Source organism: Rhizobium sp. L43 (assembly GCF_002531725.1).
Lineage (GTDB): Bacteria > Pseudomonadota > Alphaproteobacteria > Rhizobiales > Rhizobiaceae > Rhizobium.
This window is the reverse complement of the sequence record NZ_NWSQ01000035.1, coordinates 1-54,909: the sequence shown is the minus strand read 5'-3', so window position 1 is coordinate 54,909 and position 54,909 is coordinate 1. Positions and strand designations below refer to the sequence as shown.

Sequence of the window (54,909 nt, the reverse complement as noted above, 5' to 3'; positions counted from 1 at the left end):
GGCAGCGCCGCCTCCCAGAGCACAGCCGCCAGCGGCAGATCGGCGAAGAGATGCGGGAAGAGATCGCCGCCGCGCGAGGGCTCGAACACCAGCTTGTCACCGAAGCCGCTGCCATCAACAGCAATCAGCAGCAGGCCGGACTGGCCGGCAAAATGCAGGGCGGCAGTCTGCTTCACCTGGTCTGCCGTCGAGAAATGAATGAAGCCATCCTTGAGATCGATGCCGGCGCCATGAAAAATGCCGGTTTGTCTGGCTTGCTGCCAAAGCGTTTCCGTCACGATCTTGTAAAGGGTCGGTGTCACGCTCATCATGGCCTCGCGATTGCTGGTCCTTGGGTCACGAGGGCTTTGCCGGAAAGAGGCGGCGATGTCCACGCCCCGGCGCGAAAAACGGGACTGGCAGAAAGAAAATCCGGAGGATGAGACGATGAAGATTTTGGTTCTCACACTTGGCGCTATTCTCCTGCCGTTGGCGGCCGCAGCCGCGGAAGCCGAGGCGGGCCGCTTCCAGTTGGAAAAGAGCGGCGACCATTTCGTCCGGCTCGACCGGCAGACCGGGGCGATGTCGATCTGCCAGGACAAGGACGGCGCCCTCGTCTGCCGGATGGCGGCCGACGAACGGGCGGCCTATGAGGACGAACTCGACCGGCTTTCCGAGCGGGTGACGAAGCTGGAACAAGGCGGCGTCATCCAGCGGGCACTGCCGAGCGATGCCGAGGTCGAGCGTTCGATCAGCATCATGGAGCGGATGATGAAGAGTTTCATGGGGATGGTGAAGGAGTTCCAGGCCGAGGAAAACACCAATCCCCTTCCGCAGAAGACCTGATCTGATATAGTCTTATACCAACAAACCGGCATGCAACGCGGAGGGACGGCGTCGCGTGCCGGCATGATCGGGCTCTTGGGAGGGAGTTTTCGATGCACGAACAGACCATCATCATTGCCGACGATCATCCGCTTTTCCGCGACGCGCTGCGCCAGGCTGTTATCGGCATGGAAGGCCGGCAGTCGATTATCGAGGCCGGCGATTTTGCTGCCGCGCGCCGGGCCGCCGGCGCCCATGCGGATGCCGACCTGATGCTGCTCGATCTCGCCATGCCCGGCGTCAGCGGTTTTTCCGGCCTGATGGCGCTGCGCTCCGAATTCGCCAGCCTGCCGATCGTCATCGTCTCGGCCAGCGACGATGCGACGACGATCCGCCGGGCGCTGGAACTCGGCGCTTCCGGCTTCATTTCCAAATCCTCCGGCATCGACGATATTCGCCGCAGCATCCAGACGGTGCTGGCCGGCGATATCGCCACGCCGGAGAGCTATCGCGACGGCCAGGAGCAGGATCCGGATGTCGCCGACCTGATCCGCCGCCTGCATACGCTGACGCCGCAGCAGAGCCGGGTGCTGACCATGCTTGCCGAAGGGCTGCTGAACAAGCAGATCGCCTACGAGCTCGGCGTCTCCGAGGCGACGATCAAGGCGCATGTCTCGGCGATCCTCTTGAAACTCGATGTCGACAGCCGCACGCAGGCGGTCATCCAGCTCGGCAAGATCAACATGGCAATGGTTGCCTGAACGCCCGGCCGGAAAATCGCATCCGATCTCGGCCTGCGGCTAAGGGCAGGATTTTATTCCTCTTTTGGCCTTTACTCAGCCGGTACGGTCGGTTAATATTCGGCCCTGAAGCGCGGCATGCACGAGCCGCCGGGATCGGGCGCATATGCTGTCACACGAGCAGATCTGGGGGGCGATCGACAGGCTTGCCGAACGGCACGCGCTGACGCCATCCGGTCTTGCACGGCGCGCCGGTCTCGACCCTACCTCCTTCAACAAGTCGAAACGGCTTTCCGCCGATGGGCGGCTGCGCTGGCCCTCGACGGAATCGATCGCCAAGGTGCTCGACGCGACGGGGGCGAGCATGGAGCAGTTTCTTGCCTTCCTGCGGCCGGGCGCCGCGGCTTTCGGACAAGGGGCCGAACAGCCTGATGGCGCTGTTCCGGCGCAGGGCAGCTCGATTCCGTTGCTCGGCTTCGCCCAGGCCGGCGCCGGCGGCTTCTTCGACGATGGCGGCTTTCCGGCCGGCCAGGGCTGGGACGTGGTGGAATTTCCGACAGCCCCGTCGCAGAAATCAGGCGTCTATGCGCTAGAGGTGCAGGGCGAAAGCATGATGCCGCTCTATCGCGACGGCGACGTGCTGATCGTCGAACCGGCGGCGCAGGTGCGTCGCAACGACCGCGTCGTGGTCAGAACACGCGAGGGCGAGGTGATGGCCAAGGTGCTGCTGCGCCAGAGTCCACGGTCGATCGAGCTGCTGTCGCTCAATCCCGACCATCCCAACCGCACGCTCGAGCTTTCCGATGTCGATTGGATCGCCCGCATCATCTGGGCCAGTCAATAGGAAGATATTCCATGCGCCCTGCCGCCGTCTTTACAGGTCTCATCGGGATGGCGGTGGTGGCCGGCCTGCTGCTGGCCGGCGAAACCAGGCTTCGCGGCGGCACCGCCGGCGACGAGACGCTATCCACGGAGGAGACGGCAAGCGCCGCCGCGGTTGCGGCTCCTGAGCCGAGCGAACCCGCGATATCGGACGAACAAGCCGAAAGGATCGCCGGCTCGGCGGAACCGGCGCCTCCGCCCTCCCCCGCGCCATCTGAGGGCACGGTGCCCAAACTCGCCGATGTCAATCAGCAAGCCCAAACCGCCACCCGGCAAGCGGCAGATCCGGCCGCGAAAAAGCCGGTGGAGCTGGCACGGCCGGCGGTCGAAAATGCCGGCGTTCTTTCGTTCGGCGAGCGCCGGCTTCAGCTTGCCGGCGTCATTCCGACGGCCGCCGATAAAATCTGCGGGCCGGCGGGCCGGCAATGGCCCTGCGGCATGATGGCGAAGACGGCGCTGCGCCAGCTGCTGCGCAACCGCAGCGTCAGCTGCGATCTCGATACCGCGGAATGGAAGGGGACCATGTCGGCAAGCTGCCGGCTCGGCCCGCAGGATCTCGGCGCATGGCTCATCGAAAACGGCTGGGCGGAAGCGGCGGCGGGTTCGCCGCTTGCATCGGCCGCCGAGACCGCCAGGCAGGCGGGAAAAGGCGTTTACGGCGACGACCCGCGCCGGAGATAACCGGCGGCCTTGACAGGGAGCCGATCCCTTGTAATGCCGGCTGCCAATTCCTACTCTGGGCTGATCGAAAAAGGAATCAGAGATGAACAAGCCGCTTTCCGCCCATGACGCGCTGATCTACGTGATGGTGATGGCCTCCGCCGTCGACAGCACGATGAACGACCGGGAGATGGAAAGGATCGGCCAGCTGATCGGATTCCTGCCCGTCTTCCGGGATTTCGACGACGACAAGCTGATTTCGGTGGCGCGCGACTGCGCCTCGCTGCTGGCCGGCCCGGAAGGTCTCGACGTCGTTCTCGAAACCGTGCGCGACACTCTGCCGGCAAAACTCTACGACACGGCCTATGCGCTGGCCGTCGAAGTCGCTTCCGCCGATCTTTCGGTCAAGGCGGAGGAGCTCAGGCTGCTCAGCCTGCTGCGCGACCGGCTCGGCTTGGACAAGCTCACCTGCGCGGCGATCGAACGCAGCGCGATTGCCCGCTTCCGCAAGGGCTGACGCCTGAAATGTCAATAGAGCCCGTAGGGGAAATACCTGAGATAGATTTCCTGGAGGCGGCCGTTGCGCGACAGCGTGGCGAGCGCGTGGTCGATGGCCGCCGTCAGCACGCTGTCCTTCTGCCGCAGCATGATCGTCATGCCCTCGCCGAGGAACTGCTCGGAGAGATAGGGGCCGTCGAACAGCGCGCAGCATTTGGCAGAGGCCGGTGAGGAAACCCAGAAGGAAAGCTGCAGCGCATCGGCAAAGGCGGCATCGACCTTGCGCTCCTTCAGCGCCGCCAGCAGCGCGTCCTTGGTGTCGAAGGCTTGCGCCTCGATCGCCGGAAAGAAGGCTGCAAGCATCGCCTCATGCACCGTCCCCCTGACGACCCCGACCGGATGTTTCGAAAGGGCGGCAGCCGTCTTGCCGTCGAGCGGCACGGCGAGATTACGCACGAAGCGCGCCGGCAGCATCAGATAAGGCCGGGAGAAGACGAATTGCCGGCGCAGTTCCGGGGTCACCGCCAGACCGGCGATAACCGCATCGCCCTGCGAGGCGGCGAGCGCATCCTTCAAATCGGCGAAGGGGATCGCCTGGATCTGGCACTTGTCCGAAATCTCCAGCTCGCTGCAGATTTCGCGGGCGAGATCGACGTCGAAACCGGAAAGCTTGCCGTTCTGATCGGTGAAATTGAAGGGCGGGAAATCGACCGAGGTCAGGAAGCGCAGCCGCACCAGCGAGGAGAGGTCGGGCCTGGCAAGACGTTCGCGGGCATCGAAGAGCAGCGGCAGCGACGGCGCCGCCTGCTGGGCGGATGCGGCAAGACTCGACAAAAACGCGCTGAAAAACAGGCCGAATGCGAAAAACCCTTTCAGAGTCAGGGATGCCAGCTTGGATTGCGTCATCGTGATCTTGGTCTCGGGGTTCAGTGGGAAGCGTTGCGGTGTCGACGAGATGTATCAGAGTCATGCGGGACGGGGAATATGGGTGGGCGTGAAGCAAGCGGACGACAGTCGCGGGCACACCCGCCTCGCCCTTCGAGGCCCCTGCGGGGCACCTCAGGATGAGGCTCTCTTGAATGTCAGCGCTTGCCTCTCAGACGATTATCGGCGCCCGGACGAAGGGCGATCAAGGCGGACGCCAAGCCGCGGCACCCTCCAACCTCCCTCATCTGCGCGTAGCCAGCAGGGCGAAGCCTCGAAGGACACGCCGCAGCGCTCCTCCTTGCAAACATCCAACGCCGGCATGCCCGCGCTCAAGCGCATGGTTTTGGTTGCCCCTTCCGCTTGCCGGCACCGACCGGGGTCGAGACGAGTGGCTCGACCCCCGGTAAGGTTAGGGTGAGGGGCAGCTTTCAGGGCGAGGGACTACCATCGGACAGCCGTGACAACTTACCGGGGATAACAATTCAGCCCCCTAAAAATTGCGGGCATCCGCCGCCTCCGTGTTAGCGCGGAATTAAAGAATATCGCCTTTATTTGGGACGACGACATCGGACCCCGCCAGCCGATCGCATGATGCACGCGTCAGTCCAAACATATCCTTGAACCACGATATTGAAGCAGCGCTTTTTCTGCAGCAATTGATTTCAAAAGCACCGGGCGCGCCACGCGCCCCGTCAACCGGGTGACATTTCCATGTTGAAGCATCTGAAAATCCGCACGAAAATCATATCGGTCGTGGCGCTGCTCGGGCTGATCACGATGGCCGGGCTGATTTACGTCATCTCCGAGTTCCGCCGGGCGGACGCCGCCTATAGCGCCTTCATCGATCATGAGGCCCAGGCCTCGATGCTGAGCGCGCGCGCCAGCGCATCGGCGGTGGCCTCGGTGCTGCAGGTCACCCTGCTTGCCGACATGAAGCCCGATACGCCGGCGTTCCAGACGGCGCTCGCCACACCGAGCAAGCTACCGCAGGCGCGTGACCGGATGAAGCAGGCGCTGGCGCTGGTGCCGAGCCGCAAGGCGGCGATCGATGAGATCCAGGCCGGCTTTGACGAGATCGAAAGCCTGGCGAACAAGATCATCGAACAGAGCAAGGCCAAGGACAGCGCCGGCGCACTTTCGAATGTCGCGCTGATCAATGCCAAGCTCAATGCGCTGACGCCGAAGATGATCGCCAACAACGACGCGATGATGGCTTTGCTCAACGACGGCGGCGATGCGCTCTCGGCGTCGGTCAACGGGCGGATCGTCTTCTGTTTCGTGCTGATCGGCCTCGCCGTTCTCGCGGCCGTCGGCTTCAGCGTGATCGTCGCCCAGCTCGGCATTGCCGGCCCGATGACGCAGCTGCGCCAGCGCATGACCCGGCTTGCCGAGGGTGATACGACAAGCGATGTCAGCGGTCTCGACCGCGGCGACGAAGTCGGCCAGATGGCAAAGGCAGTCTCGATTTTCCGCGACAACGCGATCGAGCGTGCAAAGATCGAGGCGCGCGCCGAAGCCGACCGCAATGTCAGCGACAGCGAGCGCCGCGAACGCGAAGCGCAGAAGACCCGCGAAGCCTCCGAACTCGACCGCGCCGTCGCAGCCCTCGGCGACGGACTGCGGCGCCTCGCCGCCGGTGATCTCGCCTCGCATATCGACGAGCCCTTCGTCGCCCATCTCGATGCGTTGCGCCAGGATTTCAACAACTCGGTCGAAAAGCTCGACGAAACCATGAATACGGTCGGCGCCAATGCCCGGGCGATCGGCGCCGGCGCCAACGAGATCCGCTCGTCTGCGGACGAGCTTTCCAGGCGGACGGAACAGCAATCGGCCTCCGTCGAAGAAACGGCGGCAGCCCTCGAAGAGATCACCACGACGGTGCGCGACGCCGCCAAACGGGCCGAGGAGGCGAGCCAGCTCGTCGCCCGCACCCGCCTCGGCGCCGAGAAATCGGGCGAGATCGTCCGCAAGGCCGTCGCGGCGATGCAGCAGATCGAGCAATCCTCGGTCGCGATCGGCAATATCATCGGCGTCATCGACGACATCGCCTTCCAGACTAATCTGCTGGCCTTGAACGCCGGGGTCGAAGCGGCGCGTGCCGGTGAAGCCGGTAAGGGCTTTGCGGTCGTCGCCCAGGAAGTGCGCGAACTCGCCCAGCGCTCGGCCAATGCCGCCAAGGAAATCAAGTCGCTGATCACCAATTCCGGCACGCATGTGCAGACCGGCGTCTCGCTGGTCGGCGAGACCGGCAAGGCGCTCGATGCGATCGTCACCGAGGTGCAGGAGATCAACCAGCACGTCCACGCGATCGCCGAAGCCGCGCGCGAGCAATCGATCGGGCTGCAGGAGATCAATACCGCCGTCAACACCATGGACCAGGGCACGCAGCAGAATGCGGCGATGGTCGAGCAATCGACGGCGGCCAGCCACGGCCTCGCCACCGAAGCGGCGGCGCTCAACAACCTGCTCGGCCAGTTCCGGCTGACCGGCACCGGCGGCTTTGCCGCCAGCGCGCCGATCGCATCGGTCCGGCCGCCGGCCGCAGCACCGCGCGTCGCCCCCCGCCCGGCAGTCAGGGCCGCCCCGATCCGCGTCGCCAAGGAGGGCACTGCCCGCCCCGCCGCCTCACCGGCCCGCGCCCTCGGCCAAAAAATCGCCAACGCCTTCGGTGCCGGCAGCAGTACACCGTCGAGCCAGGATCCCGACTGGACGGAGTTCTGAGGAGCAGATCTCCGGCACGAGGCGGGGCTGCCTGGTTCGCGCCGATGGCGGCCCCTCACCCTAACCGACCGGGGTCGAGACCCGTGGCTCGACCCCGGTCGGTGGCGGCAGCCGGATGAGGGGCGGACGGCGGACCGCCCTTTCCTTTTGGGGTCTCGTCTAACCCGGCCGCCAACCAATCTCGACCAGAATGTTTCCAGGCGCCGTGCAATAAAACAGCCAGCCGCCGCGCATGGCGACCGGCGGGCCGGACAGCACAGTACCGGCAGCAGCCAACCCGGCATGAACAGCATCGACATCCGCCCTTTCGGGCAGGATGAAACCGATATGATAGGTCTGGCGGCCGATCTCCACCTGATCGGCGGTGCCGAACTTTGCGATGGCGTGGCTGAGGACGATTTCGAGGCCGGCATCATCTTCCAGGATCGCCAAGCCGTTCTGGCCGCGCATATCCTTCAGCGTCAAGCCGAAATGGCGGATGAAGAAATCCGCCGTCGCGGCGATATCGGGTACATGAAAATCGAGATGGTTCAGGCGCATGACAGTCTCCGTTCGAAAAAAATCCCGGGACTGCCTTTTGCCGTCTCCGCACGCCGCCGGGATCCCGCATCTTCATGCGGATCACGTCGCGGGTTCTCGTGCCATGGCACGGAGCAGAGCTTCGCGAGAGCGCTCTTGACGCTCCAGCGGAAGGGATCGGGCTTACCTCAACCGATCCTGCCTTTTTCGACGCTGCCGATCTAGCAGATGGCATCGACTTCGGCAATGAAGGGATGGTGCGACTGGTGAAACGGGATTTTCAGCCTAATATCTACAGGTGGCCGCCGACCGCGCGATCACGACGTCCCCAGTGACTTTTCCCGAAGGGTTGAAGAGCGGCATGGGCATTTGTGTCGTGATCTCTCTGCGGCGAGGCGTAGAGTGATGCCATCCACGGCATTGGGAGGGATGGATATGAAACCTGCAATCATCGGCCTCATCGGCACGCTCGCTCTCGCGGGATGCAACACCGTCAGCTACAGCGGACCGGGCCTCGAACCCATCCCCGGCAGCATCACCTATAGCGGCCAGCCGCGCAGCAAGCTCACCAAATCACCCCCCGGCTCCGCCTTCCCGCATGATTTCATCGACCAATACGGCCGGCAGGTGGAGGAAACCTACATCATTCAGCCCGACCGGAGCCTGATTATCGCGCACCGGCGGTACAAGCCGATCCGGTTTTTCGGGGATTAGGTCGATCCTGTCTTGTGACATCGGGGGCTACCGCAAAGCAACACTGCTAAGCAACACTGCTAGGGTATAAAGTTGTTATGTCACAACTTGTCATCTCAAAGGCGATGTTACATGACCGGTGCTAGACTAAACGGCGGCACCACGGCATGTGGTAAGCTTCCGAAATGCGTGGCATCACTGATGCATCCGATTGTCATTGACATCCGCCTATTCGTCGGCAACCTTAGGTTTGATGGGGCTTCGATCGGAACAATAGTTCTCTTGGGGGGGCGATAATGGATCCTGTATCAGCGATTGTTGGTGCATTGGTGGCGGGGGCGACGGCTGCAGCAAGCGGCGTTGCAGGGGATGCGATTAAGGATGCGTATCAAGGGCTTCGCACGGTTCTCATTGACAGTTACAAGTTTGTATCCGCGTCGCTTCTCGAGAAAAAACCGACAGATCGCGCATTTCAGAGCGCAGTCGAAAGCGAACTTCGGGAGAATCCGGCCATTGTCAACGACGGACAGGTCCTTAACCATGTGCAGGCAGTTCAGGAGGCGCTGAAGTCGGCGCCGCCCGAACAACTTGCTGCCTGGGGCGTGGACGTGAAGGAGATTATAGCCGCCAAAGACGTTATTGCCGACCAGATAAGCGGCACGGCAGGCGGGCTTCGCAGCGAGAAAATTCAGGCTGGCGGTGATGTCCGGCTGACAAACATCAGCGGTGGAACCTCCTCGGGAAACAAGTAGCGGAAGCAGAGACAGCTCGACTTGCTTCCGGAGCTTCGATTGGAGCACAAATCGGTTCGGCCATCGCCGGGCGGGATATTATTTCCGCAGGCCGCGATGTAAATTTCTTCAAGGCGCTCCCCGGTCTTCATCTCAGCGCGCGCATCACCATGATTCTGCTGCTACTTGCCGGCATGATCCTTGCACTTTCGGCGCGGCCGTTGAGACCAGAGCTTGATGAGGTTCTAAAAGCACAAAAAACCTCAATTGGCCTCGCCGGTATCGACAACTTCATCGCATGGAACATTGGCAGACCGGGAGGAGTTGCGGGAGATCCTTCGCTCACAGGCAGCCTTTATGGAAACGCCGAGGTAATCAAGAACACGCTGCTGCATTTTGAGTCGATTCGGGATGATCTTGCTTTTCTCAGGGACAAAGTGTCCACATTCATCAACAGCCCCACAGCATTCCAGAAATGCGACGATAGCCTTGCGACCAGCTATTTTCACCAGCATTTATACGAGCAACTCGACCTCCTTAAAAATTCGGCCTGGACGCTTGATCAAGTCCACCAAGTGATGAATGCTCGCGGGCTGTCGAGCAGAGGTATATATGAGCTGTCGCCAAGCGAACTTGTCAAAGTGTTTGCGCCGCTTCCATACGGTCTCGGTCGGGATATCGATAGTGCTGCGGGCGACCTGCGGTTTCACCTCAACAATCCGGATGTTGACCCGGTTTGCAGCGACTTAAACCAGCAAAAGCTGAACCTCAGGAACGAAGGCGCGCTGCTAAGAATCGGCGCATACAACGGGGCCTCATACGAGGGCCTCGAATACAAATTCATCGACCGGAATGAGGAGGATTGGAAGGCGGGCGACTTTCAGGCCTACAAGCAATACTCCAGAGATTTGAACCGGTACAATAATCTTACGCGGCTCAACGAAGATGTAATTAGGCTTACGTCTTTGCCGATAACCCAGTTTTACTCCGCCTACCCGCAGCATATGGAGAGAATACGAGACATCTTCCGGCGCTATACGGGCGATCAGATCCCATTTATTGTAGACTCGAACCTGAAATTTCCAATCAAATGGGCGTCCCTTTATTTTCCGCTGTTCGTCACATTGGCCAATATATTCATAATTGCCTCATTTCTTGGAGCCGCGAAGCCCGACGACGGCTTCGGAGAACCCATACGCTTGGCCATCAGCGTAAAGTCTTTCCTACTTCTTTCAATGCCGTTGGCTGCTTCACTGCTTCTCAGTCTCATCAACCTTCCCTGGTACAATGATCCGGAAGTTATAAGAAATGTCGCTGGATATGGAAATTTTCCGAAAGAGAAGCTAAGCACGTTCATCGCCGATGAACTAGGAACGGCAGATCCTTCGAAAGATCTGTCTTTGTGGATCAAGCTTACCATCATCCATTTTTTTTCTTTTGCTCTGGTCGTGCACTTCTGGCTGCTGTCCGCACGGAGGTTAGCTGTCCGATAAGGTCGGCCTAATTTCTGTTATTTCGCTCATTCGATCCCTTGCCCAACATGATGCAACCCGGCAGAGCCGTCGCCTGTCATTTCTTCAGCAAAACGGTCAGCATATGGACGATCGCATCGCGAATGCTCACTGGACCCTTCAGAGGCGAAAGGTTGTCTCAAAATCCATATATGGCTTTCGGCTTTCAGGCACTTTGAGCGCCTTGATGCACGTTACTGGACATCGCTAGAAGGGCGGCTGGAGCGGGTGAAGGGAATCGAACCCTCGTATTCAGCTTGGGAAGCTGCTGCTCTACCATTGAGCTACACCCGCGATGCGCTGAGATTTCCAACAGAAGGAGGCGGCTGTCAAGTCGCGTTTCAGATGCGGAAGTGCTTCGAGAGTTTGAGGCCCTGGGCCTGGTAGTTGGAGCCGAGGCCGGAGCCGTAGAGGCTCATCGGTTTTTCCTGCATGTGCTCGTAGACTAGGCGGCCGACGATCTGGCCGTCTTCGAGGATGAAAGGCACTTCGTGGCTGCGCACTTCGAGCACGGCGCGGCTGCCGCGGCCGCCGGCCGGCGCATGGCCGAAGCCCGGATCGAAGAAGCCGGCATAATGGACGCGGAATTCGCCGACCAGCGGATCGAAGGGGGTCATCTCGGCGGCATAATCCGGCGGCACGTGCACCGCCTCGCGCGAGACGAGGATATAGAACTCATCGGGATCGAGGATCAGCTCGTTGCGGCCGCGGCTATAGAGCGGTTCCCAGAAATCATAGATGTCGTGCTGATCTTTCTTGTCGACATCGACGACGGCGGTGTGATGTTTGCCGCGATAGCCGATCAAGCTGTCCTTGTCGCCGGCCAGATCGATCGACAGCGCGATACCGCCGCCCGAGACGTTCGGCTGCTTGCTGGCGACCAGCGTCTCGCTTTCATGCAGCTTCAACAATTCCGGCTCGCCGAGCAGCGCCTGGCCGACGCGGAAACGGATCTGCGACAGGCGGGAGCCGCGGCGCACGACGATCGGGAAGGTGCGCGGGCTGATTTCGAGATAGAGCGGGCCGGAATAGCCTGATGGAATCTTGTCGAACTCCTGGGCGTAATCGGTGATGACGCGGGTGAAGATATCGAGGCGGCCGGTCGAGCTCTTCGGGTTGGCCGAGGCCGACATGTCGGCCGGCAGCGCTAAGCTCTCCATCAGCGGCACGATGTAGACGCAGCCGGTTTCGAGCACCGCGCCTTCCGTGAGATCGATCACATGCAGGCTCAGCCGGTCGAGCTTGTCGGACACCAGATGCGAGGGACCGGGCATGAAGCTGGCGCGCACGCGAAAGGCCTTGGCGCCTAGGCGCAGGTCGAGACTTGCCGGCTGGATCTGGTCGCGGTCCAGCTCCCGTTCGGAGATCAGACGCTCCGTTTCGAACAGCGCCGATATTGCGCGATCCGCCAGAATTCCCGTTTCACGAGCCATCATGCCTCATCCATCATTTGCCGCCGACAAAACCAAACTCGGGGAATTGACGCAAGCAGCTAACAGCAGTATTGCAGAATTATCCCGTGGTGATTTGGCCGGTCGGCTTGCAGCCACGTTAAACAAGTGGCTAAAAAGACCGGGTTGAAACCGGTCTGCTTTTGCGACCGGTTTTTTTGTTATGTGAAGGTGATGGCATGAGCAAGACCTGGCGCCCGGCAACCCAACTCGTCCACGGCGGAACGTTGCGTTCGCAATATGGCGAGACCTCCGAGGCAATCTATCTCACGCAAGGCTTCGTCTACGACACCTCGGAAGCGGCCGAAGCCCGCTTCAAGGGCGAGACCGACGGCTTCATCTATGCCCGCTACGGCAGCCCCACCAACGACATGTTCGAAAAGCGCATGTGCCTGCTCGAAGGCGCCGAAGACGCCCGCGCCACCGCCTCCGGCATGGCCGCCGTCACTGCGGCGATCCTCTGCCAGCTGAAATCAGGCGATCATATCGTCGCGGCGCGTGCTCTGTTCGGTTCCTGCCGCTGGGTCGTCGAGACGCTGGCGCCGAAATACGGCATCGACTGCACGCTGATCGACGGCCGGGATCTGGCAAACTGGGAAAAGGCGATCACGGCGAAGACCAAGGTGTTCTTCCTGGAAAGCCCGACCAACCCGACGCTCGAGGTGATCGATATATCAGGGGTCGCCAAGCTCGCCAACCAGATCGGCGCCAAGGTCGTGGTCGACAACGTCTTCGCCACGCCGCTGTTCCAGAAGCCGCTGGAGCTCGGCGCCCATATCGTCGTCTATTCCGCCACCAAACATATTGACGGCCAGGGCCGCTGCCTCGGCGGTGTGGTGCTTGCGGACAAGGAATGGATCGACGAGAACCTGCACGATTACTTCCGCCATACCGGCCCGGCAATGTCGCCGTTCAACGCCTGGACGCTGTTGAAGGGCATCGAGACGCTGCCGCTGCGGGTGCGCCAGCAGACGCAGAATGCGGCGAAGATCGCCGACTTCCTGGCCGAGCAGGGCAAGGTCGCCAAGGTGATCTATCCCGGCCGCAAGGACCATCCGCAGGCCGATATCATCGCCAAGCAGATGACCGGCGGCTCGACCCTCGTCGCCTTCGAGCTGAAGGGCGGCAAGGAAGCGGCCTTCGCGCTGCAGAACGCGCTCGATATCGTCAAGATCTCCAACAATCTCGGCGACAGCAAGAGCCTCATCACCCATCCGGCAACGACGACGCACAAGAACCTGACGGAAGAGGCGCGCGCCGAACTCGGCATCTCTCCCGGCACGGTGCGCCTTTCGGCCGGCATCGAGGACACGGACGACCTGATCGAGGATTTCGCCAAGGCGCTTGCCAAGGTCTCGGCCTGATCAACGGGATTGGCGGCCGGACCTCACGCGGGGGTTCGGCCGCCGGACCTCGCTCCGTGAGGCCGGGGGAACAAGTTCGCCCGCGCCGGCGTTCGGAAGTAAATTAACACTGAGAATTAGGCTTAACGATCGAAAACTCTTCGATCATGACCGTTTCATCGCGGATCAACATTCCGTTCCTTGACGGACAGGCCCTCTTTATAAGATACGGGTAACATATCTTGTCTAAGGTGCAAGGCATGTATCGCGCCCTCACAAAGGATATCGAAGTCGTCGTCGAACCATTTTATCTGGAGGAGCAATCCGATCCGGAAGACGATCGCTATGTCTGGGGTTACCGGATTGTCATCAGCAACAATTCCGGCATCGCCGTTCGCCTGGTCAACCGTTACTGGAACATCACCGACCAGAACGGACAGGTGGACGAAGTGACCGGCCCCGGGGTCGTCGGCGAACAGCCGAGGCTCAGCCCCGGCGACACCTACGAATATTCCTCCGGCTGCCCGCTCGACACCCCGTCCGGGCTGATGTTCGGCCATTATCAGATGGAAACCGACGAAGGCGAGATGTTCGATGTCGACATCCCTGCCTTCTCGCTGGATTCCCCGGGGCTGCTGCGGGTGCTGAACTGACGTGTAACGCCACAAGCCTACGACGCCTCGGCCCAAAGATCCCCGACGCCAGCCCCTCATCCGCCTGCCGGCACCGACCGGGGTCGAGCCACGGGTCTCGGCCCGTCCTTCGGACCCCCGCTCGCGGGGCGAAGGGGATATGCCGCAACGTCTCGATTCCCTCTTCTCCCCAGCGGGGAGAAGGTGCCCGTAGGGCGGATGAGGGGGCCGGCGACGCCGGTCTTTCCGAACCACACCCATGCAGGTTTCCGCCGCGATGACATCGTCTCGACCGTATTCAAACGCTGGGGGATGACGTTATCGTCGGTGTGCCGGAATAGGTTTTACGTGAAGGATGTGCCATGCGGCCCCCTCATCCGCCTGCCGGCACCTTCTCCCCGCTGGGGAGAAGGGACTTGGGGCAGCTATCCGCGCGAACCGGCCCTATTCGGCCGGCTGAAGTTCGGCCGGCTCGAAGCGATAAGTGGTCGAGCAGAATTCGCAGGTGACGGCGATTTCGCCGTTTTCCTGGCTGGCCTCGATCTCCTCGGCGGTGAAGCCCTTCAGCACGCCCTTGATCTTATCGCGCGAGCAGCTGCAGCGGTCGAAGACGGCGCGCGGCTCGTAGACGCGGACGCCGCGCTCGTGGAACAGGCGGAACAGCAGCCGTTCGGTCCCGACCAGCGGATCGGTCAGTTCATCGGCGTCGACGGTCTCGACCAGCGAACGGGCTTCGAGCCAGGCATCGTCCTCACCATGCGGGCGGCTGCCGGTGTCGCCGTCGCCGCCGTGGAGATCCGGCCGGCGCATGCGCTCCGGTGCTTCCGGCAGGAACTGAGCGACAAGGCCGCCTGCCCGCCAGCGATGGCGCGGCTTGCCGGCCTCGTCGCGATCGAAGAGTTCGGCTGCGGCCAGGCGCACGCGTGTCGGGATCTGTTCCGACTGGCGGAAATAGACGCCGGCAATCTCCTCAAGCGAGGTGCCGTCGAGTTCGACGATGCCCTGGTAGGGCTGGCCGAACTTGCCCTGATCGATGGTGAAGGCGAGCACGCCCCGGCCGAGCAATTGCTCCGGCTCGGTTTCGCCTGCTGCGATGGCCTTGTTGAGCAGCGCCTGATCAAAGCGGGCATAGGCGCGGACATTTTCCGGCGTCGAGAAATCGGCGACGAGAAGATCGACCGGGCCATCGCCCTTGGTCTGCACCGTGAACTTGCCGTCGAATTTCAGCGAGGTGCCAAGCAGCACCGTCAAGACGACGACTTCGGCAAGGAGGCGGGCGACAGGTGCGGGGTAATGATGGCGCTCGAGGATCGCATCGAGCATCGGGCCGAGCTGAACGGCGCGGCCGCGCACGTCCAGCCCCTCCACCTGGAAGGGGACGACATGGTCATCGCCGGCGAAATCAAACTGGCCGAGGGCGGCTGCAGCTTCTGCCATGGCTTTCTCCTAGTTTCGGAGCGATGGGTCAGCGTGCCCTTCGCTCGCGCGGCCGCGGGTCTATGACTCGCGGCATCCGATTATGGTTCAGATCGCGCCCAGGCACCAAGCAAGAATCGACTTCTGCGCATGAAGACGGTTTTCCGCCTCATCGAAGACCACGGATTGCGGGCCGTCGATCACCTCGTCCGTCACTTCCTCACCGCGATGAGCCGGCAGGCAATGCATGAACAATGCATCATTGCCGGCCTTCGCCATCAAGGCCGCGTTGACCTGGTAAGGCTGGAAGACATTGTGACCCCGGGCCCGATGTTCCTGATTCATGGAGACCCAGGTATCGGTCACCACGCAATCGACGCCTTCGACCGCACGGTCGGCATCATGGCAGAGCATGATTTCGGCGCCCTCATTGCGGGCCCAGTTCAGATAGTGATCCTTGGGCTCCGAACCAAGAGGCACGGCCATGTTCATGCGGTAGCCGAAGCGCGCGGCCCCTTCGACCAGCGAATGCAGCACATTGTTGCCGTCGCCGGTCCAGGCGATGGTCTTGCCCTTGATCGGGCCGCGATGCTCTTCGAAGGTCATGATATCGGCCATGATCTGGCAGGGATGGGTATCGTCAGTCAGCGCATTGATCACCGGCACGGTCGCATGCTCGGCAAGCTCGACCAGCCTGGAATGCTCGGTGGTGCGGATCATGATCGCATCGACATAACGCGACAGCACCTTGGCGGTGTCGCCGATCGTCTCGGCGCGGCCGAGCTGCATCTCGGTGCCGGACAGGAACAGCGTTTCGCCGCCGAGCTGGCGCATCCCGACATCGAAGGAGACGCGGGTGCGTGTCGACGGTTTTTCGAAGATCATCGCCAGCATCTTGCCGGCGAGCGGCTTGTCGCCCTTGCCGGCCTTGAAGGCCTGCTTGCGGGCGAGCGCATCGTTCATAATGGTTCTGAGATCGGCTGAGGTGACCGCCGAAAGATCGAGGAAATGTTTAGGAGCCATAGTCTTCTTACCTGTCTGCGCCCGAAGGCGGCAATCCCTTCAAGCCGTCTTCTTAACCTTGGCGGCGCGAATGCTCTCGGCGGCGCGCTCGATGCGGGCAAGGCCCTCGCGGGCTTCCTCGGCGGTGACGACGAGGGGCGGAAGAAGGCGGATGACGTTGTCGCCGGCGGGCACGCCGAGCAGATGGGCGGCGCGGATCGCCTGCAGCAGTTCGGCCGAGGGAATGGCGGCCTTGACGCCGAGCAACAGTCCCTCGCCTCTGATATCCTCGATCACGTCGGGATAACGATCCTTCAGCGAGGCGAGGCCTTGGCGGAAGACCAGTGCGACGTCGCGCACCTGCTGGAGGAAGCCATCGGCGAGGATGATGTCGAGCACGGCGCTGCCGACGGCCATGGCGAGCGGATTGCCGCCATAGGTCGAGCCGTGTGTACCGGCCTTCATGCCGGAAGCGGCTTCCGCGGTGGCAAGGCAGGCGCCGAGCGGGAAACCGCCGCCGATGCCCTTGGCGACCGCCATGATGTCGGGGGTGACGCCCGACCATTCATGGGCAAAGAGCCTGCCGGTGCGGCCGACCCCGGTCTGGACCTCGTCGAGGATCAGCAGCAGGCCGTGTTCGTCGCAGATCTGGCGAAGCGCCTTCATGAATTCGGGGGTGGCAGGACGCACACCGCCCTCGCCCTGCACCGGCTCGATCAGAATTGCGGCCGTGGCATCGGTGATCGCGGCGCGCACCGCTTCGATATCGCCGAAAGCCACCTGATCAAAACCCGGCGCCTTGGGGCCGAAACCTTCGAGATATTTCTCCTGGCCGCCGGCAGCGATCGTCGCCAGCGTCCGTCCGTGGAAGGCGCCTTCGAAGGTGATGATATGGAAGCGCTCGGGATGGCCCTTGGAATATTGATAGCGGCGCGCCGTCTTGATCGCGCATTCGAGCGCCTCGGCGCCCGAATTGGTGAAGAACACCTTGTCGGCGAAGGTGGCGTCCGTCAGCCGTTTTGCCAAGCGCTCCTGGCCGGGGATCTCATAGATGTTGGAGAGGTGCCAGACCTTGTCGGCCTGCTCCTTCAGCGCGCCCACCACATGCGGATTGCTGTGGCCGACCGAGGTGACGGCGACGCCGGCGCCGAAATCGAGATATCGCTCGCCGCTTTCGGTGATCAGCCACACGCCCTCGCCTCGCTCGAACCGCAGCGGGGCACGAGAATAGGTGTCATAAAGCGGCGCGGCTTCAGCCATGGCGCGATCTCCCGATCTAAAGTTATGGGGCGACTGACTCCGGCTAAGAAAACCAGGCCCGAAAAATCAAAAATGCCGCCTTGCGGCGGCGACTGGCACTATTTCCTTTTCGCGCTGCAATGTCAACAAAACTGCGCCCTTAGCGGATGCAGCAAGGGTGCACAGCCGCATTTTCAGTCTTCAACAGGCATTATTGCAGAAATGCCACGCAGGGGCAGCAAGTTGGGGAAAACTACGAATTCGATTCATCCGGATTCATGCGACTCTTGTCACGGAGTCAGCCTCACACTAGGTTAAAGTTCAATTACTAGACTGCATGCGGCGGAACTAGTCACCAAAATTGATCAAGCGTTTCTTGTTTCGGAGCTCCCGAGACAACGGTGAGGGATTCTGCCATCACCAACGCAAAAGGTGGAGACAGGGCATGAACTGGACAGACGAGCGGGTCGAGAAACTCAAGAAGCTTTGGGCCGAAGGACTGAGCGCCAGCCAGATCGCGGCGCAACTTGGCGGTGTCAGCAGAAACGCTGTTATCGGCAAGGTTCACCGGCTGAGCCTTCCGGGCCGTGCCAAGGCCGGCGGCACCAGCGCCGCGGCGCGAACGCCGAAGCGCAATACAGCGGCACCGCGCGCGCCGAACTATGCCTCTCGCGTCACTACCCGCACCGTTACCCGCCAGCAGGGCGCAACGATGCTGAAGGAAGAGATCGAGATCGAAACGATCGAGGAAATGGAATATGTGCCGAGGGGCAACGTGGTCGTGCCGATTTCGCGCCGCCTCGGCCTGACGGAACTGACCGAACGCACCTGCAAGTGGCCGGTCGGCGATCCGCTGAAGGACGACTTCCACTTCTGCGGCTGCGAATCCCCCGACAATTCGCCCTATTGCAGCTATCACCAGAAGCTCGCCTACCAACCGGTCAACGAACGCCGCCGGGCGGCGGCGCGGGCCGGCTGAGAAGAACAGCATCGTTAGAGATGAGAAACGGGCCGATTGGCCCGTTTTTTTATGCGATTGTTGGTTCGCACCGGTGGCCGCCCCTCATCCGGCTGCCGCCACCTTCTCCCCGCACGCGGGGCGAAGGGACATGCCGCACCGGCTTCCTTCATCTCGACACGTCTCCCTCGTCCCGCGAGCGGGAAGGTACGTGCCATACGAAAGGGTGCGGAGGAGCGGAGAGGTCACGGCGTGTTCCCTTCGCCCCGTTTACGGGGAGAAGGTGGCGGCAGCCGGATGAGGGGCAGCCATACGCGCGCCGTTCCGATGAAAGCCCTCAGGCTTCCATCGAATAACCGGCGCCGCGGACGGTGCGGATGACGTCCTGCATGTTGGAGAAGTTCAGCGCCTTGCGCAGGCGGCCGACATGGACGTCGACGGTGCGTTCGTCGACATAGATGTCGTGGCCCCAGACGCCGTCGAGAAGCTGCGAGCGGGAGAAGACCCGGCCCGGCGACGACATCAGGAATTCCAGCAGGCGGAATTCGGTGGGGCCGAGGCGGACTTCACGGCTCTTGCGATGGACGCGATGGGTTTCGCGGTCGAGCTCGATATCGCCGCATTTCAGCACCGTCGACAGCACCTCGGGGCGGGCGCGGCGCAGCATCGCCTTGACGCGGGCAACGAGCTCGGGGGTCGAGAAGGGCTTGACGACGTAATCGTCGGCCCCCGTCGACAGCCCGCGGACGCGCTCGCTCTCTTCGCCGCGCGCCGTCAGCATGATGATCGGCAGGCGCTCGGTTTCCGGCCGCATGCGCAGGCGCCGGCAGAGCTCGATGCCGGATACGCCGGGCAGCATCCAATCGAGGATAAGAAGATCGGGCGTGCGCTCCTGAAGCCGCATCTCGGCTTCATCGCCACGAAGGATGGTATCGACCTCGAAGCCTTCCGCTTCGAGATTGTAGCGAAGAAGCACGCTCAGGGCTTCCTCATCTTCAACAACTGCAACTCTCGGGATCATGCGTCTCGGTCTCCTCGCGCATGATCCTTAAACCGGGGGTGATTTAAGCAATGCATCCTGCGCAAATTCACAAACTGGCTGCGACCTCTTTGCGCGCCCGGACGGGCGCGCACGCAATTGACTGGTCCGGGGCGACTGGCCCGGGCTGTCCGGGCGATTATTCCGTAACCGCGCCGACGGTGTTGGCACTGTCGTCCTTCGGACGATCGCCTTCCGGCTGCGCGCCGGTCGCCATGTAATAGATCGTCTCGGCGATGTTGGTGGCGTGGTCGCCGATGCGCTCGATGTTCTTGGCGCAGAAGAGAAGATGCGTGCAGCTGGTGATGTTGCGCGGATCTTCCATCATGTAGGTCAGGAGCTCGCGGAACAGCGAGGTGTACATCGCGTCGATCTCGTTGTCGCGTTCGCGGATGGCGTTCGCCTTGTCGACGGCGCGCGTCGTGTAGACGTCGAGCACTTCCTTGAGCTGGACGAGCGCCAGCTCGGAGAGATGCTCGAGGCCGCGGGCGAGCTTGCGGGGAACGCCGGTGCTCTGCACGGCAATAACGCGCTTGGCGGTGTTCTTGCCGAGGTCGCCGACGCGTTCGAGATCGGCGGCGATGCGGATCGAACCCATGATCTCGCGCAGGTCCGCAGCCATCGGCTGACGGCGGGCGATGGTGACGATCGCCTTGTCGCCGATTTCGCGTTCGGCATGATCGAGGATCACATCGTCGGAGATGACCTTCTGCGCCAGCGCGGTATCGCCGTTGACCAGCGCCCGCACGGATTCGGCGACCATCTGTTCGGCCAGGCCACCCATTTCGGAAATCCGCCTGGAAAGGAACTTCAGATCATCATCATAGGCAGAATAAATATGTGTCGATGCCATGGGGCTTTATCCTCGAATAACGGAAAGGCTTGGTGACGCCAAAATCAGCCGAAGCGACCCATGATGTAGTCCTGGGTGCGCGGATCGTCGGGATTGGTGAACATCTTGTCGGTGTCGTTCTCCTCGACGAGATTACCGAGGTGGAACATGGCGGTGCGCTGCGAGACGCGCGCGGCCTGCTGCATGGAGTGGGTGACGATGACGATCGTGTAGTTCTCTCGCAGTTCGTGGATCAGCTCCTCGACCTTGGCGGTGGCGATCGGGTCTAGCGCCGAGCAGGGCTCGTCCATCAGGATGACTTCGGGGCTGACGGCGACGGCACGCGCTATGCAGAGGCGCTGCTGCTGACCGCCCGACAGACCCGTGCCGGATTCGTGCACGCGGTCCTTGACCTCGTTCCAGAGGCCGGCGCGCTGCAGGCTGGTCTCGACGATCTGGTCGAGATCGGCCTTCGACTTGGCCAGGCCATGGATGCGCGGGCCGTAAGAGACGTTTTCATAGATCGTCTTCGGGAACGGGTTCGGCTTCTGGAAGACCATGCCGACGCGCGCGCGAAGTTCGACGACGTCGATATCGGGATCATAGATATCGTCGGTGTCGAGGGTGATCTTGCCGGTGACGCGGCAGCCGTCGATCGTGTCGTTCATGCGGTTGAGGCTTCGCAGGAAGGTCGACTTGCCGCAGCCCGAAGGGCCGATCAGCGCGGTTACGGTGTTTTCGCGGATGTTCAGGTTCACGTCGAAAAGCGCGCGCTTCTCGCCGTAGTAAACCGAGACATCCTTTCCGATCATCTTATACGGGACGTTGCTCATCTTCTGATCCAGCGCCTTTTCAACTGCAGCTTCCGTCAACATGTTCATGATGTTTAACTCCGTTTACCAGCGGCGCTCGAAGCGACGACGCAAGAGGATGGCGCCCATGTTCATGACGATCAGGAACAGGAGCAGGACGATGATGGCACCCGAAGTCCGCTCGACGAAGGCCCGTTCGGCCTCGTTTGCCCACATATAGACCTGCACGGGCAGGGCCGTCGAGGGATCGAGCGGTGTGGTCGGCGCGTTGGCGACGAAGGCGACCATGCCGATCAAGAGCAGCGGCGCGGTTTCGCCGAGCGCGTGCGCCAGACCGATGATCGTGCCGGTCAGGATGCCCGGCATGGCGAGCGGCAGAACATGGTGGAACACCATCTGCATCTTCGAGGCGCCGAGGCCAAGGGCTGCGGCGCGGATCGACGGCGGCACGGCGCGAAGGGCGGCGCGCGTGGCGATGATGATGGTCGGCAGGGTCATCAGCGTCAGCACCAGGCCACCGACCAGCGAAGCCGAACGCGGCAGGCCGATGAAGTTGATGAAGACGGACAGACCGAGCAGGCCGTAGACGATCGAAGGGACGGCGGCGAGGTTGTTGATGTTGACCTCGATCAGATCCGTCAGCTTGTTCTTCGGCGCAAATTCCTCGAGATAGATCGAGGCGGCAACACCGATCGGCAGAGCGAGCACGAGCACGATCAGCATCAGGTAGAGCGAACCGATGAGGGCGACGCCGAGGCCGGCGGCCTCCGGACGACTGGAATTGCCGTTGACGAAGAGGCCGGTGTTGAACTGCTTGTGGAGAGCGCCGCTCGCCTTCAGCTCGTTCATCCAGGCAACCTGCTTGTCGTTGACCTTGCGGTTCTTCTCATCGACTTTAAGATCGATCTGGCCCTTGCTGGCGCTATCGACATTGGCGTCGGCGAGCACCGTGACATTGACTGTTTTGCCGATGATCGACGGGTCTGACATGACCATATCGCGCAGCTGGATCGGCGCCCCCTTGGAGAGCATAGCGGTTGCATCGCGCACGTCGGGACGGCTTGCGGCATTGATGTTCAGCTGCTTGACGATCGCGTCGCGCAGAAGAACCGGATAGTTGGCGGCGATCAGCACCGAAGGGTCGGTCGCACGCTTATTGTTCGGGTCGATCGTCTTCTCGGTGAATTCGATCGGCAGGGTGATCGCCGTCTGCTGGAAGGCGGTGTAGCCCTTGCCGATCACCGTCCACAGCAGGATGAACAGGAAGACGAGACCGAAGGTGATGGCGGCGATGCCATAGGCCTGGAACCGGCGCTCGGCGGCGTAGCGGCGCTTGATGCCGATATCGCGGCGCGCAGGCGCCTTGGAGACGGTGACGCCTGATGTGGGAGAAACAATATCCGTCATTCGTACTGCTCCCGGTATTTGCGCACGATGTAGAGCGCATAGATGTTGAGGCAAAGCGTGATGCAGAACAGCGTGATGCCAAGGGCGAAGGCAACCAGGGTCTGCGGCGAGGTGAACTCGAGGTCGCCCGTCAGCTGGTTGACGATTTTGACGGTCACCGTCGTCATCGGCTCGAAAGGGTTGATCTGGATGCGGGCGGCGACACCGGCGGCCAGCACGACGATCATGGTTTCGCCGATGGCGCGCGAGGCCGTCATCAGCAATGCGCCGACGATGCCGGGAAGAGCGGCCGGCAGGACCACTTTCTTGATGGTTTCGGAGCGGGTGGCGCCGAGACCGAGCGAACCGTCACGCAGGGCCCGCGGCACGGCGGTGATGATATCGTCCGACAGTGAGGAGACGTAGGGGATCAGCATGATGCCCATGACGATACCGGCGGTCAGAACGCTCTGCGCCTGAATGAAGTTGGTGTAGCTGCCGGAGAGCAGGCCGCTGATCTGAGCCGAGAAATCGCGCAGGAACGGGCCGACGGTGACGAGGGCAAAGAAGCCGTAGACGATCGTCGGAATGCCGGCGAGCACTTCGAGCAGCGGCTTGGCGACCCCGCGCACCTTCGGCGAGGCGTATTCGGCCATGTAGATGGCGGCAAAGAGACCGACCGGCACGGCGACCAGCATGGCAACCAGGCCGATATAAAGCGTGCCGAGCAACAGCGGGATCAGGCCGAACTGGCCGAAGGACGAGCTGCCGGCGCCGGCAAAACGCGGATCCCAGACCGTGCCGAAGAAGAAGTCGGCGGCGGGAACGGCGGCAAAGAAGCGGGCCGCTTCCGACAGCATCGAAAGGACGATGCCGATCGTCGTCAGAATGGCGATCGAAGAGGCGAGCAGCAGGCCCCAGAGCATGACGCGCTCGACCCGGTTGCGGGCGCGGAAGCGCGGGGCAATGGCGCGCAGCGCATAGAAGGCGCCTGCGACAGCCAGAATGAAGACAACAGCCGTCATGGCCAGCCGGCTCGTCATGCTCATGGCATTGAGCTTTTTGGCGGCGTCGAGCATGTAAGGCTGGGGCTGGCCGGCAAGCGGCACACCCTTTTCGTTGAGCTTGGCCTGGAGTGCCGCCGGATCGCCGGCGACCGCTGCGGTTTCGTCCGCAGTCAGCATCGTCAGGCCGCGGGCGACCGTCGCCACCATGGAATAGCCGAGATCCTGTTCGACGGCGGCTTGCGCCTTGACGTCGGCAGGAAAGGCGCCGCGAACCGAGGATTGGATGATGCCGGGGCTGACCGAGAGCCAGACGCAGAGGACGATGAGGGCCGGAAGAACCGCCCAGATCGCCGCATAGGCGCCGTAATAGGCCGGCCGTGAGTGCAATGCCGAGGATCTGCCGCCGGCAAGCGCCGTGGCCCGGCTGCGCGCGACCAGATAGGCGGCGGCACCGATCACCACAAGGCACAAAAGTATGATGGATGTGCTCATTCGTTACGTCCCCAGGCCCGTAGCCCCCAAAGCCCGGCAGCTTCATCAGCCGCCTTCAGCTTCCAATCATGCGGAATGAATTCACCCTGCAGCACCGGAAACACCGGTGCGCGGGGATAAGGCAATGCCGGCGCGGGCCTGAAGGCGCCGCGCCGGCAAAGTCATTACATGGCCTTACCGGCTTCGACGTCCTTGCGGATCGCGTCGCGCTCGGCATCCGGAGCGGCAACCAGGCCGTATTCGGCGAGCGGGCCGTCAGGGCCGATCATCTGGTCGGATACGAAGAAGTTGACGTATTCCTTCAGGCCGGGAACGGCGCCGAGATGTGCCTTCTTGACGTAGAAGAATAGCGGGCGGGAAACCGGGTAGGTGCCGTTGGCGATCGTTTCCGTCGACGGAACGATGCCGTTTACGCTGGCAACCTTGAGCTTGTCGGCGTTGTTTTCATAGAAGGACAGGCCGAATACGCCGACGCCGGTCTTGTTGGCGGCGATGCGTGCGAGGGTTTCCGGATAGTCGCCGTCGATGTCGACTGCAGCGCCGTCCTTGCGGACTGCGACGCAAGCCTTGCCCTGGGCGGCCTTGTCGGAGATTTCCTTGGCGATGACGTCGACAGCACCCGAAGCCTTGCAGCCGGCAGCGAGAACGTTCTGTTCGAAGACTTCGCGGGTGCCGTGCTTTTCGCCCGGGATATAGGCAGCGATATCAACAGCCGGAAGCTTCGGGTTGACTTCCGACCACTTCTTGTAGGGATTGGCGACGAGCTTGCCATCGACGACGACCTGGGCTGCGAGGGCCTTGTAGATATCTGCGGGAACGTAGGCAACGTCCGGGTTGGACGAGTCGGTGGCGAAGACGATGCCGTCATAACCGATCTTGACTTCCTGAATGTCGGTTACGCCGGCAGCCTTGCAGGCTTCGGCTTCGTTCTTGTTGATCGGACGCGAAGCGTTCGCAACGTCGATGGTGTCTTCGCCAACGCCCTTGCAGAATTCCTTCAGACCAGCGCCCGTGCCGCCGGATTCAACGACCGGCGTCTTGAAGTTGGTGAAGGTTTCGCCGAAGGATTCGGCAACGATCTTTGCGTAAGGCAGGACGGTGGACGAGCCAGCAACCTGAATCTGGTCGCGGGCGACGGCAGCGCCAGCGAAAGCAGCGGTTGCAGCGAGCGCGGCAACGGTGAGCTTGAAGGTGTTCATTAGAAATCTCCCGGCATTTGGGCTTGTGTGAGTGCGGCCTGTAGAGAGGCCCTCGCAGTGCCTTTTTTCATCGGCGGGACTCTCTTAGCGCTTTAAGCACCGTCCTTTTATGTCAAATAGGTGAAACATTTGTGACAGCTTAAATAATTGATTTATAATGGAAAATTTTATCTAGATTAGCCGATCGTGTCGGCGAATGGCAAGGTTTGGCCGCGGATCTACCTCGCGTTGTAAAAACCGGTCACATATCGGTAACAGGCAGGTTGGGCGGCGATTTTCTGCTTTATGTTCTTTCATGAAAGTCGTTCCGCGTGGTCTGCCCTCATCCGGCTGCCGCCACCTTCTCCCCGCTCCCGGGGCGAAGGGACCATGCAGCAAGCTCTCCGTCCCCATCAACCTCCCGCAAGGCACGTCCCCTCTCCCCGTCTTTTACGGGGGTCCGAAGGACGGGTCGAGACCCGTGGCTCGACCCCGGTAAGGTGAGGGTGAGCGGCAAATCACACGGCACGCCCAGCGCTAAAAGCGCACCGTAAAATCGGTGCCCTTGCCGACTTCGGATTTGACGATCAGTCGGGCGCGGTGGCGGGTGAGGATGTGTTTGACGATGGCAAGGCCGAGGCCGGTGCCCTTTTTCGAGCGGCTGTCCTCGATGCTGACGCGATAGAAGCGCTCGGTCAGGCGCGGCACATGTTCGGCCGGAATGCCCGGCCCCTTGTCGACGATGCTGACCTCGACCGGCTGGCCGGTGCCGTTCTTCAGCCAGACGTCGACCACCTCGCCCTCCTGGCCGTATTTGCAGGCATTTTCCATCAGGTTCTCGAAGACCTGGACAAGCTCGTCGCGGTCTCCGAGCACCTCGACCTTACCATCCGGCAGATGCAGGTTGATGTCGACGCCGACATCCCTTGCCAGCGGCACCAGCGCGTCTCTGACATGGCCGAGCAACGGCACCAGATCGATCTTCTCGTCCGGCGCGATATGCGATTTCAGCTCCAGCCGCGAGAGCGACAGGAGGTCGTCGACCAGCCGGCTCATGCGGGTCGTCTGATCGAACATGATGGCGAGGAAACGCGCCTGCGCCTTCAGATCGTTCTTTGCCGGTCCCTGGATGGTTTCGATGAAGCCGCGCAGCGAGGCAAGCGGCGTGCGCAGCTCATGGCTGGCATTGGCGACGAAATCCGAGCGCATGCGGTCGATGCGGCGAACCTCTGAAATATCGCGGAAGGAGAGGATGAAATAGCGCTCGCGCGGCCCGTCATCGGCCGCGAATTCGACGGGGGCGCTGCGCACGATATAGACGCGCTCGGAGGGCAGCCGCTCGGCATGCTCTATCTGGTTCGGGGCGTTGGTGGCGATGGTTTCGCGCACCATGTCGAGCACACCGGGCGAGCGCAGGCGGGCCGATATATGGGCGCCGAGCGCCATCTCGCCGAAGGCCTTTTCGGCAGCGCGGTTCTGGAAGAGCACCGAGGCGTCGTCCGATAGCACCATGACCGGGATATCGAGGCCGGAAAGCGTGGCGGAGATCTCAGGCAGGCGGCTTGGCGGCGCTTCCGGCTCGATCTCCGCCGGTTCGAGCGGCTCGGCCTTGATCACCGGCGCCTCGTTGAACAGCGCGGTCAGGACCATCGCCAGCAGCAGGACGAGCACGGCCCATTTGTTCATGCCGGCGGCAAGCGCAATCAGCGCGCTGAGGATTGCCGTAAGCAGCACCGGCCGTTCGCGCCTTATGCGCGCCAACAGGCTTTTTCTCCATGGAGTTTCGTCTGGCAAGTGCCCTCGCGGCGTCGATTCGTTTTTCTTTGTATTGAACTCTGCCTGATAGCGGCAATTCATGACAGAAGTTTTCGGGCGGCCGCGTCTCAAGCGAATGGCCGCAGCCGAAACCCGTGAAAAATTACCGGTCATCCGTGAAAGATTTGATTTTCAACGATAACTATGTTCGCCTGCGGGAAGAGAACAATCAGGCTGAGGAGGAACCTATGGACGAGGACGTCGAAAACAGGGCCGTCGAGCTGGAGATCCGCGGAAAGAAGCGCATCTTCGATGTCGACGATCCCGTTCTGCCGGATTGGGTGGAGGAACATGCGCTTGCTTCCGGCGAATTTCCCCACAAGAAGAAACTTAGGGAAGAAGACTATGTCGAGCAGCTGGAAAAGCTGCAGGTGGAACTCGTCAAGGTGCAGTTCTGGCTGCAGGCGACCGGCAAGCGGGTGATGGCGCTGTTCGAAGGGCGCGATGCGGCCGGCAAGGGGGGCGCGATCTCGGCCTCCTCGGAGAATATGAACCCGCGTCTTGCACGCGTCGTGGCGCTGACAAAGCCGACCGAGCGCGAACAGGGGCAATGGTATTTCCAGCGTTATGTCGCGCAGTTTCCGACGTCAGGCGAATTCGTGCTGTTCGACCGATCCTGGTACAACCGCGCCGGAGTCGAGCCGGTCATGGGCTTCTGCACGCCGCAGCAATATGAGGACTTTCTCAAACAGGCGCCGCAGCTTGAAAAGATCATCGCCCATGAGGGCATCTTCTTCTTCAAATTCTATCTCGATATCGGCCGCGAGATGCAGCTGAAGCGCTTCCACGACCGCCGGCACGATCCGCTGAAAGTCTGGAAACTATCGTCGATGGACATTGCGGCGCTGACCAAATGGGGCGACTACAGCGACAAGCGCAACCGGATGCTGAAGGAAACCCATACGGATTTCGCACCCTGGACGGTGATCCGCGCCAATGACAAGCGGCGGACGCGCCTCGAACTCATCCGTCACATGCTGAACAGGATGGATTATGACGGCAAGGACAAGACGGTGCTCGGCACGGTCGATGAAGAGATCATCGGTTCAGGGCCTGGATTCTTGAAATAGGGCTTTCTGAAATAGAGCTTTCTGAAATGGACGGGGGCTGAGCGGAGCGTCATTGCCCCGGCAGGATGCGGATGGCGAAGAGGTTGATGCCGCGCGCCTTGCCGTCGAGATCGCTGTTGATCGTCAACGTGCCCGGCGCATTCGGCGCCAGCGAGCGGTCGAACTTCACCTGCAGCAGCGCATCCGATTTTTCGCGGGTGACGTTGAAGCGATGGCGGGCACAATTGCCGAGCGTCTGGAAATTGCATTCGACGGTGACCTGGGTCGGCTCGTCACTGGTCGATTGCAGGGTCAGCGCGATGGTCGAGGATTTGCCGGCGAGCTGCTGCAGCACCGAAGCGGGCACGCTGATGGCGATATTTCCGTCGGCAGCCCCGCTCTCGGAAATCAGCCGGATGGCGGGGCCGTCATTTTCTGTGATTTTTTCGGTGCGCGCCCGCGGGCTGCTCTTGATCTTGTCGGCGTCGTCAGGCTTGAACACGGGGATCCAATCGGCCGAGAAACTATTCTGCGGATCGATGGTCACCGGCTGATCGGTGGGGGAGGCTGATTTGCCGGCGCTGTCGTCATTGCCGGTGAAATCCTCGGGCTGAGTGCTGGCCGGCGGATTGGCGACGCTGGTGTCGCGTTCGGCCGCCGTCAGCAGCAGGCCCGATGTATGCGCCCACCAGGCGCCGATGCCGACGAAAGCCAGCAACACGCACCAGACGAGCAGCCGCGAAAAGAATTTGCGCGGTTTGCGGCGGCCTGCCGCCCGCTCCGGGCGGAAATCCATATTGGTGGCGCGCTGGCCGCGGGCAAGGCGCTCCTCGCCGACGGGGGCGGCAGCCAGATGATCGGCACTGCCGGCATGCACGTCGTCGAGGCTCGCCTCATCGCGGCGGCCGAAGGTCACCTCGGGGGCGCGGGTCTCGCCCGGCACTGCGGGGCTGTCAATATCGTCGACTTCGGCGCGGTGAACCGCAGGTGGCATTTCCACGACAGGCGGCACGGGCACTTCGGGCGGCCGCTGGCGGGGGTGGAGGCGGTCGCGCTCCTCGCCTTCGATGGCGTGGATGGTGCTTTCCAGACGATGGCGGTGATGGGCGACGACCTCGGTATCGGTGATATCCTGCTTGCGGAGACCGGCTTCAAGCGCCTGGCGGGCCGACTGATAGATCCTCGCTCGAACCTCCGGATTGTCGCGTTCGGAATTTTCGAGCGCTGTTCTGATGGCCGTTTCTAATCCGCTCACGTCTAGTCCTTCACCTTGAACTCGGCATCGGACTGCAATCCCCGCCGTTCTCCATCAAAATTCGGTAGCGGCAAGTGCGGCAAACCGCAAGCCTTGCGGGGCGGGGCGCGGTTGATCGGCGGGGATAATCGGCAGGTTTCAGCGCTTGCAGGCCTCATTTTGTCAGCTATTGCAGACATATATTCGGGGTGAAATCGGCGAAGGCATGGCAGCCGCTCTTTTATCGGCTTTTCTTCTCTGTTATGAGATTGACGTTTTCGTAAACGTCAATGGAAGTGGTGAACCATGGCCCTGCCCCCGATCCTGAGGGATAAACTGAGACTGCCGGTCATCGGCTCGCCGCTGTTCATCATCTCGCATCCCAAGCTGACGCTGGCGCAATGCAAGGCCGGCGTCGTCGGCGCCTTTCCGGCGCTGAACGCCCGGCCGGAAAGCCAGCTCGACGAATGGCTGGCCGAGATCACCGAGGAACTCGCCCGCTACGACGCCGCCCATCCCGAGCGGCCGGCCGCTCCCTTTGCCGTCAACCAGATCGTCCACATGTCGAACAAGCGGCTGGAGCACGACCTGTCGCTCTGCGTCAAATACAAGGTGCCGATCGTCATCTCCTCGCTCGGCGCCGTGCCCGAGGTCAACGCCGCCGTGCATTCCTATGGCGGCATCGTGCTGCATGACATTATCAACAATCGCCACGCCCATTCGGCGATCCGCAAGGGGGCCGACGGGCTGATTGCGGTCGCGGCCGGCGCCGGCGGCCATGCCGGCACGCTGTCGCCCTTTGCGCTGATCCAGGAAATCCGCGAATGGTTCGACGGGCCGCTGCTGCTCGCCGGCGCGATTTCCACGGGCGGCGCCATCCTTGCCGCAGAAGCGATGGGCGCCGACATGGCCTATATCGGCTCGCCCTTCATCGCCACGCAAGAGGCGCGCGCCGCAGACGCCTACAAGCAGGCGATCGTCGAAGGCGCCGCCGGCGATATCGTCTATTCCAACTTTTTCACCGGCATACACGGCAACTATCTCAAGCCCTCGATCGTGGCTGCCGGCATGGACCCCGACAACCTGCCGCTCGCCGATCCCTCGAAGATGGATTTCGAACAGGCAACCGGCGGCGCCAAGGCCTGGAAGGACATCTGGGGCAGCGGCCAGGGCATCAGCGCCATCAAAGCGGTCGAGCCGGTGGCAAATCTCGTCGACCGGCTGGAGGCCGAATACAGGGCGGCACGCGCCCGGCTGGCGCTCTGAGGCGCACCTTCCCGCCGCTGCCCTCTTTTTTGCCAAAGCCATGACAGGGTGCTTGAAATCTTCGGACAATGGCTGTATCAGCGCCATGCAAATCGCGGGCCGCATGCTTCGGCCGTGAAATGCCGCTTTAGCTCAGGTGGTAGAGCACATCATTCGTAATGATGGGGTCGCAGGTTCGAGTCCTGCAAGCGGCACCAAAAACCTCCAGATAATACAAAGAAATACGGCGCCGGACATAGTGCGGCTTACCGTAATTTCACCCCTTGGGGGAAAATCTGGGGGAAAATTGGCTTCCGGTTTCCGAACACTCATTGCACCGATGCGGCTCTGCCGCCGCATCTCGACCCGTCGGCAGCGATATCTTCTTCAGATGGGCAGTTTCCGGAATATGGCTGCTGGCCGCTCTGAATCGGGCCGCCATTATATTCCGTCATGACCCTGCCCACGCGCCGGCCGTCGGCATAGATTCGGGTGTTCTGAGATTGCGGATTGAACGGCTGGGCAATGTGGATCGCCTTATTCGCCTCCATAGCACTCCCCGCCCCGAACGTGATGGTGTCGCGATGATTTAAGTAGTCGGCGCAGCCCGACAAAAGAGCTGCCGCCCCGCAGCAGATAAGCAGCTTGTTCATTGAAGCCCCGCTCAGAACCCAAACTGAGTGAAACTCAAAATTGCACTAATGTCAAAAGCTACTGAGACTAATCTCTACTTCAGTGATTAATCTCTTTCAGATCCGTTCTTCCCTGCTTCTGAGCGGGCCAATCTCAAAGCCGCCCGCGACCGCCGCGAATACCTCGATCTGCTCTGTGAATTCTGGAACCTGTCCAGCCGGCCTTGATGCTCCGCCTTGCCTCCGACGGGGCCGCCAGCGCGTTTCGTCGGCAAGCCGGGGGAATTATGCTCCGTGCCGAACATCGCGCGTAGGGACGTCTCTTTGCCGGTGCCCAGAAACTTCGGCAAGCTTGCCGAGGTCATCTTCGGTCAAGTCCATTTTCGGCGTCATGTCCGACGCCAAAGCCTCACGATTTCGATTTCCGCCAGCCGGCCGCCCAGGCTTCAAATTCCGAGCAGAACCACCGTTCTCCATACTTGGGGCTGATTTTCGTCTGTGCGTAGTATTTCTGCCCCGGCACGTGGAAGATGCGCTCGCCGGTGTCGATGGAGACGTTGCCCTTGATCCGGCACGATTGTCCGGAGCCGCCAGGAGCGCTCCATGCAGCGATCAAGTCGCTCGCGGTCCAGCCGCCGGCTGCACCGAACGCGATAGCGCCGATGACCAAACCCGGCGCCCTGAGCAGCACCGATCTCTTCTGCGGAACGCGATACCCCTGACGCATGCCTCCATCTCTCCCACGCGCGAAGATCGTAGCCGCCTTGGAGCCCGGCGAACATCTCGACAAAAGGGGTATGCCTTGCTCCGCCAGTTCGGTAACCGTCGACGGGTCATCGCTTTCGACCTGCCGTTCAAATTCCTCGGTAGGAACGTTGGCGACTCGGATGGCGGTTTTCGCCTGCCGCTCGGACATGCCGGCGGCCTCGGCGGCGTCCTTCCGGGTGTTCAAAGGGCCGGCGCCGGTCTTTTGAATTCCTCGGATTTCCGATCTCCACCCTTCTGCGGCTCGAACTCGTTCAGCACCTCGCCCGCCCGCTTGATGGCGCGCGACCGAACCCGGGTCGCATAATTTTCCAGCGTCTTGTCATCGGCTTGCCGGGGGTAGGAGGCGAGAGCTGCGGCCCGGTCAAATGCGGCAGGCGCAAAAGGAAACAGTCGCCCGGCTACCGAAGACCTTTTACGCGGGTACGAAAAACCCCGCCTAACTCACTTCCTACTCTTGCCGAAGCCGGCATCGAGAAGAACGGCGCGCACGATGAATTAATTGCCGCCGCGCATCGAGCCCAGAGCGGATTCCGTTGAGATAGAGGCTCTGGCAAAGCGCATGCTGGCCGACGAATACGACGCCGCTCAAGAGCGGGGCGAGGTTCGCGCTTCCAACCAAGGCCGTAGCACTTCCGCTTTGGAAGCGCCAAGCGCCGGAGATATCGGCCTCACGCACAAGGAAATCCACGACGCCCGCCTGATCCGAGACGCCGAAGCCGCTGACCCCGGCGTTGTCCGCCGGACCCTTGATGAAAAACTTGCTTCAGGCGAAGAGCCCACGAAGGCCGCTCTCCGGAAAGCCGTTAACGAGTTGCCAACTTGGCGACTTGATCGCTTCTCCGGAGCGCACGGTGTGAAGGTGGGCGCTAAATCATGCACATGTGCAAGGTTTGCAAGCTTGTCAGAACAACCAGTTCAGGAACACGCAAATCAGGAAGAGGCCCACCAAACCGGTAACCCATGAACCTAAGCTGGAGTTGGTGTTCTGGTTGTCAGATTTTCGTTTGCCGACCTTTGAGGTGAAGCCAACGCCGGTTCCGGGGATGCTGGCGCTGACGCGCTGCCCCGACGTCCCGACGGTGTAGCCGGCACCCTTTGGACCAACCCGAAGGCTGGCGCCCTTTTTGCCCATGTTGAGCCGGAGACCCGGCGCGAGTTTGAACGATTTCCTGAACCTGATAGCCATACCGCCCCCCAGTAAATACCCCTCTGAATAGTCGCCGCTCTCAGAGCCTACCGCAAGTTATCAAATTGACGGATCGCCGGTGAATGCCGGGATGGAATTAGACGTATGTCGTCAACGCCGATGGCAAGGATCACCCTAGCACGGTCAAACCGGTCTGGCAGACGCCCAGAACTGATCGTATGCATCAATCTTGAGCCGAGCAGATTCTCCGTCCACCCGAACTATCGAGGCGGGCGATCGGTCTGCCAGAGCATTCAGAGACTGGGTAACCGTATAGACGGTCTTTTCATCGACTACGATGAGCCGATCATGCAGTGATTTTGGTGCCGCCAACCGGGCATGGGCGGGGCGTGTGGAACCGTACTGTTGCCGGAACCGTACCAGAGCTGGTTCGAACGTGGGCTTTACGGACTTCTCGTCCGTCAACAATTCTATCTCGATTCCCTCATTCGCAAGGATGGCGAAGTCAGTCAGTGCCTTCGAATCCATATATGGATCAACAATTCTCAATCGTTGCGTTGCCTGGACCAGAACACGGCCAATTGCGCTCATAGCATCCAACGCGCTGCCGGCTGCGATGAACGCACCTTGATCTGACATTGGTGCAGCCATCTCAGCCTGCCCAAGCAATCGGTAGAGGACGGCGTTGGCCTTCCGAACAGTGTTCGTCATGCCAGATATATGGCTGCTCGAACTGATGGCGGCCAGCTCTGCGGCGCTTACGAAATCGATCTCCTTGGCAATTGCCGTTGCCCGTCCAACCCACCTTAGAACGGCGTGTTCATCAGCATCATCGGGCTGTTCTTCGATCAGCCTGCCTACGGTAACGTATCGCTGTGCTTCGTTCATTGCTCGCCCCCATCCCGCTCAGTCAAGCCATCTCACTACCTGATGAGGTGAGTCGTCAATTCCTCTTCGGACCGGCCTGGATCGAACTGGACGCGCTTTATCAGCGAGGCGGCGGCAGGTACGGCGACCATCCGAACCGAGCCCTCAGTATGAAGACGATCGCCTTCAGCGCCACGTCGTCAGTGCCGGCGGCAAGGCGGAGCAGATAGCCGACAAGAGCGGCTTGAAGCCTCGCGGCGCCGACATCCAGCTCGCGGCGAAAGCGTCGCCTCACGGTTTTCCGGATCGATCTTCAGCGCGCGGCCGAAGGAGACGACCCGAACGCCATCATCGCGTCACTGCGACCACTCTCGCTCTGACAATCAGCCACACCAATCGTTGCGCTGCATAGGGCTCCAGCTGCGAGCGAAGCCTTCCAGCAGCAGCTTCTTCCCAATCTCTTCCCCGTTGGTGCGATAAATGTTGACGAGCGGCCGGTGCGTTTGTGTCTTGTCCACCGCGCCGCTGAACATCACCCGCAAGCCCTTCTCAGCCAGTAGCTCACGTAGCCGGCCCTTGGCGATCAACGCCAGTCTTCGTTCCTTCAAGCACTTCGCGTGCGATCCGATCTCCGGAGTATCGATGCCGGAGACGAACGGCACGCCCTCCCCAAGCAGTCGCATGTTCTGCCCATCGCATTTCACGGTGTCGCCGTCGACGACCGTCAGCGATGCGCAGATGATCAATCCAGCTATCATTTGGAATTGCTCCGGCTCTTGAGCTCCCCCCAATAGGGATAATGCTCGGCGCACCACCAGATCGTTTCGACCGTCTTCGATTGGGAAAAGCCGAGGCTTCCCCACCTCGCGCAGCCAGCGACGCAGCAATAGTGCTCGGCGATGACGTTCGCCCCTGGCGCCGTCGAGTGCCCTTCAATACTCATGATGCGGAATCTTCCCCTCATTCTGGCAAGGCGCAGTGTCGTCCATCCCTGTCGGCCGCCAGCGCATCAGTCTTCCTCCAAATAATTTCCGAACAGCAGCTTTCCCGCCTTTGCGCCGCATGATGCGCATTTCAGCCGCTTCTCGACATCGCGCACCTCAGCATGTTGTAGACCGTGCGGCAGCGAGGCTTTCGAGAACGGCCGGGTTTCGCCACACGCGACGCACTCGGCCATGATGTCGAGATGACTTGGCGTGGCGTGTATGTATCCCGGCGACCAGTCCCTTATCGATTGGAAACGGGGCATCGTCAATTTCTCCCCATCGTCATCAAGCGCGGCGGCTCGGCTTTGGGCAGGTAGGCAATCGCCACCCTGCGACTGCCGCAGACCGGACAGCGCATGCGCTGCGACAACATCGCCAGCGGAAAATCCCGACCTCTCGTCGCCACCAGCGTGACGATATCGAGCGTATGTTTCCAGGGGCATTGGCGGACACTCTTCAGTCCATCGCGCCTTCCCCAGGCGCACCTGGCGCTGATATCCCATCCTGCATCCATTGCCTCGCCGATCGTTTCGGCCATGCGTCATCCTTTCCTCGATAGAGGTTGCTTGCCGCATGATTTTGTGAATGCTCCGCCCGAGCGATGTTCTGATTATGTTCTCGGTACCGGCCGAGTCAATAATGAATTTTTAGCGCGACAAAAAATAGCCCCGCCGAAACGGGGCAATTGCGAAAGAGGAAAAAAGTTGAGACCGCGCGTGCGGTTGGGCAATGGTGAGAGGTTTGCAAGGGCGTGCAGGACTCTCGCGCGCGGTCCCGATACTTTAACGCTGGGCGCCGCGCCCGGTTCCCGTACGCTATCGGACATTAGAAGGAGACCGGGTCTGGTGGTGGACCGCACGGACGCTGCGAACAGGGGGTGCTGGCGCAGCAGTACAAGATACTAAGCCGTGCGGCCCGTCGTCAAAACCCGTAACCGCCTGAAGAGGTTCCCAGATCACAGCTGGCGGCGATCAAAAAAGCCCCGCTGGTTGGCGGGGCTAATTTGACGGAAAGGTAGATGCGCCATAGCTGCTGGAGACGGGACCGAAGCGCATCCTCGCGCAAAACCCGCCGCTGTTACAAAAGTTCCCGCCGCGGATAATGAATTTTGGCAAATTGCTTTTTAAGATATTGCTGATGAACTTGGGGCATGACAAAGCCGCCTCGCAAACCTTCGCAGCCGCTCCTCGGTGAAGCCGGCACGCCGCTCCGCAGCCGGCCGCGACGGCGCCGAGATCCCGCCCAGCCTAATCTTCCCCTAGACCCGATGCCGGCGCGCGTCGAGCCCTGCCTGGCGCTGCTCAAAGCCAAACCTCCGAAGGGCGACGATTGGGTTTTTGAGATCAAGTGGGATGGCTATCGCCTGGCCGTCCACATCGAGCCGTCGGGAGTTCGCATCCTGACGCGCGGCGGCCATGACTGGACGGATCGCTTTCCTGCAATCGCGGCCGAAGCGAAACGCCTTCCAGTCTCGACGGCGATCCTCGACGGTGAAGCCGTCGTGTTCGATGAGCACGGCCGTTCGGATTTCGGTCGGCTCCAGCAGTCGCTGGGCGGACGCGGCGGAAAGCGGACGTCTCGGGAAGCCGTATTGTTGGTGTTCGATCTCCTCTATTTCGACGGCCATGACCTCACCGGAACCGAGCTCACCGCTCGGCGCCATCTCCTTGAGGGGCTGGTGCCAGCCGGCGGAGAAGAGGCCATCCGATTATCCGAGGAGGTCGAAGCGGATGGAGACACGCTGCTACGCATTGCCTGCGAGCATGACCTTGAAGGGATCATCGCCAAACACCGGAACAGCACCTATCGCAGCGGTCGGCTTGGCGACTGGCTGAAGATCAAGTGCATCCAGAGCGACGGCTTCATCATCGTCGGCTATGAGAAGTCGACCGGATCGTTCGGCGGAATAGGGCGGCTTCTGCTCGCCGCGCGCAAGGGCGATGAACTCGTCTATGTGGGGGGAGTAGGGACCGGCTTTAACGAACGTTCCGCCACCGAGCTCCGGCGGCAGATGGACAAGCTGGTCATCGACAAGCCGGCCGTCGAAACAGGAAGGAAGCGAAATGCGGTCTTCATTCGTCCGGAGCTGGTTGCCGAGATCGAATACCGCGCCTGGACGCATGACGGAAAACTGCGACATGCATCCTACAAAGGGCTGCGCGAGGTGCAGGATAACGCGGCCGTTTTTGACTTAAACGGCAACGCTAAATAGTTCCCGCCAAGCCTAAAACTATTAAGATCAACATAACCGAGGTTATTACCACGAAAGAAGGCCCGGCGATAAAGAACTTCTCTTTTGGCTTCATCAACACGCGATCATCATCACCTCCGCGATCGGCCCAGTAGGCCTCTGGCCCGAAATCTTCGGTGAAATTGAAGCCGTTTCTACTGTAGAAGACGATCGACCTGATGAACCAATACCAGTAGTAGGCGCAAAAGGGGCCTACGATGCACAGAGCAATCCATAGCTGATTTCGATCATCACTCAATCAAGCTTCCTCATCAACATCGCCGTCTTCGTCGAGCTCGGCGCCCCTCATGCTTCTAGACCTGTAAGTTCGAACTTGGAAATATTGCTACGGCAGGCGAAGGTTGTCAGATCGGATACACGATTGCACACTTTCCATGTCTGACGACCGTGTAACGCAAGCCTTAAAGTCGTCATACGCAGACGCCATCGCCTTAGCCTTTTTCACGTAGTCGTCATGATCCGATACACACATGAAGCCGTTGTAGTCGCAAGTGCTGGGACGGAAGCATGAGGCGCTCTCTTCGACGCATTTACTGAAGCTGGTGCAGACTTTAGCGCCATACTCCAAACATGCCGGTTCCCTTCCGATCGGACAAGAAAAGCTCTGTTGGGCCAGCCCACTCGATGACGATGATACCAGGACCAGGACCACTGCCGATAGAATGCGTGTCACAAGACCTCCCTCGATTCCCGGCTTTCAATCTTTGGGTAAACCAACATCACCTCCGCTTTTGTTGGATCAACCCCGGAGCGCCCGCTTGAAAGCCTTTTGGGTTCACGACGAATGTGGTGCGCTCCCCCTTCGGAAAACGCTCTTTCGCAGACCGCTTCAGTCGCTTCAGGGCAATTCGCGCGTTGTATAGTCGCAGCTTATACGAATAGTGCCGCAGGCCTGATGACCGACTAACCAACAGCTCAAGGTCAGCAATAAGCTTCCCCAGCGCTAAGGCACGCCGCGCTCGTGACGCCACTTCATTAGCAGCGACTGCACTACGTTTCTGTCTGATGGCCTTCTGCTGCTTCCTTTTGCTTGACATGCCCCCTCCTAATAAACCTTCTCACAGATCCACTTAGTCTGGGTACGTCCCACCCGAAGCACCTACTTCTTCGAAGAGCGAAGGTTCGCGAAGCCCCGCCGGCCGCTATCCCGCGCAGGTGTTGATGCCGTCCCGGACAATTAGCGCCCACTTCGGCCCGAGGGTGTCCCTGGCGGAAAGGGCATTCTGGCTTCCCGGCTCGCCTTCCTTGAACATGCGGACAGCGAGATCCTGATTGTGACCACCCGTCACGAATGTCGGACCGGGATTGTAGACCGTATTCCCGCTGTAATATCCGGTGTTCCCGTAGACTGTCGCCGTACCTGTGGTCGAATAAGAGCCGGGCATCTGGACAACTCGTGTAGTGTCGGCGCCGGCCTGCCCGACGATTATATAGCGATCATAGCCCGCTTTGATCGTCTCGATCGCAGCTTGTTTCGCGGCAACCTTCATAGCACCGGTATCGCCGCAGATCGGCGCCGCCCGTGTCTTGATGATGATTTCGTTCTGAGCTGTGCGCATCGAGCTTGATGCCGCACACGATGACAGAGCGCCGGCAGCCAGCGCGAGCAATACAGGTAGTCTCATGAAGATCCGCCCCAACCTCTTTCGCGAGTCCACTGCTTCGGTGCGCCGAGCGATTGAACTCTATATCCGGGCAACCCCTCAGTTGCCGGGAACAAACATCGCAGAATTCGGCTCTACGTCAAATTGCATTTTTAATGTATCGTTAACGCAGCTCGATGACGCAACCTGTCCGGTTGCGCGACAGTATTTCATGGGTTCACGATCTAGATGAGGTGGTCCGGCGCATCCGGCCTTCAGTCGGGCGGTCGTGGCGCAAATTCCGACCATCCGAAGCGTGACTGCAATGCAAACCGGATCGCCTTCAACGCGACGGCGCCTCTACCTCCGGCGATGCGGAGGAGGTGGAAAGTAAGGGCGCATTCGAGCTTCGCGGCGCCGACGTCCAGCTCTCGGCGATAGCGCTTCCTTAACGTTTTCGGATCGATCGCTAGCAAGCGGCAGATTTCGCGTTGCGGGACGCCCTCGGCGGCAAGCATCTGGACGAGACGGCGTTGTATGTCCGTCGGGCGATGGGGCGGGCGGCCGGGGCACTGTTCGGATGCTTCATCCATGGACGGGAAATATACCCATGTTAGTGGCAACTGATTACTAATCATGTGTCAGTTCCTCTTTGATGGCAGGGCGATCATTGATCAGTAGCCCGGAGATTGCGATGAATATGACCACCATCAGCGAACGCCTTTTTGGCATGTCCTTCCTGATGCTCTGGGTGTTGCTGGCGATCCTGATCTTTAGCGGCGTGCTTCACGGGTTGAATGCAGAGCCAAAGGACGATGATCAGTCCCGCGTGCAGGATCGGTCACATGGACGTATAGTCCGGCATCTCCTTGAAGACGACAAGCGGAGAAGGGCCATGGCCCAAGCTGTCGAAGCCAAGGCCAAGTCCTATTTCGCGCGCCGCATCGGCAAAATCCATCTGGCAGCGCTCGCCTTCTTCATCGTGGCGACGTTGGTTCTGGCGCTCTGGCATTTCAATGAGGTCAAAGTGCAACGGGCATCCCAAATCCAAGTTACATCGCCGTTGCAACAAGATGATGTCTGACCTCGGGCAATCGGCGAAATACCGTCCACCTGATGTTTCGCCAGCGTCAAAAAAATTCTCTACGTGAGGGGCGCGCGGGTCCCGAGGGCTTCTCTTTTCAACGTTCGACCCGCCCCCCGGTTCGCGACCGCACTTTGGACATTGGCAAGCTTTGCTTGACGTGACATAGTGCCGCCACGTCACATATCCGTGACCAAAGTCCCGTCGCAACCTGATCCTGGGCGACAGGCATCGAGAGCGAGTTCGTCTCGGTCCGACTGGCGTGGCAAGGCATCGCAAGGCAAAAACGGTAGGAAACCGACGAGCGTGATCAGGCGTCGGCTGCTACCTCTTTTCAACCAAGTGAAAGGATATTGCCATGCAGCAAGACCTGACTGCGCAGACAGCACGGCGACGCGCCAAACGGCTCGGTTATGTCGTGCGAAAATCACGCGAGCGCTATCTGCATTCGAATAATCGAGGCCAATATATGCTGATAGACGCATATCGTAATGCGGTCGTTCTCGGCGTGCGTTTCGACGCCACGCCGAGCGAGATTGCCGAATGGCTCTCAAGCCGTGAATGAGTTTTGCATTGAACCCAAAGGCGGCCGGCTATTCCAAAAGCCGACCGCCCTCGACCGAGGACAAGCTATGAGAGGACTTGGGCAATGCGTTCAATACTCATGTCTGCATCCAATGCTGCCAGCCTAATTCACGCCACTCCGGCAGCAGGTCCTCGAAGGCGTCCTCCTCGATCGTCATCGGCAACGAGACCGAGAAGAAGAAAGTTTGATCATCGTCGGACGTGTGGCCGTAAAATGCGACATTCCGGCCGTCCTCGCACAGCACCGCATCGACCTGCTCGATGTCATCGACCGTCATCATCATTGTTCCCCTGTCGCCTTCGCACGCACGACCGGCCGAGCCGCCTTAGCCGCGAGTTGCCACGCATCGGGAGCGTCACCGGGCCTTTCGCCTTCGCTCGTGTCTCGAAGGGCTACCCACATGCTGCCAGTGTTCGTGATGACCGTGCCTTTCTGGTAAGCCAAGGCCCGCTGCCAGGTGCCGGCGTAGCGGACGCCACCGGCTTCGAGTTCCTCAATGCGGGCAGAGAGTGCCTTCAGCTTCGCTGCTGTACTGGCGGTCGCGCCAGCGATGAGCGCATGAACGCTCCGTGTGCTTAGTGGCCGTCGCAGCTCCTCCACTGAGTAGGCAGCGTCCAGGCCGGCTTTGATTTCTGCCGCACGCGCCGCGATCATAGCGAGTTCCTGTTCACCATCCTTATCGGTCACGGCTCCACCCTTCGATAATTTCCGCGACCTCGATCCCCGATATGCTGTGGCGCTGCTCAAGGATCCCGGCCAGTCTCTCGATTTCCGTACGATGATCGTGCGCGAAGGAATCGGCGAGAGCAGAAAGTGCGCGTCGCATCTCGTCGGGAGAATCGGACCAGGACCCCAAGAAAAGCGCACGCTCCAGAAGCAGCTCATCGGACTTCGACAGGCCGGTGCCGGGCGCCGCAGCTCCGCCCGCTAGCGCGGTTATTCCGTATCCTGCCGCCACCGCGCCGTGGTGCCGTCCGCGCTCAAGACTATCACCGGGTGGCCTCAGGATTACCTCGTCGATCGATGCATGAAGGACACCTATCCCATGCCCCAGGGCCGCCAAGACATGGGCGGCTTCATGCAGCGCAGCATCGCTGATCATCTTCGACCTCACTATGTCGCATGTTCTCGATTCCGTCATTTCTCGACTGTAGCAGATCGCTTCGAAGCCCGCCGTTACGTGTCACCGGCCAGCCCCCGGCAGAGCACCACGACCATCGCACGGAAAGCCTTGAGGACTGCTTCATCGTCGTCTGCTTCCAAGGGGTTGAGAAAATGCAACCTCTCCAGCGCTGCGGCGAGTTCGACCTCGTCGATCTCAATTTGGAGCACGCGGCGGCCGGCTTTTCGCCGGTCCCGATAACGGCGCTGACGTTCTGCGGCACCCATCGATCACCAACCCTGGCCCTGAAGGCCGAATATTTTAACGAGGGCGAGCGTATAGCTTGTCATCTCGGCTTCCCTTCCAAGTGCAATCCCGACGGGTTGAGCGGCGACCGGCAGTTCGATCAGATTGCCGGGGGCGAAATCATCGTCGGTGACGTCGTGCGCCTTCTATCAGCTTATCGAGGGCGGCGAGGTCATCCGTCATCATGGCCGGTCTCGGTCCCCGACTCCGATCGAAGCGCATCGTGCCGACGGTCCTGCCGCGCCATGAATTCCCAAACCGCGTCGGATGATGTCCTTTTTAGTCGCGCATCCCGGTCAGCGAATAGTGCCTGATCGACGGGAGCGCCTGCCGACTTCGCTGCTGCCTCCGCTTTCTGGGCGGCCCGCCTGACGCGCCACTTGGCGACGGCCTTCGGATCGCCTTTCGGAGCCGGCAGGGCGCGCCGCTGGTCATCTTCGGGCCACCGGTAGAGGCGCTCCGCCTCGGCCTCGCGCCGCCGAGCAGCCTCATGCGGACCCATCACCCGGTTTACCTCGCGCCTCAGTTCAGGCGGGCTGGGCATAAAACCGTGACCGAGCGATCCTTTCAGAATCTCGCGCGTCGCCTGCGCCAGGCCCCAACGCGAACAGCCTTCCAACGCAACTTCAAAAGCACCCAACATGATCTGCATGTCGGCCGGCTGCCGCCCCGGCAGCGCAGTTGCTAGAACACGCAGGGCATCGACGCGGTCAGCGTGGGTTGCCGGTCGGAATGCCTCGTCGGCGCCAAAATTCGGCTTCTCCATGAACGCCTCCTTTCTGTTGATGAATTCGTTCGGACTCGCCTTTGAGGAAGCCTCCAAAGTCTTGCTGTTTCGGCGCCCCGCCGTTCCCGATGCGCCGTTGGCGAAATTTCCATTCGTGGCGACACCAGTTGCGCCAAGTTGCCGGCCAGTCGAGTTTTCGCCCGTCCGCACCGGCCTTCGAGCGCCAGTGGTCGCGGAAGGCGTCGGCCTCCAGCAGAGCTTCGTCGCTTGTAAGTCCCAACTTCTGGGCTTCGGAAAGGTCCGGCTGGAAATCGTCGGGTATGCGCGTGCCCCGGTCTGGCCCGAGTCCGCGCTTGCGCGACCCACTCCTTGTTCTTTCCGGTTCTGATTCCGGTTCTTTATTAGGAGGTGCACCACGTGCCGGTTTAGGGGTGCACGACGTGCCGGTTAGACCGGCGCTGGTGCCGGTTAAATTTAGTTCCGGGGCTTCGTTATCCGGCACCGCGTGCCGGTTAAAATCGCCCAAAAGCTGGTAGCTGTTTCCCGCCTTACCGCCACCCTCGACCCGGATTAGACCCACCTGCTTTAGCGTGACCAAGGCCTTGCGGACCGCACGTTCAGAAAAGTCTGTCTCTCGGCAGATCGTCGCAACCTTCGGGTTGCATTGCCCGGTCTTGGAATTGAGGTGCTCGGCAAGGGCAACCAAAACATTCTTGGCGAGCGGATCACCCAGACGCTGTTTGCGTGCCCATCGGACGGCGTCGTAGCTCATGACGCGTCTCCCTCACCGTCGAGGGCCAGGCCAAGCGCATCCTCCCATGGGATCGACGGATCACGCTCGAATTCGCAGCGGATGCGCTCGGCAAGATCGGCAGGAAGGTCGACCATAGCGGCTTGTTCCCGCGCGCGGCATTCCAGATCGGCGATCTGCTGTTTAATTCGTTGCAGGCCGAGGATCTGCCTTGCCCGCTGTTCGATGATCTCGACCGATGGGATGACTTTCTGCACGCCGTGTTCGAGGAGCCCGGCTTCAAGCCACTCAATGAACTGGTCCGACGACATCGCGTTCAACTCGACGCGCCGGCCGTCGGCGAGGAACAGCAGTTCGTTATGAGTTGCGCCGTAGCGTTGAAGGCCCTTCATCACCTTGCGGTGGTTGCCCTCGATCTCCTGGTGCTCGGCCTGCAGCTGCATCTCTTCGGCCTGTTCAAGCCTCAGGCCCAGGCGCCGAATGTCCGGAGTGCTGGTGAATGTGTAGCGCGTGCTGTCCGATCCCAGCGTGCCGAAGATCCTGATTCCGGCGATGTCGAGATCGTGCGCGACCAGGATCGGAAGGCCTTGTGCGGAAAGCCGGTCGACCAGCGCCCTGGCAGCGACAACCGACATGCCCTTTGTCGACATGACCGCGATATCAAAGCGCTCCGCGATCCGTGTTGCCCGCAACAGCGGCTCGAAGCCTTCCTTTTCAAGGAACAGCACCGCGCCGTAGCGGTCGCCGGGACCGGCAGTCTGGTGCAGGCCGCCGGCGGTCGAGATCAGCGCGCCGGTGTCGTGCCGCCGTTGGCGCTGGAGATATTGACGGACATGCAATGTGCCGAGCGGTATCGAATGATCAGTATGCGGCTCGACCAGATGGCCGCGCGCATCGTAGATCACATCCCAATGCGCCGAAGTCTCTGGGTTTTCCTCCATGAAGGCCGGCAACAGCGTTTGGGTGAAATAGACATCGTTCAGTTTGCTATGGCCGGTCATCTCCAATATCGCCGGTCGCGCCGCGTACATGATCTGCCTTGCGTTTGCGGGCAGCGTGCCGCCTGCGCTGGCTTTCAGATAGGCTTCCGCCATCGCCAGATAGGACGCGTCCTTGATCGTGTATCCCCGCCTGATCGGCCTGTGCGACTTGCGCAATGCCGACCCAATGGCAGCGGCGATGTATGCCCGGAACGGCGTCAGGTCAGGCGTTTTGCCATCGCTGATCAGCGCAATGGCCGGTGTCGTGATGGCAATGGTCAGATGATAGGAACCCTTCGGAACCTGCCCCAGTCCGCAGAAAAGACCGCAGCCCTTGAAATAGGAATCTCCGCCTGAATAAAGCGACAGTTCGGCGACGGTCGGGGTCCGATTAACGATCAGGGTGATGTCGTCCGCACCGTTGCGGCCTTTCTGTCTGGCCCAGACCTGGACGATCACAGGGACCGCGCCACCGATCACTGCCAAGGCTTTTTCGATCCTGTAGGCACCGCCGAAAGAATCCTCGGGGACCGGCAAGAGCTTCGGTGGCGGCGGAGCAAGACGGTTCAGCACGTCGAGCGAGAGTTCGGATGCGGGTGCTTCAGGGTCGATGTAACGCTCCGACGCGTCCGATTGACCTCGCTCAACCGGATCTCCGGAAGCGTTACACAACTCGACGCCGAACAGATTTGCGAGGTCTTGCGCCGTGCCGCGCGCTGCTTCGATCAGTTCCTTGAACGCCGGGGCCGAATACCAATTCGGATGTGTCAGCATCGGCTTTGCTGCCGGTCCCGCCAGTTGGATCGCCTGATTGCCCCAGGCGGTCGCCTGCGGATCAATTGGCAGTGCGTCGCCGAACCGGATCGTGATCCTGGTCCCGGTGGCGATATCGCTGTCGTCCGTTGCGGTGACGATGGTCTCGCCGGTGGTGCGGTCGAAGTCGAGTTCCTGGCGGACCTTGCGGCTCTCGACGATAATCTTGCCGCCCGAGGCGAATGCGGCACCAGTCGCGACGCGCAGTCCGTTGCCAACCATGCCTCGGGTTGGGCGCCGGATTAGCTTGGTCGACATCATCGGCCGCGTGACGGAAAAGAGCTCGACCACCTTCTCGCGCGCGATCCCAGGACCATTGTCCGAGATAACGAACGTGTTGATGTCGACTTCGACCAGGGTCACCGTCGCCGCAGCGTCGAGGGCGTTGTCGACCAGTTCCTTGATCGCCATCCGGCGCAGGTGAGCCTTGGGCGCCCCAGCCTTCTGAGATAAGCGATCCGGGTGCAGAAATAGGCTGGCATCCGTTCTGACGAACTCAATCGCCGCCGCCTGCTTCTTCCCTGCACGATGTCGGCGAACACGCTCGCGGGTTTTCTCGCGTTGTGTGACGCTTCGCTCCGCTGGCCTGTGGAAAGGCGATTGCGACATAACGGCTCCTCTCTTGCTCGGAACCGCCGTGGTCTGGCGCGTTGAACTCGATGTGATTAATTTTCGGGCACTTTCCGATGCCTATTCCAACCGAGCCCTTACTGCGTCCGATGCGGCGGGGCTCATTTCCTAATGGTTTCGGTGTTGTTCTTGCGAGGCGGCGGTCCATGCTTCGGCGGTTCTGCCTGCGCGCGCCGGTACTCGGCTTTTGCCCGGCGATCAGCCTCATCAAGCTCCGCCTCGTCAAAATAATTTCTGGTGCCGAACAACGCCGGCTCTGGAATGCGACCGGTCCTGACCCACCGCCAGACCGTCATATCGCTGATGCCGCCGTAGCGCTCCCTGAGTTGCGGCTGGGTCAGATATCGCTTACCCATGAGCGTGTCTCCTTTGTCGGTTGGACTTCTTGGCTTGGCACTCCAGGCGACCTCCAAGGCCGCTACCGAACCAAATCAACCAACATCAAAGGCAAACACCTGCGCTCAATGCAAACAGTATTTACACTGAATAATTTTATTTACCCGCAAGTAAAACTTGCGGTATACAGTGAGCGCTTCACTTTTTGACAAGCAAATGTTGCGGATGCGATTCACCAACATGCCTGATCGCAAGGCAATCAAGCGGTTCTATTCGCCGGCCTCCCGCAAGCTAATCTTGCCGAACGAAATGACGTTCGAACCCGGCTCGGCGGCAATAATCGTCCTGATATGCCTTTCCCACAGGATCAGGGCTTCGCGCTTTTCCTTTTCATAGCGTGCATGATTGTAGTGCGCGGCGACGCCGACGCGGGCGTGATTGAGAATCGCCTCCACGGTATGCGGTGCAACACCAAGGTCACCTAGCCGCGTGGCAAGGGTGCGCCTCAGATCATGTAACGTGAAAGGCTCCAGCTTCACCTCCTCGGGATCACCCCTTTCCTTGGCCTCGTTCCGGGCGATCTCCATGATCTTCTCGTCGAGACGTCGCTTGCCCCGTGAATATCCCGAAATGCTGGTGTCGCCGGTGGTCGAAAGGATAAAATCTCCCCCGCCCTGGATGCTAGGCAGGTTGTTCAAAATGGAGATCGTCGTCGGCGCCAAAGCGACCTGTTGCTCATTACCGTTCTTCGCCCTTCCCGCTGGGATGGTCCAGAATGGCTCCCGGCCGGTCAAACTGAATTCCGACCAGCTCGCGGCGGCGACCTCCTCGCGGCGCTGCCCAGTTAACATGAGCAGTTGCACCAATGGACCAAACGGCCAGCCGATTGCCTCGGCACCCTTCCACACCAGCCGCAACTCGAAATCGGAAAGCACGCGCTTGCGCTTGACCAGCGGCGCCGGAATTGGAATGCCGGCACAGGGTGAGGCATCCAGCCAGCCGGTGCCGACGGCCCAATTGAAGAACTTGCGCGTGAGCGCTAGCAGGCGTACCGCCGCCTGAGGCCGGCCGCTTTCAACAACGTCGTCCAGCATGGTGACGATATCCCGCCGGCGGATAGCCGCAACGTGCTTCCCCTTCCAACGTGGTATCAGTTCCTTGTCGATGTAGCGCTGTTGCGCCTGTGCCGTGCTGTCGCGGTTCTTGCGCTTGACGTGCCGCTTCACAAATTGGGCGAGCACGTTTTCAATTAGATTGTCATCGGAGAGCAGTTCTTTCTTCTCGGCGCGCGGATCGCGGCCCTCGTCGTAGGCCCGCATAATTCGGCCGGCCTCTTTCCTCGCGTCCGCGAGCTTCCAAGCGGCGACGCTCCCGATCGTAAACTTCGGATGGCCCTTATATCTGACGGCCCAGCTCTTCGCCCCGCCCGGACGCGGTTGGACAACGAGGTAGAACCCCTTCAGGCTCGGATCGGGAATCTCCTGTCGCTTGTCGGTTGCTGCGACGGCCTCGACCCATTTTGCCGTAAATGCGCTCTTCGCTTTTGTCATTCTCCACCCCTCAAAATTTTCCCCGGAACATCCGGGGGAAAGCTGGGGGAAAATTATAGAGGTGTTTTAGAGTGATAACTAATGTTAAATTCTTATATGTTAACTTGTTGCGTACTAAATGTTTTTTCCGGATTTGGCCGGAATGATGTTAGGGAGCGTTACGCTGTTTTTGGGGATGACACGTTATTCGTAATGATGGGGTCGCAGGTTCGAGTCCTGCAAGCGGCACCATTTTTCTTTCATCGCGTGCTGAAACCCCACATTTTAAGCCTCTCTTAAAATTCTGCGTCCACCTTTGGCCATTCGGCAGGCAAAGCCTCAACAGCTTGAGCGCTATTTCACTCAAGGCGGCTGGGCTGCCCTTCATCTATGTGAGCGCGACCGATATCGATCGAACGAGAGCAGGTTGGCGATTAGGAGGATCTATGAGGACATCGCTTTTAAGTATCGCGCTTTGCACATTTGGCTTGTCCGCTGCTCAGGCAGAAGACTTCCCTCTCGCCTCCTGCGCCGGATGGAATGGAACGCTTGTCAGCAAGACCGGGATCGATTCAAGCACTGCAGTTATGGAAGGAAAGGTCACTCGGGCCGACTTCCAGGAATATTGCAAGCGAGACCCAGGATGGGAGACAACAGCCCATGGCGGCAAACTGACCGTCAAGCAGTGCGTAGCGATGTACACAAAACAGAATGGGAAGGACACTTTCCGCTCCACCGCCAATTGCAGCGAAGGCACCCTGTCCTTCGAACCTTCTGCCGGAGAACCGCAGAGTGTCACTTTCCCACTACCAGAGAATTCAGACGTCTCGTGCGCTTCGGGGATGCCGCCGCTGATCGAGCAGTTCAGCCTTCTCTGCCCTCAGGCGGCGCGGGAGTTTCATTTGATGGATGACGAATGACAGGAGGGCCGTCTCGGCACTCCGGTCAACAATGATATTTGCTCGGTACTTTCTGCTTCGGTACCGGGGGAGCCGGGCGCCGGTAGCTTTGCAGGGAAGTTTCTCCCCCGATCAAACGACCGTGAATCCGCACCGACGACAGGAACAATGCCACGGCAGAGCAGGTTTTCTCCCTGAGACAAAAACGACGGAGAAAATTATGTCCTGCAAATTCATCGCGATATCCCTCCTTTCGATCGGTTTTGCCGGCTCGACGCTTGCGCAGACGGCCGGCGGGGCGGATGCCAATGGGCGACTTTCGGCGGCACCGATCGTTGGCGGGTCGGGGAGTTCAGGCGCCGGTTCCACCGGCACCGGTTCGGGCGGAACTGGTTCTGCCGGCGGCAGTGCAACGGGCACCGGGTCTGTCGGGACCGATCCCGGCACAACAGGCAGCACGACCGGCAATGGCGGCGTCGATCTCAACAGCGGCCGGAGCACGATCAATCCCGGTGGGGTCAATCCCGATCTGCAGCCGACGCCGGGTTGTACCGCCGGTTCCGCGGATAGCGGGTCGGCCGGCGAGGCCTGCCCGCAATGAGGATAGGGCGGATGCCGCCTGACTTCCTGACGGAATGAAAGGCTCCGGGCGAAGTGGCACCGGGACTTCGCTTCGGCCGCTCCCACGTCGGGCGAAATATCAGCTGCCGCGGGAACGGCTTTACGACTCGCGCTTGCGGACGTAAAACTACCCATCACTCCGCACATGGCACACCGCCCCACACCAGCCAGCCTGCCGATTTTTCCGGCATCCGCGGAGCACCCGAAGAGGATCGTCATGTCGAATGCAGCGCAACGCTCGAACCGCGTGCTTATCGTCGCCACCATCATGCTTGCCACCTTCATGGTGGCGATCGAGGCGACGATCGTGGCGACGGCGATGCCGCGCATCGTCGGTCAGCTCGGGGGCTTTTCCTATTACAGCTGGGTGTTTTCGGCTTTCCTCTTGGCGCAGTCGACGACCACTGTGATCTACGGCAAGCTTTCCGACATTTTCGGGCGCAAGCCGGTGCTGATCGGCGGCATCCTGATCTTCCTCGTCGGCTCTCTGCTCTGCGGGTTTGCCTGGTCGATGATGTCGCTGGTGCTGTTCCGGCTGCTGCAGGGGCTGGGTGCGGGCGCCATCCAGCCGGTGACGATGACTGTTATCGGCGATCTCTTCAAGCTCGAGGAACGCGGCCGCGTGCAGGGCGCGATGGCGACCGTCTGGGCGACCTCGGCCGTCGTCGGGCCGCTGGCCGGCGGCATCATCGTCGACAATATCTCCTGGGCCTGGATCTTCTGGATCAACCTGCCGATCGGCATCATCTCGATCATCGCCTTCATGATCTTCCTGAAAGAGGATGTGGCGCACAAGCAGGCAAGGATCGATTACCTCGGCTCGGTGCTGTTTTCGATCTCGATCGTTGCGCTGCTGATCATGCTGACCGAAACCGATGCCAGCGCCTGGATCCTGCTGTCGCTTTTTTCCGTCTTCGTGGTCGCGGGCCTTCTCTTTCTCGCCCAGGAGAAGCGGGCGCCGGAGCCGATCATTTCGATCCCGCTCTGGAGCCGAAGGCTGATCGCCACCAGCAATGCGGCAACGCTGCTCGCCGGCATGGCGCTGATCGGGCTTTCGACAATCCTGCCGATCTATGTGCAGGGCGTGCTCGGCCGTTCTCCCATCGTTGCCGGCTTCACGCTTACCATGCTGGTCGTCGGCTGGCCTTTGGCGGTGATGCTTTCCAGCCGCTTCTACAAGGCGTTCGGCATCCGCCGCACCTTGCGCGTCGGCAGCCTGATGTTTCCCTTCGGCGCCTGCTTCCTGTTGTTCCTCACGCCGGAGAGTTCGCCTGTTATTGCCGGCGTCGGCTCCTTTTTCATGGGCTTCGGCATGGGTCTGATCAGCCTCACCAGCATCGTGCTGGTGCAGGACAGCGTCGAATGGTCGATGCGCGGCAGCGCCACCGCCTCGATCATCTTTGCCCGCAGCCTCGGCAATACGCTCGGCGCCACCGTGCTCGGCGCCATCCTGAACGCCGGCATCAACCATTATGCGAGCGGCGAAAAAGCGGCGGACCTGCATAAGGCGCTGAACCAGCCGACCGGGCTCTCGGCGCTCGCCGCCGACCCGGCAATCCGCGCCGTCTTCGATGCGGCGCTGCACTGGAGCTTCTGGGGCGTGGTCGTCGTCGCGGTGCTGACCTTCTTCACCACCTGGCTGATCCCGGTTGGTCATGGCTGGAAGCGCGAAGAGACGGCTGTGACAAGCGAGGCGGCTTCGCACTAGGCGCTTCGGCGGGGCCTCGATATTCTCTCGAAATGCGGAGGTGACCTTCCGGACATGTCGGCAGCAACGCGCCGGGAGCGGTCACCCCCGGCATAGTTCGTGCAAACTTACAGAGCATGCCGGGCTTACCGGGCATCCCGGATATAGAAGCGAATAATCTTATCGCCTTCGATGCGGAAGATATGCGTGACGGTCTTGTCCTTCAGGCCATGGGTCTGCCCCTGCAGCGGCTGGCCGTCGAGATCAAAGACCGACTGGATCACCTCGACCGCGACGGCGCCATCTTCCGTTTCCGCAAATGCGACCGGCTCGACATGCGGGCTGATGACGGCCCACTGGCGGGTCCAATAGTCGCGCACGGCCTCACGACCATTGACGTGGCCGCCATCCATGCCGTTGGCCCAGGCGACATCATCGGAAAGGACCGCAAGGACAGCGTCGATGTCTCTGGCGTTGAAGCCGGCATAGACGCGCTTGAGCATTTCAACGTTATTGTCAGACATATCGTTTCCCCAGTGGAGTTTTGAAAGATCAGCTCGGCGGCATCGAACGGCATTGCCGAATGTCGCGCACCAATATACATACGTACATATATATCTCACGGTCAAGCGCAGGCAAAGGGTCAAGCGGAATGGATGAAGACGTGCTTTCGACGCCAGGGCATCTGATCAGCCTTGCCGCGCGAGGGTTCGCCCGCCTCAGCGAGTCACGCCTCAAGCCGCTCGGCTTCGGTGTCGGCCAGTTGCCCGTGCTGGTCGCGCTGCAAAACGGCAAGGCAAGCACGCAGCGCGACCTCGCCCGCTTTGCAAAAATAGAGCAACCGCCGATGGCGCAGATGCTCGCCCGCATGGAGCGGGATGGCCTGATCGAGCGGACACGCGACCCGGCTGACCGGCGCAGCAGCCGCATCGTGCTGACGAAGGCTGCACAGAAAAGCATGCCGGCGGCAATTGTGGCCTTGTTCCAGGGAAATAGGGAGGCATTGATCGGGTTCACCGAAGCCGAAGCGGCACAGCTTGTCGATCTGCTCAAGCGGTTGATCGACAATCTGGATCGGATGGTGAGCGCGGAAGCTTCGTTGGGCGATTGATGTAGAGCGTCCGAGAATTCCGCGGCAACCAGCGCGATCCTCGCGCTTGGAGGCAAGTTTGGCTTATTGGAGGAACGCTTATGCATAAAGGATCCTGTCTGTGTGGTGCGGTAAGTTTTGAGATCGAAGGCGATCTGCGAGCGCCAGACGCATGCCACTGCTCCAAATGTCGAAAACAATCCGGGCACTTTTTCGCTTCAACCGACGTGCCTCGACGTCAGATCAGGATCCAGGGAGGCGAAAATGTGACCTGGTATCAATCCTCGGAAACGGTGCGGCGTGGATTTTGCGCGATATGCGGATCATCGCTGTTTTGGGATCCACCTCATCGCGACTGGCTTAGTGTTGCGATGGGTGCATTTGACAGCCCGACCGAAACCAAACTGAAAATGCATACCTTTGTCGCTGACAAAGGCGACTACTACGACATCACCGACAACCTGCCCCAGAATGAGCAATAGGTCACTGTTGCAGCGACGTCTGCTTCGGGCCTAGCAGGCGCACGAAGTCCTTCCGGCCCCGACGAAGGACATTTCATTCTGGGACCGTGCTGTCTTTATTCGAACTCGTGCCGTCTTTCAGCACGGAGGGGTTCTTCAAAACGCGCACAAGCAGGTTCGGTTTTCGCTTGCGCGGGATAAGATCGATATCGCTGACGAGCTTTGCGCCGCCCTCGCGCCGCTCCAGCGTGATCTTGCGGCTATGGAAGGCTTCCAGCTCGGCGCGGTGCGCGACGCTGATGATGGTAACCTCAGGCAATTCATCGATCACCATCTGCATCATCTTTTCCTGGCTCTTCTCATCGAGTGCCGACGTTGCTTCATCCAGCACGACGATATCGGGATGGTGCAGCAGCAGACGCGCAAAGGCGAGACGCTGCTTTTCGCCGCCCGACAGCGTCTGGTCCCAGGGCGCCTCTTCCTCGATCTTGTCGTTCAAATAATCGAGCCCCACCTTGTCGAGAGCCGCCTTGATCTTATCGAGCGTCCAGCTATCGGCGGCGCCGGGATAGGCGACGGCGCGGCGAAGCGTCCCGGAAGGGATATAGGGTCGTTGTGGCAACATGAACAATCGTCTGTCGGCATGGAAATTGACGCTGCCCCCGCCCCACGGCCAAAGACCTGCGATGGCCCGCACCAGCGTGCTCTTGCCCGAACCGGATTCGCCGGCGACCAGCACCCGCTCACCCAGGTCGATCACCACCTGGGTTTCCTTGACCACGGCGGTGCCGTCGTCAAGCGACACGGAGAGATCGTTCAGGCTGAGCATCGCATCGCCTTCGGTTTCACCGCGCTTGATGCGTCCGAGCGCATTGCTCTGTTCGGCGCGCTCGAGCCCATCGAGCGACATCATCAGCGAAGCGATTCGTCGGGCACAGGCGTTCCAATCGGCAAGACGGGGGTAGTTATCGACCAGCCATCCGAACGCGCTCTGAACGATGGCGAAGGCAGAGGCAGCCTGCATGACCTGTCCAAGCGTCATGCTGCCTTCGAGAAATTTTGGAGCGCACAGCAAAACCGGGACGACTGGCGCAAACAGACTCGATCCCTGCGACACAAGGGCTGTGCGCATATGCTGGCGTGCTAGGAGCGCCCACTGCCTGAGCACTTTGGCGAAGGTCTTGTCGAGGTCGTTGCGCTCCTCCTCTTCACCGCCGAGCAGTGCAATGCTCTCGCCGTTTTCCCGGACATGCGTCAGCGTATAACGAAATTCGGCTTCCGCTTGATTTTTGGCCTCGGAGACCTGGACGAAGTGGCGGCCGATGACCGTCATAGAACTTGATGTGATCGCGGCATAGAGGACCGCAGTGATGACAAGAAAGCCGGGAATGGTGACGGTCGAATCTGCAATCGTGAGGGTCAGGGCGCCGCCGATCGTCCAGAGCACCAGGATGAAGGTCGAGGCCGACAGAAAGGCGGCAATGACACCAGAGATGAAATCGACAGGGGCTTCGGTGGCAATCCGCAAATCCTCCGCGATGCGGGCTTCGGGGTTCTTGTGGTCACCACCGATGAGGTTCAACTGATAGTAGCGACCGCTCGCGAGCCAGCGTGCGATGACGGTGGTCGTCAGCCATGAACGCCAGCGGCGCTGGATCATCATGCGAAGAGCCACTTGTGCGGTGACAAGGGCTGCAGTTCCGAGCGCCAGCGGCAGGAATACGATGCTCAGGGCATAGACGGTGCGGGCATTGTGTTGCTCCAGGGCGTCAAAAATCGCGCGGTTCCAGAGATTGATTCCGTACTGGAAGCCGACATTCATGCCGATCAGGGTCAATAGGCCGATCGAGCACGGCCAGGCGAGCTTGTCGCCGCCGCGGCCCCAGAAACGGCGCGCGCTGATCCAGAAACGCTTGAGCAGATACCGCTTGCGCGTCTGCTCGGCCTCCTCGGGCGTCAGCTCCGGATCGGGTTCGATAACATCTGGCGGCGGCATGACCTCCACCGTCGATGCCGTCTCCTGGGGCGAGTTCCCGGCACCGTGCGGTTCGGTGCCGTCGACCGAGTTCGGATTGAATTTAGCGTCGGCCATAGGCACGATAACGGCTTACGGATCAGAAGGTTTCATAAGGCCGGCGTGGAGGGTGATATCGGAGACTGACGTCGGCTTCGTGCCGTGTGGCCCCCTCATCCGCCCTACGGGCACCTTCTCCCCGCTGGGCTATGGCATTCACACATTTAAAATTGCCTATGGGAT

61 protein-coding genes, 3 tRNA genes and 1 riboswitch (1 of these 65 only partly in view) are annotated in these 54,909 nt (G+C 60.8%); of the genes, 25 read left to right on the top strand and 39 right to left on the bottom strand.

Annotated elements, in window-relative coordinates:
• On the bottom strand, positions 1–308 hold the 5' portion of the coding sequence (locus CO667_RS30595) for a DUF952 domain-containing protein (protein WP_097621904.1). The gene continues 46 nt to the left of window position 1, outside the view; the window shows 308 of its 354 coding nt (coding positions 1–308); it begins with the start codon at positions 306–308; its stop codon lies off the left edge, out of view.
• A gap of 118 nt (positions 309–426) precedes the next feature.
• Here CO667_RS30595 and CO667_RS30590 point away from each other — a divergent pair, with 118 nt between their 5' ends.
• The 5 genes from CO667_RS30590 to CO667_RS30570 all read left to right on the top strand — a co-directional run bounded on the left by CO667_RS30590 (position 427) and on the right by CO667_RS30570 (position 3,603).
• Complete coding sequence (locus CO667_RS30590) at positions 427–825, top strand: hypothetical protein (protein WP_097621925.1); 399 nt, start codon at positions 427–429, stop codon at positions 823–825.
• Positions 826–917: 92 nt separating this feature from the next.
• On the top strand, positions 918–1,565 hold the full coding sequence (locus CO667_RS30585) for a response regulator transcription factor (RefSeq protein WP_097621903.1): 648 nt from the start codon (positions 918–920) through the stop codon (positions 1,563–1,565).
• A 145-nt stretch (positions 1,566–1,710) separates the two neighbouring features.
• Positions 1,711–2,388: a helix-turn-helix transcriptional regulator gene (locus CO667_RS30580; protein ID WP_097621902.1), complete on the top strand. Its 678-nt coding sequence runs from the start codon at positions 1,711–1,713 to the stop codon at positions 2,386–2,388.
• 11 nt (positions 2,389–2,399) lie between these two features.
• Complete coding sequence (locus tag CO667_RS30575; RefSeq protein ID WP_097621901.1) at positions 2,400–3,107, top strand: thermonuclease family protein; 708 nt, start codon at positions 2,400–2,402, stop codon at positions 3,105–3,107.
• An 82-nt stretch (positions 3,108–3,189) separates the two neighbouring features.
• The gene (locus tag CO667_RS30570; RefSeq protein ID WP_003570543.1) at positions 3,190–3,603 is read left to right on the top strand and encodes a tellurite resistance TerB family protein; all 414 of its coding nucleotides are present in this window, start codon (positions 3,190–3,192) and stop codon (positions 3,601–3,603) included.
• A gap of 11 nt (positions 3,604–3,614) precedes the next feature.
• Here CO667_RS30570 and CO667_RS30565 read toward each other — a convergent pair whose 3' ends face one another.
• Entirely contained in the window at positions 3,615–4,490 is an 876-nt protein-coding gene (locus tag CO667_RS30565; protein WP_097621900.1) for a transporter substrate-binding domain-containing protein, read from the bottom strand.
• Positions 4,491–5,222: 732 nt separating this feature from the next.
• Between CO667_RS30565 and CO667_RS30560 the strand changes: the two genes are divergently transcribed.
• Complete coding sequence (locus tag CO667_RS30560) at positions 5,223–7,232, top strand: methyl-accepting chemotaxis protein (protein ID WP_097621899.1); 2,010 nt, start codon at positions 5,223–5,225, stop codon at positions 7,230–7,232.
• Between the two features lie 159 nt (positions 7,233–7,391).
• Here the strand turns inward: CO667_RS30560 and CO667_RS30555 are convergent, their stop codons facing one another.
• Positions 7,392–7,772 (bottom strand): VOC family protein, encoded by a 381-nt coding sequence (locus CO667_RS30555; RefSeq protein ID WP_097621898.1) that lies wholly within the window; start codon positions 7,770–7,772, stop codon positions 7,392–7,394.
• A 414-nt stretch (positions 7,773–8,186) separates the two neighbouring features.
• Here CO667_RS30555 and CO667_RS30545 point away from each other — a divergent pair, with 414 nt between their 5' ends.
• The 3 genes from CO667_RS30545 (at position 8,187) to CO667_RS30535 (ending at position 10,668) form a co-directional block, all read left to right on the top strand.
• Positions 8,187–8,465 (top strand): hypothetical protein, encoded by a 279-nt coding sequence (locus CO667_RS30545; protein ID WP_097621896.1) that lies wholly within the window; start codon positions 8,187–8,189, stop codon positions 8,463–8,465.
• A 275-nt stretch (positions 8,466–8,740) separates the two neighbouring features.
• Complete coding sequence (locus CO667_RS30540) at positions 8,741–9,196, top strand: hypothetical protein (protein WP_097621895.1); 456 nt, start codon at positions 8,741–8,743, stop codon at positions 9,194–9,196.
• A gap of 149 nt (positions 9,197–9,345) precedes the next feature.
• Positions 9,346–10,668 (top strand): hypothetical protein, encoded by a 1,323-nt coding sequence (locus tag CO667_RS30535; RefSeq protein WP_097621894.1) that lies wholly within the window; start codon positions 9,346–9,348, stop codon positions 10,666–10,668.
• Between the two features lie 238 nt (positions 10,669–10,906).
• Here CO667_RS30535 and CO667_RS30530 read toward each other — a convergent pair.
• A tRNA-Gly gene (locus tag CO667_RS30530) sits at positions 10,907–10,980 on the bottom strand.
• Positions 10,981–11,027: 47 nt separating this feature from the next.
• Positions 11,028–12,122 (bottom strand): 2'-deoxycytidine 5'-triphosphate deaminase, encoded by a 1,095-nt coding sequence (locus CO667_RS30525; protein WP_179874252.1) that lies wholly within the window; start codon positions 12,120–12,122, stop codon positions 11,028–11,030.
• A 73-nt stretch (positions 12,123–12,195) separates the two neighbouring features.
• Positions 12,196–12,274, top strand: a riboswitch (SAM riboswitch).
• Between the two features lie 42 nt (positions 12,275–12,316).
• Between CO667_RS30525 and CO667_RS30520 the strand changes: the two genes are divergently transcribed.
• Positions 12,317–13,501, top strand: coding sequence for an O-succinylhomoserine sulfhydrylase (locus CO667_RS30520; RefSeq protein WP_097621893.1), 1,185 nt, complete (start codon positions 12,317–12,319; stop codon positions 13,499–13,501).
• A gap of 239 nt (positions 13,502–13,740) precedes the next feature.
• The gene (apaG, locus tag CO667_RS30515; RefSeq protein WP_097621892.1) at positions 13,741–14,133 is read left to right on the top strand and encodes a Co2+/Mg2+ efflux protein ApaG; all 393 of its coding nucleotides are present in this window, start codon (positions 13,741–13,743) and stop codon (positions 14,131–14,133) included.
• 423 nt (positions 14,134–14,556) lie between these two features.
• On the opposite strand, the gene CO667_RS30510 is transcribed toward apaG, so the two are convergent.
• From CO667_RS30510 to CO667_RS30500, 3 genes are all read right to left on the bottom strand, one after another.
• A complete protein-coding gene (locus tag CO667_RS30510) occupies positions 14,557–15,549 on the bottom strand; it encodes an Hsp33 family molecular chaperone (protein WP_097621891.1) in 993 nt (330 codons plus the stop codon).
• A gap of 87 nt (positions 15,550–15,636) precedes the next feature.
• Positions 15,637–16,551, bottom strand: coding sequence for an ornithine carbamoyltransferase (argF, locus tag CO667_RS30505; protein ID WP_097621890.1), 915 nt, complete (start codon positions 16,549–16,551; stop codon positions 15,637–15,639).
• A gap of 39 nt (positions 16,552–16,590) precedes the next feature.
• Positions 16,591–17,790, bottom strand: coding sequence for an aspartate aminotransferase family protein (locus CO667_RS30500; RefSeq protein WP_097621889.1), 1,200 nt, complete (start codon positions 17,788–17,790; stop codon positions 16,591–16,593).
• Between the two features lie 424 nt (positions 17,791–18,214).
• On the opposite strand from CO667_RS30500, the gene CO667_RS30495 reads away from it, so the two are divergent.
• Positions 18,215–18,748 carry a GcrA family cell cycle regulator gene (locus CO667_RS30495; RefSeq protein ID WP_097621888.1) on the top strand — a complete coding sequence of 178 codons (534 nt, stop codon included), beginning with the start codon at positions 18,215–18,217 and terminating at the stop codon, positions 18,746–18,748.
• Between the two features lie 316 nt (positions 18,749–19,064).
• Here the strand turns inward: CO667_RS30495 and phoB are convergent, their stop codons facing one another.
• The 7 genes from phoB to phoR form a co-directional block, all read right to left on the bottom strand.
• Positions 19,065–19,748: a phosphate regulon transcriptional regulator PhoB gene (phoB, locus tag CO667_RS30490; protein WP_010068798.1), complete on the bottom strand. Its 684-nt coding sequence runs from the start codon at positions 19,746–19,748 to the stop codon at positions 19,065–19,067.
• A 157-nt stretch (positions 19,749–19,905) separates the two neighbouring features.
• A complete protein-coding gene (gene phoU, locus CO667_RS30485; RefSeq protein WP_097621887.1) occupies positions 19,906–20,619 on the bottom strand; it encodes a phosphate signaling complex protein PhoU in 714 nt (237 codons plus the stop codon).
• Between the two features lie 44 nt (positions 20,620–20,663).
• The gene (pstB, locus tag CO667_RS30480; RefSeq protein WP_007633576.1) at positions 20,664–21,479 is read right to left on the bottom strand and encodes a phosphate ABC transporter ATP-binding protein PstB; all 816 of its coding nucleotides are present in this window, start codon (positions 21,477–21,479) and stop codon (positions 20,664–20,666) included.
• Between the two features lie 15 nt (positions 21,480–21,494).
• The gene (pstA, locus tag CO667_RS30475; RefSeq protein WP_097621886.1) at positions 21,495–22,817 is read right to left on the bottom strand and encodes a phosphate ABC transporter permease PstA; all 1,323 of its coding nucleotides are present in this window, start codon (positions 22,815–22,817) and stop codon (positions 21,495–21,497) included.
• Positions 22,814–24,295, bottom strand: coding sequence for a phosphate ABC transporter permease subunit PstC (gene pstC / locus CO667_RS30470; protein ID WP_097621885.1), 1,482 nt, complete (start codon positions 24,293–24,295; stop codon positions 22,814–22,816). The genes pstA and pstC overlap by 4 nt, the downstream gene beginning before the upstream one ends.
• A gap of 164 nt (positions 24,296–24,459) precedes the next feature.
• Positions 24,460–25,494 carry a substrate-binding domain-containing protein gene (locus CO667_RS30465; protein WP_097621884.1) on the bottom strand — a complete coding sequence of 345 codons (1,035 nt, stop codon included), beginning with the start codon at positions 25,492–25,494 and terminating at the stop codon, positions 24,460–24,462.
• A 516-nt stretch (positions 25,495–26,010) separates the two neighbouring features.
• Positions 26,011–27,234 carry a phosphate regulon sensor histidine kinase PhoR gene (phoR, locus tag CO667_RS30460; RefSeq protein ID WP_097621883.1) on the bottom strand — a complete coding sequence of 408 codons (1,224 nt, stop codon included), beginning with the start codon at positions 27,232–27,234 and terminating at the stop codon, positions 26,011–26,013.
• Between the two features lie 242 nt (positions 27,235–27,476).
• Between phoR and ppk2 the strand changes: the two genes are divergently transcribed.
• Positions 27,477–28,358: a polyphosphate kinase 2 gene (gene ppk2 / locus CO667_RS30455; protein WP_097621923.1), complete on the top strand. Its 882-nt coding sequence runs from the start codon at positions 27,477–27,479 to the stop codon at positions 28,356–28,358.
• Positions 28,359–28,407: 49 nt separating this feature from the next.
• On the opposite strand, the gene CO667_RS30450 is transcribed toward ppk2, so the two are convergent.
• Positions 28,408–29,592, bottom strand: a complete 1,185-nt coding sequence (locus tag CO667_RS30450; RefSeq protein ID WP_097621882.1) for a regulator — start codon at positions 29,590–29,592, stop codon at positions 28,408–28,410.
• Positions 29,593–29,877: 285 nt separating this feature from the next.
• Here CO667_RS30450 and CO667_RS30445 point away from each other — a divergent pair, with 285 nt between their 5' ends.
• Positions 29,878–30,837: a nitronate monooxygenase family protein gene (locus tag CO667_RS30445; protein ID WP_097621881.1), complete on the top strand. Its 960-nt coding sequence runs from the start codon at positions 29,878–29,880 to the stop codon at positions 30,835–30,837.
• 121 nt (positions 30,838–30,958) lie between these two features.
• Positions 30,959–31,034, top strand: a tRNA-Thr gene (locus tag CO667_RS30440).
• Between the two features lie 111 nt (positions 31,035–31,145).
• Here CO667_RS30440 and CO667_RS30435 read toward each other — a convergent pair.
• The 9 genes from CO667_RS30435 to CO667_RS30395 form a co-directional block, all read right to left on the bottom strand.
• Entirely contained in the window at positions 31,146–31,469 is a 324-nt protein-coding gene (locus CO667_RS30435) for a pilus assembly protein (RefSeq protein ID WP_143540768.1), read from the bottom strand.
• 388 nt (positions 31,470–31,857) lie between these two features.
• Positions 31,858–32,175 (bottom strand): succinoglycan biosynthesis protein exoi, encoded by a 318-nt coding sequence (locus CO667_RS30430; RefSeq protein WP_097621922.1) that lies wholly within the window; start codon positions 32,173–32,175, stop codon positions 31,858–31,860.
• Positions 32,176–33,117: 942 nt separating this feature from the next.
• A complete protein-coding gene (locus CO667_RS30425; RefSeq protein ID WP_097621879.1) occupies positions 33,118–33,402 on the bottom strand; it encodes a DUF4236 domain-containing protein in 285 nt (94 codons plus the stop codon).
• A 144-nt stretch (positions 33,403–33,546) separates the two neighbouring features.
• Positions 33,547–34,251 carry a hypothetical protein gene (locus CO667_RS30420; RefSeq protein WP_097621878.1) on the bottom strand — a complete coding sequence of 235 codons (705 nt, stop codon included), beginning with the start codon at positions 34,249–34,251 and terminating at the stop codon, positions 33,547–33,549.
• Between the two features lie 100 nt (positions 34,252–34,351).
• Positions 34,352–34,525: a hypothetical protein gene (locus tag CO667_RS30415; RefSeq protein WP_245433354.1), complete on the bottom strand. Its 174-nt coding sequence runs from the start codon at positions 34,523–34,525 to the stop codon at positions 34,352–34,354.
• An 88-nt stretch (positions 34,526–34,613) separates the two neighbouring features.
• Positions 34,614–34,988 carry a nuclease gene (locus CO667_RS30410; protein ID WP_097621876.1) on the bottom strand — a complete coding sequence of 125 codons (375 nt, stop codon included), beginning with the start codon at positions 34,986–34,988 and terminating at the stop codon, positions 34,614–34,616.
• Entirely contained in the window at positions 34,985–35,173 is a 189-nt protein-coding gene (locus CO667_RS30405; protein ID WP_097621875.1) for a hypothetical protein, read from the bottom strand. Before CO667_RS30405 ends, CO667_RS30410 begins: the two co-directional genes overlap by 4 nt.
• Positions 35,174–35,239: 66 nt before the next feature.
• On the bottom strand, positions 35,240–35,479 hold the full coding sequence (locus CO667_RS30400; protein WP_097621874.1) for a hypothetical protein: 240 nt from the start codon (positions 35,477–35,479) through the stop codon (positions 35,240–35,242).
• Between the two features lie 2 nt (positions 35,480–35,481).
• Positions 35,482–35,754 carry a hypothetical protein gene (locus tag CO667_RS30395; protein ID WP_179874251.1) on the bottom strand — a complete coding sequence of 91 codons (273 nt, stop codon included), beginning with the start codon at positions 35,752–35,754 and terminating at the stop codon, positions 35,482–35,484.
• Between the two features lie 612 nt (positions 35,755–36,366).
• On the opposite strand from CO667_RS30395, the gene ligD reads away from it, so the two are divergent.
• The gene (gene ligD, locus CO667_RS30390) at positions 36,367–37,428 is read left to right on the top strand and encodes a non-homologous end-joining DNA ligase (protein WP_097621873.1); all 1,062 of its coding nucleotides are present in this window, start codon (positions 36,367–36,369) and stop codon (positions 37,426–37,428) included.
• Here ligD and CO667_RS30385 read toward each other — a convergent pair.
• From CO667_RS30385 to CO667_RS30370, 3 genes are all read right to left on the bottom strand, one after another.
• Entirely contained in the window at positions 37,421–37,705 is a 285-nt protein-coding gene (locus CO667_RS30385; protein ID WP_097621872.1) for a hypothetical protein, read from the bottom strand. The genes ligD and CO667_RS30385 overlap by 8 nt on opposite strands.
• Before the next feature lie 904 nt (positions 37,706–38,609).
• Entirely contained in the window at positions 38,610–39,026 is a 417-nt protein-coding gene (locus tag CO667_RS30375; protein ID WP_245433351.1) for a hypothetical protein, read from the bottom strand.
• 299 nt (positions 39,027–39,325) lie between these two features.
• Positions 39,326–39,688, bottom strand: coding sequence for an RNA polymerase subunit sigma-70 (locus CO667_RS30370; protein ID WP_348627818.1), 363 nt, complete (start codon positions 39,686–39,688; stop codon positions 39,326–39,328).
• 56 nt (positions 39,689–39,744) lie between these two features.
• Here CO667_RS30370 and CO667_RS30365 point away from each other — a divergent pair, with 56 nt between their 5' ends.
• On the top strand, positions 39,745–40,134 hold the full coding sequence (locus CO667_RS30365; RefSeq protein WP_097621869.1) for a hypothetical protein: 390 nt from the start codon (positions 39,745–39,747) through the stop codon (positions 40,132–40,134).
• Positions 40,135–40,492: 358 nt separating this feature from the next.
• Positions 40,493–40,699, top strand: coding sequence for a hypothetical protein (locus CO667_RS30360; protein WP_097621868.1), 207 nt, complete (start codon positions 40,493–40,495; stop codon positions 40,697–40,699).
• Between the two features lie 97 nt (positions 40,700–40,796).
• On the opposite strand, the gene CO667_RS30355 is transcribed toward CO667_RS30360, so the two are convergent.
• The 9 genes from CO667_RS30355 to CO667_RS30320 all read right to left on the bottom strand — a co-directional run bounded on the left by CO667_RS30355 (position 40,797) and on the right by CO667_RS30320 (position 47,915).
• Positions 40,797–41,000, bottom strand: a complete 204-nt coding sequence (locus tag CO667_RS30355; RefSeq protein ID WP_097621867.1) for a hypothetical protein — start codon at positions 40,998–41,000, stop codon at positions 40,797–40,799.
• Positions 41,000–41,407 (bottom strand): transposase, encoded by a 408-nt coding sequence (locus CO667_RS30350; RefSeq protein WP_097621866.1) that lies wholly within the window; start codon positions 41,405–41,407, stop codon positions 41,000–41,002. Before CO667_RS30350 ends, CO667_RS30355 begins: the two co-directional genes overlap by 1 nt.
• Positions 41,397–41,822: a hypothetical protein gene (locus CO667_RS30345; protein WP_097621865.1), complete on the bottom strand. Its 426-nt coding sequence runs from the start codon at positions 41,820–41,822 to the stop codon at positions 41,397–41,399. Before CO667_RS30345 ends, CO667_RS30350 begins: the two co-directional genes overlap by 11 nt.
• Positions 41,823–41,896: 74 nt before the next feature.
• Positions 41,897–42,109 (bottom strand): hypothetical protein, encoded by a 213-nt coding sequence (locus CO667_RS35070; protein WP_143540767.1) that lies wholly within the window; start codon positions 42,107–42,109, stop codon positions 41,897–41,899.
• 191 nt (positions 42,110–42,300) lie between these two features.
• Positions 42,301–42,894 (bottom strand): hypothetical protein, encoded by a 594-nt coding sequence (locus CO667_RS30340; RefSeq protein ID WP_097621864.1) that lies wholly within the window; start codon positions 42,892–42,894, stop codon positions 42,301–42,303.
• Entirely contained in the window at positions 42,839–43,627 is a 789-nt protein-coding gene (locus CO667_RS30335; RefSeq protein WP_097621863.1) for a helix-turn-helix domain-containing protein, read from the bottom strand. The genes CO667_RS30340 and CO667_RS30335 overlap by 56 nt, the downstream gene beginning before the upstream one ends.
• On the bottom strand, positions 43,624–46,008 hold the full coding sequence (locus CO667_RS30330; RefSeq protein WP_097621862.1) for an ATP-binding protein: 2,385 nt from the start codon (positions 46,006–46,008) through the stop codon (positions 43,624–43,626). Before CO667_RS30330 ends, CO667_RS30335 begins: the two co-directional genes overlap by 4 nt.
• 122 nt (positions 46,009–46,130) lie before the next feature.
• A complete protein-coding gene (locus CO667_RS30325) occupies positions 46,131–46,385 on the bottom strand; it encodes a helix-turn-helix domain-containing protein (RefSeq protein WP_097621861.1) in 255 nt (84 codons plus the stop codon).
• A gap of 249 nt (positions 46,386–46,634) precedes the next feature.
• The gene (locus CO667_RS30320) at positions 46,635–47,915 is read right to left on the bottom strand and encodes a site-specific integrase (protein ID WP_097621860.1); all 1,281 of its coding nucleotides are present in this window, start codon (positions 47,913–47,915) and stop codon (positions 46,635–46,637) included.
• Between the two features lie 162 nt (positions 47,916–48,077).
• Here CO667_RS30320 and CO667_RS30315 point away from each other — a divergent pair.
• The 4 genes from CO667_RS30315 (at position 48,078) to CO667_RS30300 (ending at position 51,122) form a co-directional block, all read left to right on the top strand.
• Positions 48,078–48,146: transfer RNA gene (locus CO667_RS30315), tRNA-Thr, on the top strand.
• A gap of 194 nt (positions 48,147–48,340) precedes the next feature.
• The gene (locus tag CO667_RS30310; RefSeq protein ID WP_097621859.1) at positions 48,341–48,814 is read left to right on the top strand and encodes a hypothetical protein; all 474 of its coding nucleotides are present in this window, start codon (positions 48,341–48,343) and stop codon (positions 48,812–48,814) included.
• Positions 48,815–49,013: 199 nt separating this feature from the next.
• Positions 49,014–49,394 carry a hypothetical protein gene (locus tag CO667_RS30305; protein ID WP_097621858.1) on the top strand — a complete coding sequence of 127 codons (381 nt, stop codon included), beginning with the start codon at positions 49,014–49,016 and terminating at the stop codon, positions 49,392–49,394.
• Between the two features lie 237 nt (positions 49,395–49,631).
• On the top strand, positions 49,632–51,122 hold the full coding sequence (locus CO667_RS30300; protein WP_097621857.1) for an MDR family MFS transporter: 1,491 nt from the start codon (positions 49,632–49,634) through the stop codon (positions 51,120–51,122).
• Between the two features lie 125 nt (positions 51,123–51,247).
• On the opposite strand, the gene CO667_RS30295 is transcribed toward CO667_RS30300, so the two are convergent.
• Positions 51,248–51,625, bottom strand: coding sequence for a nuclear transport factor 2 family protein (locus tag CO667_RS30295; protein WP_097621856.1), 378 nt, complete (start codon positions 51,623–51,625; stop codon positions 51,248–51,250).
• Positions 51,626–51,753: 128 nt separating this feature from the next.
• Here CO667_RS30295 and CO667_RS30290 point away from each other — a divergent pair, with 128 nt between their 5' ends.
• Both CO667_RS30290 and CO667_RS30285 read left to right on the top strand, forming a co-directional pair.
• Entirely contained in the window at positions 51,754–52,212 is a 459-nt protein-coding gene (locus tag CO667_RS30290) for a MarR family transcriptional regulator (protein ID WP_097621855.1), read from the top strand.
• Between the two features lie 80 nt (positions 52,213–52,292).
• Positions 52,293–52,673: a GFA family protein gene (locus CO667_RS30285; protein ID WP_097621854.1), complete on the top strand. Its 381-nt coding sequence runs from the start codon at positions 52,293–52,295 to the stop codon at positions 52,671–52,673.
• 73 nt (positions 52,674–52,746) lie between these two features.
• Here the strand turns inward: CO667_RS30285 and CO667_RS30280 are convergent, their stop codons facing one another.
• A complete protein-coding gene (locus tag CO667_RS30280; RefSeq protein WP_097621853.1) occupies positions 52,747–54,744 on the bottom strand; it encodes an ABC transporter ATP-binding protein/permease in 1,998 nt (665 codons plus the stop codon).
• Here CO667_RS30280 and CO667_RS35670 point away from each other — a divergent pair.
• Positions 54,647–54,909: hypothetical protein (locus tag CO667_RS35670; RefSeq protein ID WP_210421754.1), on the top strand; the 263-nt coding region annotated here is incomplete at its 3' end. The genes CO667_RS30280 and CO667_RS35670 overlap by 98 nt on opposite strands.

Coding starts and splice junctions, on each gene's coding strand:
- CO667_RS30325 (WP_097621861.1), bottom strand. CDS start 46,385: ATGGGTAAGCGATATCTGACCCAGCCGCAACTCAGGGAGCGCTACGGC.
- CO667_RS30540 (WP_097621895.1), top strand. CDS start 8,741: ATGGATCCTGTATCAGCGATTGTTGGTGCATTGGTGGCGGGGGCGACG.
- ppk2 (WP_097621923.1), top strand. CDS start 27,477: ATGGACGAGGACGTCGAAAACAGGGCCGTCGAGCTGGAGATCCGCGGA.
- CO667_RS30565 (WP_097621900.1), bottom strand. CDS start 4,490: ATGACGCAATCCAAGCTGGCATCCCTGACTCTGAAAGGGTTTTTCGCA.
- CO667_RS30405 (WP_097621875.1), bottom strand. CDS start 35,173: ATGAGTATTGAAGGGCACTCGACGGCGCCAGGGGCGAACGTCATCGCC.
- CO667_RS30445 (WP_097621881.1), top strand. CDS start 29,878: ATGGCCCTGCCCCCGATCCTGAGGGATAAACTGAGACTGCCGGTCATC.
- pstA (WP_097621886.1), bottom strand. CDS start 22,817: ATGACGGATATTGTTTCTCCCACATCAGGCGTCACCGTCTCCAAGGCG.
- phoU (WP_097621887.1), bottom strand. CDS start 20,619: ATGGCATCGACACATATTTATTCTGCCTATGATGATGATCTGAAGTTC.
- CO667_RS30575 (WP_097621901.1), top strand. CDS start 2,400: ATGCGCCCTGCCGCCGTCTTTACAGGTCTCATCGGGATGGCGGTGGTG.
- CO667_RS30495 (WP_097621888.1), top strand. CDS start 18,215: ATGAACTGGACAGACGAGCGGGTCGAGAAACTCAAGAAGCTTTGGGCC.
- CO667_RS30345 (WP_097621865.1), bottom strand. CDS start 41,822: ATGATCAGCGATGCTGCGCTGCATGAAGCCGCCCATGTCTTGGCGGCC.
- CO667_RS30395 (WP_179874251.1), bottom strand. CDS start 35,754: ATGGCCGAAACGATCGGCGAGGCAATGGATGCAGGATGGGATATCAGC.
- ligD (WP_097621873.1), top strand. CDS start 36,367: ATGACAAAGCCGCCTCGCAAACCTTCGCAGCCGCTCCTCGGTGAAGCC.
- CO667_RS30295 (WP_097621856.1), bottom strand. CDS start 51,625: ATGTCTGACAATAACGTTGAAATGCTCAAGCGCGTCTATGCCGGCTTC.
- CO667_RS30585 (WP_097621903.1), top strand. CDS start 918: ATGCACGAACAGACCATCATCATTGCCGACGATCATCCGCTTTTCCGC.
- argF (WP_097621890.1), bottom strand. CDS start 16,551: ATGGCTCCTAAACATTTCCTCGATCTTTCGGCGGTCACCTCAGCCGAT.
- CO667_RS30510 (WP_097621891.1), bottom strand. CDS start 15,549: ATGGCAGAAGCTGCAGCCGCCCTCGGCCAGTTTGATTTCGCCGGCGAT.
- CO667_RS30430 (WP_097621922.1), bottom strand. CDS start 32,175: ATGCGTCAGGGGTATCGCGTTCCGCAGAAGAGATCGGTGCTGCTCAGG.
- CO667_RS30305 (WP_097621858.1), top strand. CDS start 49,014: ATGTCCTGCAAATTCATCGCGATATCCCTCCTTTCGATCGGTTTTGCC.
- CO667_RS30290 (WP_097621855.1), top strand. CDS start 51,754: ATGGATGAAGACGTGCTTTCGACGCCAGGGCATCTGATCAGCCTTGCC.
- CO667_RS30520 (WP_097621893.1), top strand. CDS start 12,317: ATGAGCAAGACCTGGCGCCCGGCAACCCAACTCGTCCACGGCGGAACG.
- CO667_RS30590 (WP_097621925.1), top strand. CDS start 427: ATGAAGATTTTGGTTCTCACACTTGGCGCTATTCTCCTGCCGTTGGCG.
- CO667_RS35070 (WP_143540767.1), bottom strand. CDS start 42,109: ATGGGTGCCGCAGAACGTCAGCGCCGTTATCGGGACCGGCGAAAAGCC.
- CO667_RS30340 (WP_097621864.1), bottom strand. CDS start 42,894: ATGGAGAAGCCGAATTTTGGCGCCGACGAGGCATTCCGACCGGCAACC.
- CO667_RS30560 (WP_097621899.1), top strand. CDS start 5,223: ATGTTGAAGCATCTGAAAATCCGCACGAAAATCATATCGGTCGTGGCG.
- CO667_RS30365 (WP_097621869.1), top strand. CDS start 39,745: ATGAATATGACCACCATCAGCGAACGCCTTTTTGGCATGTCCTTCCTG.
- pstB (WP_007633576.1), bottom strand. CDS start 21,479: ATGAACATGTTGACGGAAGCTGCAGTTGAAAAGGCGCTGGATCAGAAG.
- CO667_RS30355 (WP_097621867.1), bottom strand. CDS start 41,000: ATGATGACGGTCGATGACATCGAGCAGGTCGATGCGGTGCTGTGCGAG.
- CO667_RS30555 (WP_097621898.1), bottom strand. CDS start 7,772: ATGCGCCTGAACCATCTCGATTTTCATGTACCCGATATCGCCGCGACG.
- CO667_RS30400 (WP_097621874.1), bottom strand. CDS start 35,479: ATGCCCCGTTTCCAATCGATAAGGGACTGGTCGCCGGGATACATACAC.
- CO667_RS30435 (WP_143540768.1), bottom strand. CDS start 31,469: ATGAACAAGCTGCTTATCTGCTGCGGGGCGGCAGCTCTTTTGTCGGGC.
- CO667_RS30310 (WP_097621859.1), top strand. CDS start 48,341: ATGAGGACATCGCTTTTAAGTATCGCGCTTTGCACATTTGGCTTGTCC.
- CO667_RS30500 (WP_097621889.1), bottom strand. CDS start 17,790: ATGGCTGAAGCCGCGCCGCTTTATGACACCTATTCTCGTGCCCCGCTG.
- CO667_RS30425 (WP_097621879.1), bottom strand. CDS start 33,402: ATGGCTATCAGGTTCAGGAAATCGTTCAAACTCGCGCCGGGTCTCCGG.
- pstC (WP_097621885.1), bottom strand. CDS start 24,295: ATGAGCACATCCATCATACTTTTGTGCCTTGTGGTGATCGGTGCCGCC.
- CO667_RS30525 (WP_179874252.1), bottom strand. CDS start 12,122: ATGATGGCTCGTGAAACGGGAATTCTGGCGGATCGCGCAATATCGGCG.
- CO667_RS30570 (WP_003570543.1), top strand. CDS start 3,190: ATGAACAAGCCGCTTTCCGCCCATGACGCGCTGATCTACGTGATGGTG.
- phoB (WP_010068798.1), bottom strand. CDS start 19,748: ATGATCCCGAGAGTTGCAGTTGTTGAAGATGAGGAAGCCCTGAGCGTG.
- apaG (WP_097621892.1), top strand. CDS start 13,741: ATGTATCGCGCCCTCACAAAGGATATCGAAGTCGTCGTCGAACCATTT.
- CO667_RS30300 (WP_097621857.1), top strand. CDS start 49,632: ATGTCGAATGCAGCGCAACGCTCGAACCGCGTGCTTATCGTCGCCACC.
- CO667_RS30580 (WP_097621902.1), top strand. CDS start 1,711: ATGCTGTCACACGAGCAGATCTGGGGGGCGATCGACAGGCTTGCCGAA.
- CO667_RS30360 (WP_097621868.1), top strand. CDS start 40,493: ATGCAGCAAGACCTGACTGCGCAGACAGCACGGCGACGCGCCAAACGG.
- CO667_RS30535 (WP_097621894.1), top strand. CDS start 9,346: ATGATTCTGCTGCTACTTGCCGGCATGATCCTTGCACTTTCGGCGCGG.
- CO667_RS30465 (WP_097621884.1), bottom strand. CDS start 25,494: ATGAACACCTTCAAGCTCACCGTTGCCGCGCTCGCTGCAACCGCTGCT.
- CO667_RS30285 (WP_097621854.1), top strand. CDS start 52,293: ATGCATAAAGGATCCTGTCTGTGTGGTGCGGTAAGTTTTGAGATCGAA.
- CO667_RS30330 (WP_097621862.1), bottom strand. CDS start 46,008: ATGTCGCAATCGCCTTTCCACAGGCCAGCGGAGCGAAGCGTCACACAA.
- CO667_RS30280 (WP_097621853.1), bottom strand. CDS start 54,744: ATGGCCGACGCTAAATTCAATCCGAACTCGGTCGACGGCACCGAACCG.
- CO667_RS30375 (WP_245433351.1), bottom strand. CDS start 39,026: ATGCGCACAGCTCAGAACGAAATCATCATCAAGACACGGGCGGCGCCG.
- CO667_RS30410 (WP_097621876.1), bottom strand. CDS start 34,988: ATGATAGCTGGATTGATCATCTGCGCATCGCTGACGGTCGTCGACGGC.
- CO667_RS30335 (WP_097621863.1), bottom strand. CDS start 43,627: ATGAGCTACGACGCCGTCCGATGGGCACGCAAACAGCGTCTGGGTGAT.
- CO667_RS30370 (WP_348627818.1), bottom strand. CDS start 39,688: ATGATTAGTAATCAGTTGCCACTAACATGGGTATATTTCCCGTCCATG.
- CO667_RS30320 (WP_097621860.1), bottom strand. CDS start 47,915: ATGACAAAAGCGAAGAGCGCATTTACGGCAAAATGGGTCGAGGCCGTC.
- CO667_RS30545 (WP_097621896.1), top strand. CDS start 8,187: ATGAAACCTGCAATCATCGGCCTCATCGGCACGCTCGCTCTCGCGGGA.
- CO667_RS30420 (WP_097621878.1), bottom strand. CDS start 34,251: ATGAACGAAGCACAGCGATACGTTACCGTAGGCAGGCTGATCGAAGAA.